We start from the raw sequence: 57671 nt of genomic DNA, 5'->3' as shown, positions 1-57671 counted from the left end.
CCTTGAGCATTATTGTTAGATAAGTTACCTAACCATGTTTTTAAAAGCTTACCATTAACCGCCATAATGCCGGTGTTTACTTCGTTTATAAGTAGTTGCTCTGCGCTTGCATCTTTTTGTTCAACAATACCCACTAGCTTGCCATCAACACGTAGCATACGCCCATAGCCATTTGGGTTTGCAAGGTTAACAGTAAGAACTGCTAAGCCATTCATAGGTGTTGCTGCTAATAAACGTTCAAGTGTCGATTGCTTAGTTAAAGGTACGTCACCGTATAAAACCAGTACGGTATCGTCGTCGTTAATATGAGGGTTTGCTTGTGCCACTGCGTGGCCTGTACCTAGCTGCTCAGCTTGCAGCACCCAATTTACGTTATTATCGGCTAATTGTTGTTGTAATAGTTCGCCGCCATGACCATAAACTAAGTTAGTAGATGTCGCACCTAGCGCGTTGGCATTATCGATAACGTGTTGCACCATAGGTTTACCTGCCACTTTATGCAGTACCTTAGGAAGAGCAGAGCGCATACGAGTACCTTTACCCGCTGCAAGAATAACCGTTGTTAAAGACATTAAAACAATTTCCTTTTTCCGTTGTTTTAGCTTAATAGAATAAGTGTGCTGCATAGTAGATTACGTAAGTCACATCATGTGCAAATACTCAGTAGGCTAAGCAATGACTACTGAATCTTAACTTAAGCAAAATAACACCTAATAGAATAGGGTTATTGTAGCGGGGATCTTGCGTAGATATAAGTAATAATGAAGAGATATTAGCCATAACGATTAATTTATTTACAAATAGCGACAGGATTTATCATCAGGCACAAAAAAGCCCACATAAAGTGGGCTTTTAAAAACCAGATAGGCTTACTTTTTACGTAATTGCTGAATAACGCGTAGCTGAGCAATTGCTTCAGCTAGTTGCATTGCGGCTTGATTGTAATCAAGCTCAGCAGATGCACCTTTTGCCATTTGGGCTTCAGCGTCACGTTTAGCTTGCTCTGCAGCTTTCTCGTCCAGGTCTTCACCACGAACAGCTGTATCAGCAAGTACGGTTACTATGTTCGGTTGAACTTCTAGTGTACCGCCAGCAATATAGATGAGTTCTTCTTCACCAAATTGCTTAACTAAACGTACCATACCAGGTTTAAGGGCAGTTAGTAGTGGGGCGTGACCGGCATTAACACCTAACTCACCTTCACTACCAGATACTTGAATAGATTCTACTAAACCAGAAAATAATTTCTCTTCAGCACTTACTACATCAAGATGTACAGTCATAGCTGCCATACTACCCTCCTAATTACATGCTTTTGGCTTTTTCTTGAGCTTCTTCAATAGAGCCAACCATGTAGAACGCTTGCTCTGGCATATCATCAAACTCACCGTTTAAGATACCTTTGAAGCCTGCAATTGTGTCTTTAAGTGAAACGTATTTACCTGGCGCACCTGTAAATACCTCTGCCACGAAGAATGGCTGAGATAGGAAACGCTGGATTTTACGTGCACGAGATACAAGTTGCTTATCTTCGTCAGAAAGCTCGTCCATACCTAGAATCGCGATGATGTCTTTAAGTTCTTTGTAACGCTGAAGAACTGTTTGAACGCCGCGCGCTATACCGTAATGCTCTTCACCGATTACTTGCGGATCAAGCTGACGTGAAGATGAATCAAGAGGGTCTACCGCTGGGTAGATACCTAGTGATGCGATATCACGTGAAAGTACCACTGTTGCATCTAAGTGAGCAAACGTTGTTGCTGGAGATGGATCCGTTAAATCATCCGCAGGTACGTATACCGCTTGGATTGAAGTAATTGAACCAGTCTTAGTAGATGCGATACGCTCTTGAAGTACACCCATTTCTTCAGCAAGTGTAGGCTGGTAACCTACCGCTGATGGCATACGACCAAGAAGTGCTGATACTTCTGTACCCGCAAGTGTATAACGGTAGATGTTATCTACGAAGAAAAGTACGTCGCGACCTTCGTCACGGAACTTCTCAGCCATAGTAAGACCTGTTAACGCTACGCGTAAACGGTTACCCGGTGGCTCGTTCATCTGACCGTATACAAGCGATACTTTATCAAGTACGTTTGAATCGTTCATTTCATGGTAGAAATCGTTACCCTCACGAGTACGCTCACCAACACCTGCGAATACTGAGTAGCCGCTGTGCTCGATTGCGATGTTACGGATAAGTTCCATCATGTTTACGGTTTTACCAACACCGGCACCACCGAATAAACCAACTTTACCACCTTTAGCGAATGGACACACAAGGTCGATTACCTTGATACCCGTTTCTAAAAGTTCAACTGAGCTTGATTGCTCTTCGTAAGTAGGTGCTGCACGGTGGATAGACATACGCTCGTCTTCACCGATTGGACCTGCTTCATCAATTGGCTCACCAAGTACGTTCATGATACGACCTAGGGTCTTAGTACCAACTGGAACTTGAATTGCTTCGCCTGTGTTTTCTACTGAAGCACCACGACGTAAACCGTCTGTAGTACCTAGTGCGATAGTACGTACCACACCGCCACCTAGCTGCTGTTGAACTTCTAAAGTCAAACCAGCTAAATCGCCATCTGTTACTTTTAGCGCGTCATATACGGCTGGCACGCTGTCTTGTGGAAATTCGATATCCACAACGGCGCCGATAATTTGGACGACCTTACCTAAACTCATGTCTATTCCTCTCGTTAATCTTTGCCTGAAGCATTAAACTGCTGCTGAACCAGAACAAATCTCACTAATTTCTTGTGTGATTGCTGCTTGGCGAGCTTTGTTATATACAAGCTGTAACTCATCCATAAGGTCACCGGCATTATCAGTTGCAGCTTTCATTGCAACCATGCGGGCAGCCTGTTCAGAGGCAGCGTTTTCAACTACACCTTGGTATACTTGAGACTCAATGAAACGTACTAACAAAGACTCTAAAATAGCCTCTGGATTTGGTTCATATAAGTAATCCCACGCATGTGTAGATACTTCTTCTTCAGCTTTTGGCAAAGGGAGTAACTGATCTACTATTGGCTCTTGCTTCATGGTATTAACAAAGTTGTTATATACCAGGAATAAACGGTCAATTTTACCTTCAGAAAATGCATCTAGCATTATTTTTACCGGACCAATTACGTCCTGTACTGAAGGCTTATCTCCAAGACCTGCTTTTTTAGCAAGCACTTGACCACCAAAACGTTGAAAGAAGCCAGCTGCTTTACTACCTAAAGTAGCAAAATCAGCATCTACGCCTTTCTCTTTCCACGCTTTAATGTCTAATGCAACTTTCTTAAACTCATTTGAGTTTAAGCCGCCACATAGACCACGGTCAGTAGAGATAACAATATAACCAACTCGTTTTACTTCACGTTCTTCTAAGAACGGGTGAGTAAAATCAAGATTTGCTTGAGCAACACGACCAATCACTTTACGTAATTTTTCAGCGTATGGACGGCTTGAAGCCACTCGTTCTTGCGCCTTTTTCATTTTAGACGCAGCAACCATTTCCATTGCGCTAGTGATCTTTTGAGTATTTTTAATACTGCCGATCTTGCTTTTAATCTCTTTTCCGCTGGCCATGACTCTCTCTCCGAATCAAGGTGTGCTTTAGGATATAAAGCACACCATTAATAACTAAATTACCAAGTTTGCGTAGACTTGCACTTCTCTAGAAGTTCTTTAAGCTGCGCTTCGATCTCGGCGTTGTAGTTACCAGTTTCATTGATTTGAGCCATAAGCTCTGCGTATGTGCTATTTGCGAAAGAAAGTAATGCCGCTTCGAAATCCATGATTTTAGAGATTTCGATGTCTTGCAAGTAACCTTTCTCAGCTGCGAACAACGACAAAGACATTTCAGCAACAGACATTGGCGCGTACTGTTTCTGCTTCATTAGCTCTGTTACACGCTCACCATGCTCAAGTTGAGCACGAGTAGCATCATCAAGGTCAGACGCGAACTGCGAGAACGCAGCTAATTCACGGTACTGAGCTAGGGCTAGACGGATACCGCCACCTAGTTTCTTAACGATTTTAGTTTGTGCAGCACCACCAACACGCGATACCGAAATACCAGCATTTACTGCCGGACGGATACCTGAGTTGAATAAGTCAGTTTCTAAGAAGATCTGACCATCGGTGATAGAGATAACGTTTGTCGGTACGAACGCAGAAACGTCGCCGCCTTGAGTTTCAATGATAGGCAATGCCGTCAATGAACCTGTTTTACCTTTCACTTCACCGTTAGTGAATTTTTCAACGTAATCAGTGTTTACACGTGATGCACGCTCTAAAAGACGCGAGTGAAGGTAGAATACGTCACCTGGGTATGCTTCACGGCCTGGTGGACGCTTAAGTAGCAATGAGATTTGACGGTAAGCAACTGCTTGCTTAGATAAATCATCATATACGATTAATGCGTTTTCACCACGGTCACGGAAGTATTCACCCATAGTACAGCCCGAGAACGGTGCTAAGTACTGAAGTGCCGCAGATTCAGAAGCAGATGCTACAACTACGATAGTATTTGCAAGTGCACCGTGCTCTTCTAATTTACGTACTACGTTAGCAATAGTAGATGCTTTTTGACCAACCGCTACGTACACACACTTAACGCCTGTGTCTTTTTGGTTGATGATTGCATCGATTGCTAGTGCAGTTTTACCTGTTTGGCGGTCACCGATAACAAGCTCACGCTGACCACGACCAACTGGGATCATAGCATCGATAGATTTGTAACCAGTTTGCACTGGCTCATCTACTGATTGACGCTCGATTACACCTGGTGCAATTTTTTCTACAGGTTCAAAACCGTCGTTATCTAAAGCGCCTTTACCATCGATAGGAGCACCTAGCGTGTTTACAACACGACCAAGTAGACCCGCACCAACAGGAACTTCTAAGATACGACCAGTTGTGTATACTTTTACGCCTTCTGTAAGGTCAGCGTAAGGACCCATTACTACTGCACCAATTGAGTCACGCTCAAGGTTTAGTGCGATAGCATAACGGTTGCCAGGAAGCTCAATCATCTCACCTTGCATACAGTCAGCTAGACCGTGGATGCGAATGATACCGTCAGTAACAGATACAATTGTACCTTCGTTACGAGCTTCACTTACAACTTCGAACTTCTCAATACGTTGTTTGATCAGATCTGAAATTTCAGTGGAATTAAGTTGCATGCTCTTTTTCCCAATTACGATTGTAGTGTTGTGGCTAAGCGATTTAATTTACCGCGTAAAGAGCCGTCAATTACAGTGTCGCCTGCCTTGATAATAAGGCCGCCAACAACTGTAGCGTCTTCACTACAATTCAGCTTAACTTTGCGTGCGAAACGTTTTTCAAGTGCCGCTACCAATGATTCTTGCTGCGCTGCAGCAAGAGGCGTTGCCGAAATCACGTCAATATCGATTTCTTTGTCATAGTCTGCTTTTAAAGCAGAAAATAAATGAGCAACTTCAGGTAGTGCAATCAAACGTCCATTTTCAGCCATCACCTTAACTAGGTTCTGACCTTGTTCGTTGAGCTGCTCACCACATAAGTTAATAAATAACTCAGCTTGTGCAGTAGCAGTAGGCAATCCAGCTAAAATGGTAGATGCCTGTTCATTGCTGGCAACGTGGCCAGCAAAGAACAACATGTCATTCCAACTTTCAATGGTGCCTTTTTCAACGGCAAGTTCAAAAGCCGCTTTAGCGTATGGGCGAGCGATAGTAGTCAATTCAGACATGCTCATACCCTCCTAATTACAGCTCAGCGACAAGTTTTTCAACGATGTCACTATGTGCGGCTTGATTGATTTCGCGCTCTAAAATTCTTTCTGCGCCAACCACAGCCAGAGTTGCTACTTTCTTACGTAGCTCTTCTGTCACACGGTTACGCTCTGATTCAATTTCAGAGTGCCCTTGAGCAATAATTTTTTCACGCTCTTGCTGACCACGAACAGTTTCTTCGTCAACAATTAGCACGGCACGCTTTTTAGCTTGTTCAATGATATCAGCCGCTTGAGCCTTTGCATCTTTAAGCTGTTCTGCAGCTTTGTGTTGCGCAAGTTCTAAGTCTTTTTCGGCTCTATCAGAGGCAGCTAAACCATCTTCGATTTTCTTCTGGCGAGCTTCAATTGCACCGTTTAGTGGTGGCCATACGTATTTCATACAAAATAATACGAACACCGTAAACGCAATTAATTCACCGATAAGAGTGGCGTTTAAGTTCACAACCGCTCCTCCTTAAATAGTAAGCTGTTCAAAAAATAAAATTAAAGTACGAACAACAATACCATCGCGATACCAACACCAATCATTGCTACAGCATCGATTAGACCAGCAAGGATAAACATTTTAACTTGTAGCGATGGTGCAAGCTCAGGTTGACGCGCACATGCTTCAAGGAATTTACCGCCCATGTTACCAAAACCGATTGCTGTACCGATTGCACCGAAGCCGATAAGTAAAGCTACTGCGATGTACTTAAGACCTAATACTAGTTCCATTTTTTTCTCCAAAGTTTCAATTGTAATTAAAAGTAAAAATTAAAAGTTATAAATTAGTGATTATCCGAACTTGCCATGCTTAGGTATACGATTGTAAGCATCATAAATACGAATGCTTGCAATACAATTACCAAGATATGGAATACAGCCCACACAAAGTGCAACGGTAGTTGCATTAAACCTATTGCACCGATAAGGATGAAGATTAACTCACCTGCATATAAGTTACCGAACAAACGCAGTGCCAGTGAAAACGGCTTAGAAACCAATGCGATAAGCTCTAGTAATAGGTTGAATGGGATTAAAAGAATCTGCATAGCTGTATTGTTTGAACTAAACGGATGAAGTGTTAGTTCTTTAATAAAACCGCCGATACCCTTTATTTTTATTGAGTAACCAATCATTAGAATGAACACGCCCAGCGCAAGTGCTGCGGTCATGTTGATATCTGTAGTTGGTACAATTTTCATGTATACGTCGTGTGAATCCATACCAAACGCAGTTTCGCCAACAAATCCGGCAAATGCTGGTAGGAAGTCAACTGGGATTAAATCCATTAAGTTCATTAAGAATATCCACACGAATATTGTTAATGCTAATGGTGCAATTAGCTTACTTTTACCGTGGAAGGTATCGCGTACGTTGTCGCCAACGAACTCAACAACCATTTCAATGAAACACTGAAATTTCCCAGGTACACCCAGAGTTGATTTTTTTGCGGCACTACGGAAGATCCATAAAAATATTAGACCTAGTCCGATAGACCATGCGAGGGTATCTACATGCCATGTCCAGAAGCCACTATCCGTACATGCTTTATTGAAGGCAAGACCAGCGTCGGTCGAGCACATCTTAGCATTGGTTAAGTGGTGCTGAATATGGCTAGATAGAGTAACTTCTTCTGCAGCCATGTTATATCCCAAAAGTTAATGTTTAAAAAAAACGGGTGTAAACAATCCTGTAAACAACACCAACACATAAGCACAAAAGAAAGGTAATAAAACTACCGGATAAAGCTTTAGCATTAGTGCAAACAAAACGATTGTTAGCATAAATTTTAATCCGTTGCCGCTTTTCAACGAGGCATACGCTTGATTTGCTCGACTTGCACCCATATATCTGAATGCATAAAGCGCAAATACAAAGTTAGGAAGTACTGCGACAGCGCCACCAGCTAATGCTGAAAGTGCGGCATTGGTTTCCCAACCTATAAAAATTATTAGTGCAGCTAAAAGGGCTACAAATCCCTGAAGGCAAATTAATTTTAATGCGGCAAGCCTATACGGGCCTGCTAACTTATTAGTCACTTTTAATTAACCTTTATGACACTCTAATTGTCAGGGTATGAAAACTGGCGAAATTATACTTAATCCTGCCAGTTTTGCAACTTGAGTAGGTGCTTTGTAACACAAAATCGCTGTAAATGTCCCTTTTTAGACATCCAATGAATTAATGGTGGGAATAGTCTTGATTGATACGGTTTAAAATACCGTCTAACTCGTCAAGATTAGTGTAAGAAATAACCAACTTCCCTTTGCCTTTTTTGTTGTAATTTATTTCTACTTTTGCCCCAAGGTTATCAGCAAGTTGTTGCTCTAACTGTTTAACATCTGGGTCTTTTTCTATTACTTCTTTTGCTGGAGCAGGCTCTAAAATAGAGCGCACTAGCTTTTCAGTTTCGCGAACGGTCAATGCTTTTGCAACAGCTAAACGGGCAGCATCCGATTGCACTTCGCCTTCAAGTGCTAATAAGCAACGTGCGTGACCCATTTCAATGTCACCATGCTCTAACAAAATCTTTACATCGTTATTGAGGTTGTTCAAGCGTAACAAGTTAGTCACGGTCGTACGCGATTTACCCACCGCATCAGCTACCTGTTGATGCGTTAACTCAAACTCATTAAGCAAGCGATTAAGTGCTATCGCTTCTTCCATGGCGTTTAAGTCTTCACGCTGAATATTTTCAATTAGGGCAATAGCAACGGCCGCTTCATCGGGTACATCTTTAATAATACAGGGTACAAACTCAAGCTTGGCAATTTGAGCCGCGCGCCAACGACGTTCACCGGCAATAATTTCATAACTGTTATGCGCAACTGGGCGCACAACAATCGGTTGAATTATCCCTTGTGAACGAATTGAACTGGCGAGTTCTTCAAGTGCCTCTTCAGACATGTCTTTACGAGGTTGGTATTTCCCTGAGTGTAAAAGCTCGATCGGTAGTTTTTGTAATTCACTGTTACTAGGCTGCGCTGCATTTTCAACTGCGCTGGTTACGTTAGCATTGTCCTGTTCCTTGCCTTCGTTTGGTGCAGGTTTAGATGAACTTAAAAGCGCATCGAGTCCTCGGCCTAAACCTCGTTTTTTAGCAGACATGTTATTTTTTTACCTCAAAGTTAGGCGACAACGGGAGTTGTTTTTTCTTTTCTGCGTAGCATTTCACCCGCGAGAGCTAAATACGCTTTCGCACCACTTGATGCTCGATCGTAGTACATTGCCGGTGCGCCAAAACTTGGGGCTTCTGCAAGTCGAACATTACGTGGGATCACCGTACGGTATACTTTATCGCCAAAATGTTGTTTTAATTGTTCTGATACATCATTTGCTAGTCGATTACGCGGGTCGTACATAGTACGAAGTATGCCTTCAATCTGTAAGTTAGGATTAACTAACTTAGCAAGTTGCGTAATCGTGTCCATTAATGCGGTTAACCCTTCCAATGCATAATATTCACATTGCATAGGTACTAAAATAGAATCGGCAGCGGCCATGGCATTAACGGTTAACATATTTAAAGAAGGTGGGCAGTCTATAAAAATAAACTCGTACTGATCCTGAATTTTTTCAAGTGCATTGCGTAAGCGTACTTCGCGAGCAAATAATTCCATCAATTTAACTTCTGCAGCGGTCACATCACCGTTTGCAGCAATCATATGATATTCGCCTGAGGTTTCTTTAATAATCACTTCATCAATAGGCTTATCTTCTATGAGCAAGTCATAGATAGTAGGGACGTCACCATATTTGTCGACGCCACTGCCCATGGTCGCATTGCCTTGCGGATCGAGATCTATTAACAGCACTTTACGCTTCGTTGCAGCCATAGATGCAGCGAGATTAACGGCAGTGGTCGTTTTACCTACTCCACCTTTTTGATTTGCTAATGCGATGACTTTTGCCACAGTGTCTCTGATCCCTAGTCTTTAGAAAGAATTATTAAATGTCGTTGTGCATCTAAATCCGGTACTTCTAATGCAATTTTTTGCTCAAACTTAACACCTGTAGGGAGTGAGTCTAATTCCTCACTTGGAAATACCCCTTTAAGTGCAATGAACTTACCTGAATGATCAATTAAGTGCGAGCACCAGTCAATCATATCTTGTAACGATGCAAATGCACGACTTAGTACGCCATCTAATTTAACACTTGGTTGATATTCTTCAACTCTTGACTGCACCGGGGTGACATTATCAAGGCCAAGTTCATGTTTAACATGCATTAAAAAACGTACACGTTTACCTAAACTATCTAATAATACAAACTGCGTTTCAGGTAAGGCAATAGCTAACACTATGCCCGGTAAACCAGGACCTGTGCCAACATCAATATAATGATGACCGGTCAAGTGAGGAGCAACAACTAGGCTATCCATTATATGTTTAACCATCATTTCTTGAGGCAAACGTACCGAGGTTAAGTTATAGGCTTTATTCCACTTATCGAGTAATTCAACATAGCGGACAAGTTGTTGCTGTTGTTTTTGTGTTAGCGCAATATCAGTTTGCGCTAACAAAGTTGTTAATTGTTGCTGTAACACAATGTACCTTTACCGTTACGCAGTTTTGCGTAACAAGCCTTGCTTCTTCAGATACACTAATAATAGCGAAATCGCCGCTGGGGTGATACCAGAAATACGCGAAGCTTGACCAATAGTGTCTGGACGAGCATCAATTAGCTTAGCAACAACCTCATTTGATAAACCAGAGACGGTTTTATAATCAAACTCTTTTGGTAAAATTGTTTCTTCATGACGAAGCTGCTTATTGATCTCATCTTGCTGGCGTGCAATGTAACCTGCGTACTTAGTATGAATTTCAACCTGCTCTAAGGCGGCCTTATTGGTAAACTCAGATCCGAGTCCTTCAATGGCCATCAAGTCGTTATAACGCACTTCAGGTCGGCGTAATAATTCTTCTAAGCTGGCTTCACGCACAAGTGGCGTTTTAAGTAATTCATTTACTTGATCAACAACCGCATGATCTTTATGGATCCAGGTGTCTTTAATACGCTGTTTCTCTTTAGCGATCACTTCCATTTTTTCGTTGAATGCTTGCCAACGTTCATCATTAACTAAACCTAATTCACGGCCTTTTTCAGTTAAACGTATATCAGCGTTATCTTCACGTAGTAACAAACGGTATTCAGCACGGCTAGTAAACATGCGGTACGGTTCTTTTGTACCCAGTGTTGCTAAGTCGTCAATTAATACACCAACATAAGCTTCATCACGACGTGGCGTCCACGACTCTTTGCCTTGCACTTGTAATGCCGCATTCATACCTGCGATCAGACCTTGTGCGCCCGCTTCTTCGTAACCGGTCGTACCATTAATCTGACCAGCAAAAAATAAACCATCAATAAATTTAGTTTCTAATGATTGTTTTAAGTCGCGCGGATCAAAAAAGTCATATTCTATAGCGTAGCCAGGACGACAAATATGTGCATTTTCAAATCCGGTGATCGATTGCACAATTTCTAACTGCACATCGAACGGTAAGCTGGTTGAAATACCGTTAGGATATAACTCGTATGACGTTAAGCCTTCTGGCTCTACAAATATCTGGTGCTTATCTTTATCAGCAAAACGGACAATTTTATCTTCAATAGACGGACAGTAACGTGGGCCTATTCCTTCGATAACACCTGAGTACATAGGTGAGCGATGTAAGTTTTTGCGAATAACATCATGTGTTTTTTCATTGGTGTAAGTGATGTAACACGGAATTTGTTGTGGGTGGTCGCTTTGTTTACCCATAAATGAGAATACCGGTGTTGGTGCATCACCTGGTTGTTCTTCCATTTTAGAAAAATCAACAGTGCGTGCATCAATACGTGGTGGTGTGCCTGTTTTTAAACGATCCACTCTAAATGGAAGTTCGCGTAAACGATCAGCCAATGCAATTGAAGGTGGATCGCCTGCACGGCCACCTTTAAAGTTTTCAAGACCGATATGAATTTGGCCACCTAAGAATGTGCCTACGGTTAGTACTACACTAGGAGCACTGAAACGCAGACCCATTTGGGTAACGACACCAGTTACACGGTTGTTTTCAACAATAAGATCATCACATGATTGTTGAAAAATCTTTAAGTTTTCTTGGTTTTGAAGTGTGTTCTGAATAGCCGCTTTGTACAAAGCACGATCCGCTTGAGCACGAGTAGCTCGTACAGCAGGGCCTTTAGAAGAATTAAGCGTACGGAATTGGATCCCGCCTTTGTCAATAGCCTGAGCCATTGCGCCACCAAGAGCATCAATTTCTTTAACTAAGTGGCCTTTGCCAATGCCACCAATCGCTGGGTTACAAGACATTTGACCAAGGGTATCCATATTGTGAGTCAGCAGCAGGGTATTCATCCCCATACGGGCAGCTGCCAATGCGGCTTCAGTGCCAGCATGTCCACCACCTACTACGATAACGTCAAAATTTTCGTGAAAAATCATTAATGGGATCCTACTTAAATCAAACCAGTAAACTTCAAAAGGGAGCGTATTCTACCTAGAAATTAGCAGAAGATAAATGATTAAACAGTGCTCAAGATCTAAGTAAGTGATCTCTAATAATATAAAGGATCTTTTAAAGAGATCTTTTAATACTATTACTACTACAGATCAGCTTTTCTGTTGATAAGCTTTAGATCATGATTAAAAACATATAATTAGATCGGATCTAAAGGTGTTAATATGATCGGATCTTCAGGCAAATAAGCTCTGATCAAAACAAGCTGTTATACACAGGCCGATCAAGCCTCGATCTTATCCCATGGATAAGCATGGTTAAAAAAGCAGTTTAATCAGTGTTTATCCACAAAATCTTTTAAATTATTAGTAAATTGTGGGTAACTTTATTTATAACTTTTTACTTGATCTTTCTATTTTAGACCTGTTTTTGCTATCCACGAGTCTAACCAAGCTAAGGCCGTATCTTCTGGAAGTGCTTCATCAAGAATATTCAGTTCTAACCGCGGTGCTAACTGTATCGCGCCTTTTTGGCTTAAAAGCGTATCTATATTACGCCCTGCAAGGTTATACGTGTCATAACTGGTATCACCTAAAGCGATGACCGTGTACTTTAAGTGCGATAAATCATCAACTTGAGATAACTCATCAACAAAGTTAATAAGGTTTTCTGGGTAATCACCCGCACCATAGGTTGATGTACAAATTAACCAAATGGTATTTTGCTGATCTATTTCACTAAATTCAGGTTGATCATGTAGTTGGGTATTAATACCTTGGCTATTAAGCGCATCGCTTAGTTGCTCGGCAACGTATTCTGCGGATCCCATTTGACTACCAACGATAAGATTTACTGAACTCATGAATATTTGTGATCACTATTAGTTTTAATTGCCGCCTATGATAGCCCAGTGAGTATAACAGTAAAGTTAAGAGTGCTATTTTGTATAACTATTTTTGTACTTATTTAAGCCTTCACTTAAATGTACTGCTTAACTACTTGATAATTAAAGGTTTAACAAAATATCTTTAAATGTAATCTTCTGATCAAGTTGTTGATAAGGTTGGGGAAAGCTCTGCTTAACTATCAATTAAAGTTGCAGTTTTATTGCTAAGTCATTGATTTTATATTTAGTATTTGCCACCAGCGATTGAAAATAAACGTATAGATGCTTGTTGATCTTAATGTGGATATAAAGCTTGTTGATAACCTTAAATTGGGATCGAAAATAATTTTAAAAAATGATCTATTTAGTCAGATCAGGTTAAATAACCATTATTATTTTTTATAAACAGCCCTTTTTTAATTAAATACAGCTTATTTCCCCATTTTAAAGACGTTTAATTCCTCGCTGAAGCAAAAAAACACGCAATTGTGGATAACTGATCTGCAAAAAAATAAATTTGAGTGATCTAAAGTGAATATTTAACTGAATTTTGCTGGTGGTGTAGACGAACAAAACGTATTTTTTAGTTAAGTTTTGTTTTTATGACTTGATAATACCCCCTATTCAAACATGGATAACCAATGCTATAGCTTCAGTTTTAGAGTGTTTAATAAGCATAACTACAGCTATTTTGTTCTATAAATGAAAACGTTCTAGCCGCTATTAGCTGTGATTATTAGCGCTGTTACATCTTTTATGTACATTATTAAAGGCAATTGAGACTGATATAGGTGTAGATTTAACTGTATTTTTAGTCTGTTTGGTTTTTAAAGTGGATTATTAAAACACAGCTAGGTGAGTTGTTATTGTAAATATTAGGCATGAAAAAGAGCGCCTAAGCGCCCTTAATAAATTATATCGTTACTTATTAATTCGACTATTTACCGATACAGAACGAGCTAAATATTTTGCCAAGTAGATCATCTGAGGTAAATTCACCAGTTATTTCGTTAAGATACTGCTGCGTTAAACGCAGTTCTTCAGCCAAAATTTCACCTGCCACATGCATTTCTAATTGTGTTTTACCGGTATCTAAGTGGTAGGCTGCATGCTCAAGGGCATCTAAGTGACGACGACGCGCCATAAAGCCACCCTCTGTGGCACCATCAAAACCAATACAGGCTTTTAAGTGCTCACGCACTAGTTCTATGCCGTCAGCATTCTTAGCGCTTAAACTGATGACCGGATATTGTTGCTCTTGATCCATACCGACTACATCACCTGATAAATCGGCTTTGTTTCTGATCACGGTCACGCCCATACCTTGGGGTAACTTAGCCATAAATTCTGGCCAAATAGCATGAGGGTCGGTATCGGCTGTATCTGTACCATCAAGCATAAATAAAACGCGATCGGCTTGGTTTATTTCATCCCATGCACGCTCAATACCTATTTGTTCAACGCGATCTGGGCTTTCACGCAGGCCTGCGGTGTCGATTATATGTAGTGGCATACCATCTATATGTATGTGCTCACGAAGTACATCGCGGGTTGTGCCGGCTATTTCAGTTACGATTGCCGCTTCTCGTCCTGCTAATGCATTAAGTAAGCTTGATTTTCCTGCATTAGGACGACCTGCAATAACGACACGCATACCTTCGCGCATTATGCTGCCTTGTCTGGCTTGATTGGTTACGGCATTAAGCTGCTCAATAATAGCATTTAAATCCCCGCCGACTTTTCCGTCTGATAAAAAATCGATTTCTTCATCAGGAAAATCAATAGCGGCTTCTACGTACATCCGCAAGTGAATGACTTTTTCAACTAAGGTTTCTATGTGCTTAGAGAATTGGCCTTGAAGTGACTGTAGGGCGCTTTTAGCCGCTTGCTCACTGGTTGCATTAATTAAGTCGGCGATTGCTTCTGCTTGAGTTAAATCAAGCTTGTCGTTCATAAACGCACGCTCAGAGAATTCACCAGGCTTTGCTAAACGTACACCGTCTATTTTACTAATTTCTTTAAGTAGCATATCAAGCACAACAGGGCCGCCATGGCCTTGAAGTTCGAGTACGTCTTCACCGGTAAATGAGTGTGGGCCGGCAAAGTAAATCGCAATACCTTGGTCAAGTTGCTGACCTGCAAGGGTGTTAAATGGCACATAGTCGGCATAACGAACTTTAGGGACTTTGCCAATTATTTTTTCAGCAACCTGTTTGGCTAGGTTTCCTGAAACGCGAATAATACCAACACCGCCTCGGCCTGGGGCAGTGGCTTGTGCTGCAATTGTATCGTGATTGATCATGCGGTTTATTTGCCAACTTAAATACGTAATGGCGGTATTGTAACCTATCAAATAGGCACTCGCGAATGCTGTTATAAAAAATTGGCAATAAAAAAGGCGACCTAAGTCGCCTTTATATAAGTAGGGAGGATTAATCGCCCCTTACTTTAATACCTTTCTTTTCCATGCCACGGTAGATGATTAACATCTGGACAATAGAGATAAGGTTAGACACTAACCAGTAAAGTACTAAACCAGATGGGAACCATAAGAAGAACACAGAGAAGATAACCGGCATAAAGGTCATCATTTTTTGCTGCATTGGATCGGTAACCGTCATAGGTTGTAGTTTTTGCGTTATAAACATACTCGCACCAAATAAGATTGGTAATACGTAGTATGGGTCTTTCGCAGAAAGGTCAGTTAGCCAAAGTACAAATTCAGCGTGACGAAGTTCTGTAGACTCTAAGAATACATAGAACAAGGCTAAGAAGATTGGCATTTGCAGTAAAATAGGGAAACAGCCACCCATAGGGTTTACTTTTTCTTTACGGTACATTTCCATGGTCGCTTGGCCGAATTTTTGACGATCATCGCCATACTTTTCTTTTAGCGCCTTCATCTTAGGCTGTAACGCACGCATTTTAGCCATTGAGGTGTACTGTGCTTTAGTCAGTGGATACATTAATGTTTTAACGATAATAGTGATGGCAATAATTGCTACACCCCAGTTACCTAAAATGCTGTGTAACCATTTTAATAGCACAAATAACGGCTGAGAGATAAACCATAACCAACCGTAATCAACGGTTAAGTCTAGGTCAGTGTGAATCGCTTCAAGTTTATCTGACTCTTTAGGGCCCATGTAATAAGTTGCAGTAAGTACTTGCTCACTACCAGCTTGAACATTTACCGCTTCGTCTTTAACACCAATAATAGCTGCGTTACTTTTAGTGATTAAACTATAAAGTGTATTCGCTTGATCTTGCATTGGTACCCAAGCACTTACAAAGTAATGCTGAATAAAGGCAACGTAACCACCTTGGGTATTAATGTTTAGGTTTTTATCGGCCATATCTGAAAAACTATACTTTTCGTATGGTTCCTCATCTGTACCGTATGCAGCCCCTAAATAGTTTTGATCAACCATGCTGCCTTTTTCTTGTACGGTACGCTTTATTTGTGTGTAAAGCTGTACTTGTACAGGCGCGCTGGTGGTGTTGTTAACTTTATATTCTAAGCCAACATCATACTGACCCTTTTTGAATACATAAGTCTTAGTAAAGCTTACACCGTTGCTGTCGGTAAATTGCAGTGGAACGCGAAGCTCATCACCTGTTAAGGTGTAAGAGGTTTGCTCTGATTGGTAAGTAGGACGACCATTTGCAGATGCATCTGGGCCATTTAAACCTATTAAACCACTTTGTGAAAAGTATTGTTTACCATCAAACTCACCAAGTAGCATGTAAGGAACATCACTGCCTTTGGTTTCTTTATAATTAATTAAGTCTGTTTCAACAATGTCACCGCCTTTGGTGTCAATTTTAACTTTGAACACGTCAGTTGTAATATCAATGACTGAGCGTTTAGCTAAAGTAGTTGAAGCAGGTAAACCAGAGTCTGATGAAGCTGGAACATAATCATCTGATTCTGGTGAATTTGCTTTTAGTGTTTGTGTAGTGGCACTAGGATCGGCTTTTGGCGTGTTGTAGTCATTATTCCATTCTTGAAATAATAAAAACGACACTAGCATTAGGCCGATGAATAAAAACGTGCGTTGCGATTCCATAACAGCTCTTATTTCTCGTGTTGGTGGTTAATACGGGTTAATTTTTCAGGAACGGGGTCGTCTCCACCTGAATGTAAAGGATGGCATTTTAATATGCGTTTAACTGCGAGCCAACTGCCTTTTACTGCACCATGCAAATTAATTGCTTGAATAGCGTAGCTAGAACAGGTTGGATTAAAACGACAATGCGGACCCAATAGCGGGCTAATCCACTTTTGATAACCGCGGATCAATAAAACTAAACAACGTGTTGGTAACGCAGCAAGTGGTTTAAGTAACCTCATGTTGTACATGCCCCTACGTTATGTTTAGTGAATAGATACCATGTATTTAAAGACTTACTTTAAGATTTTAAACGCATGATTAAAAGGTGAGCTAAAGATACCTTAATTAACCCTGTAATTCTATTGCTATTGAGTTTGTTTAGTCGATTTAGCTGATTTGTTTGGGCGTTTTTTAAATGGTGGCGGTTTAGGGGCACCGGGTTTGCAGCGTTCATTAATTTTACGCCACAACTTTGTTAGTTGTTTGGTTAATTCTTCATTGGACTGTTCATCAATGCCACTTTTTACCATCAACACAATATCTATATTATCGAGAGTATGTTGGTTTAAACGAAAACTTTCGCGAGCAAGACGTTTAATACGGTTTCGTTGACATGCCTTTTTTACACGTTTTTTAGCAACAGTAAGGCCTAACCTAGGTTTTGACTGGTCACTTGGTTTTGCTAATAAAGTAAAGAAAGGAGTTGCAGCCCGAGCGGGTTCATTAAATATGCGAGAGTAATGCGAGGGAGTTAACAGACGTAACTCCCTGCCAAAGCTAAAGTCTTCCACTTATAAATTAAGCAGAAAGAACTTTGCGGCCTTTAGCACGGCGACGAGCTAATACTTTACGGCCATTTACAGTTGCCATACGAGCACGGAAACCGTGTGTACGTTTGCGTTTTAAAACGCTAGGTTGAAAAGTTCTTTTCATAACAATCTCATCCGATCGGTTAAAGTTAAAACATCCTATGCAGGTCGCGATCCTGGCACAGGTGCCATTGCGAGCGCGAGATATTATAGATGAAGTGACGAAAAGTCAATCATAATAGAGCGCGTAAAGCATGTTTATTTGTGATCAATTTTCATGATCCGATAGGATCATCATAAATAAGAAGTTTTCCACAGCCCCTGTATAAAAAGTGAATAAAAGCATGGGAAAAGTAAATTAGATCATAAATTATAGTCGCGATCTGCTGCCAGTTTTGTTATGATCTCTAATCAGGCTTTAAAATAAAAAGCTATTTAAATCAGTCTGTTATTATATTTATACATCGATATCAACAATTTTATAAAAATCAATCTTTTACTTGTGGATAAAGTGCATTCATAATAGTCGGTCTTGGGCTGCTTATTGAGCCATTTAAACGCAATACAGGTGTGATTTTTGAATCATTATTGATGTGCGGGAATAAAAATTATATCTCTGGGAGTTTTACTGTGTATCTGTCGGTTTGGCAAAGTTGTTTATATGTATTGCAAGATGAATTGCCTTCGCAGCAATTTAGTATGTGGGTCAGACCACTTCAAGCAGAAAGTACCGAAGATACCTTGACGATTTATGCACCTAATCGTTTTGTACTTGATTGGGTAAGAGAAAAATACCTAAATAGAATAAATGAGTTACTGGTTGAAATTTGTGGTGTAGAAGCCCCTGAATTACGCTTTGATGTAGGCAGCAAGCCGCTATTAAATGCACAAGCTCAAGCTGCGCCGGTAGTTGAAACACAATCAGCACCAAGTACGCAAGCAACGGCAAAACAACAACCACGAGAACAAAAACCAGTTGTTGAGCCCGCTCCTAAATCGGGTTATAAATCAAACATTAAAGAAAACTATACCTTTGACAGTTTTGTTGAGGGTAAATCTAACCAATTAGCAAAAGCGGCTGCCACTCAGGTAGCAGATAATCCTGGCTCTGCATTTAATCCTGTTTTTATATACGGTGGTACGGGCTTAGGTAAAACGCATTTATTACATGCGGTAGGCAACGGTATTATGGCCAATAAGCCAGATGCTAAAATTGTCTACATGCATTCAGAACGCTTTGTGCAAGACATGGTTAAAGCACTGCAAAATAATGCGATCGAAGAGTTTAAGCGTTATTACCGCAGTGTTGATGCACTCATGATTGATGACATTCAATTTTTTGCTAATAAAGAACGTTCACAAGAAGAGTTCTTTCATACCTTTAATGCATTATTAGAAGGTAACCAGCAAATTATTTTAACCTCTGACCGTTATCCTAAAGAGATAGAAGGGGTTGAAGATCGCCTTAAATCTCGTTTTGGTTGGGGATTAACTATCGCGATTGAGCCGCCAGAGCTTGAAACACGCGTTGCCATTTTGATGAAAAAAGCCCAGCAAAGTAAAATTAATTTACCGCATGAAGTGGCATTTTTTATCGCTAAAAAATTACGTTCAAACGTACGTGAACTTGAAGGGGCTTTAAACCGTGTAATTGCTAATGCAAACTTTACCGGCCGCCCAATTTCTATCGACTTTGTAAAAGAAGCACTGCGTGATTTACTCGCACTGCAAGATAAACTAGTCACCATAGACAATATTCAACGTACGGTAGCAGAATACTATAGAATACGTGTGTCTGATTTACTGTCTAAGCGCCGCAGCCGCTCTATAGCAAGGCCGCGCCAAGTTGCCATGGCATTATCTAAAGAACTCACTAATCACAGCTTACCTGAGATTGGGGATGCCTTTGGTGGGCGTGACCATACAACAGTACTGCACGCGTGTCGCAAAGTTAAATCATTACGTGACGAAAGCCACGAGATTAAAGAAGATTACCAAAATTTAATAAGAACATTGTCATCTTAGGGCTGACTTTATTATGCAAATAACAATATCAAGAGAACAATTTTTAAAACCATTGGTGCAAGTATCGGGTGCCATAGAGCGTAAGCATACGTTACCTATTTTATCTAACGTATTACTCGTGGTAGAAAATGGCCAGCTTTCAATGACAGGGACCGACCTTGAAATTGAATTAGTGGCGAGCGTGTTTGTAGGTGATGATGTTGCCGATACCAAGCTCACATTACCGGCTAAAAAATTACTCGATATTTGTAAAAGTTTACCGGATGGTTCTGATCTTACATTAAGCTTACAAGATCATCAGTTACTTTTAACCAGTGGTAAAAGTCGTTTTTCATTGACCACATTAGCGGCTGAAGATTTTCCTAATTTAGAGCAGTGGGATGGTGAGGTTGAATTTCAACTAACGCGTTTAGAGTTACGTAAATTACTTGAAAGCACGCACTTTTCAATGGCAAACCAAGATGTACGTTATTACTTAAACGGCATGTCGTTTGAAGTTGATAACAGCGATATAAAAACAGTCGCCACTGATGGGCACCGTTTAGCGATTGCACAAAAGCAACTAGGTCAGTCATTAAATACACAGCGCCAATTAATTATACCGCGCAAAGGCGTGCAAGAAATTATGCGCCTAATGGTTGCTGATCAAGAGCTGGTAACTATTCAGTTTGGTGCCAACCACATTCGTATTATTGATATTGAATTTACCTTTACGAGTAAATTAGTTGATGGTCGATTCCCTGATTACCGTCGTGTTTTACCGCGCGGTGGCGATAAGGTAATTACCGCGAATCGTGAATGGCTTCGTAATGCTTTTCAGCGTGTGTCGATTTTATCGAATGAAAAGTTTCGTGGTGTACGCTTAAATTTATCAAATGGTTTATTAAAAATTACAGCCAACAACCCAGAGCAAGAGCAAGCTGAAGAAGTGGTTGAAGTAATGTACGAGGGCGATGACCTAGAAATTGGGTTTAATGTGTCTTACGTGCTTGATGTATTAAATACATTAAAAACTGAAGATGTGTTATTTACACTTGCCGATTCAAATAGCAGTGCACTAATAGAAGGTGCAGGCGATGAAGAAGCGATGTACGTCGTTATGCCTATGCGTTTATAAGATTATAAATACATAATGAGCTTAAGTCATTTGAGCCTCAAATATTTTCGTAATATTGAGGCGCTGACGCTAGAACCAGTTAATGGCGTTAATATAATTTATGGTGAAAACGGCAGCGGAAAAACCAGCCTTTTAGAGGCTATATATTACCTTTCTCACGGCAAATCTTTTCGAACTTCTAAACATAAAAGTATTATTGCACACCAGCAAGATCAGTTTGTTATTCATGGCCGCAAAGCGTTATACGATTTATCTATCCCTATTGGTATTAGTAAAACCCAAGCGGGTGAAACCAATTTAAAAATCCAGGGTAAGGCGAGTCGAAAAGTATCTGAACTTGCCCAGTTAATGCCGGTACAAATAATAACACCAGAAAGCTACTCGCTATTTTTTGGCGGTCCTAAGGAGCGCAGAAAGTTTTTAGACTTAGGTTTGTTCCACGTGGAACATGAGTTTTTTTTCTTATGGCAATCGTTTAATAAAGTGCTTAAACAACGCAACGCCTTATTAAAATCTAAGCCTAAGAATTATTTTGACCAAATCAAGTTTTGGGACAAAGAATTTGTTAGACTGGCAGAACAAATAAATAAATTAAGAATCGCGTATATAACTAGGTTTAAGCAGCAATTTTTTGATAAAATGTGTGCAGAATTAACGCTAATACGCGATTTAGAAATTAGCTTCAATGCGGGCTGGAAAGAGAGTGAATCTCTTTGTGATGCGTTAGAGCAAAGTTTTGAGCGAGATGCTCGCCAAGGCTTTACAAGTAAAGGCCCTCATAAGGCTGATTTTAGTTTTAGTGTCGCTGGCAGCAGTGTTGAGAATGTATTCTCACGCGGGCAATTAAAGTTATTGTTGTATGCGTTAAAAGTAACGCAAAATAGCTTAATTGAGTCAGAGACAGATAAGCAATCTATATTGCTAATAGATGATCTACCTTCAGAACTAAGCGAAGATACAAAAGAGAAAGTGGGCCAGTTATTGACTCACTGTAGTTCTCAAATATTTATTTCTTCAATTTTATCTGAAAGTATTTCTGCTGTGGTGGAACCCATGCAACGAGAACTAAAAATGTTCCACGTGAAACATGGCAACCTAATAACAAGATAAGTGGGATTAACCATGTCTGAGAATTATGATTCGTCGAGTATTAAAGTACTTAAAGGATTAGATGCAGTAAGAAAGCGTCCTGGTATGTATATAGGGGACACCGATGATGGTACGGGCTTACACCACATGGTGTTTGAGGTCGTTGATAACTCTATCGATGAGGCCTTAGCAGGTCACTGTGATGATATATTTGTCACAATTCACTTAGACGGTTCGGTATCTGTAAGAGATAACGGCCGTGGTATTCCTACTTCTATACATGAAGAAGAAGGTGTATCTGCAGCTGAAGTAATTATGACGGTGCTACACGCTGGTGGTAAGTTTGATGATAACTCTTATAAAGTATCAGGTGGCTTGCACGGTGTTGGTGTATCGGTAGTAAATGCATTATCAGAAAAATTAAAACTAACTATTCGTCGTGAAGGTAAACTTTACGAGCAGTTTTACACTATGGGTGTTCCAGATGCACCACTTGCAGCTATTGGTGATTCTGAAACAACCGGTACTGAGTTACGCTTTTGGCCAAGTGGCGAAACGTTCACTAACCTAGATTTCCATTACGATATTTTAGCTAAGCGTTTACGCGAGTTATCGTTTTTGAACTCAGGTGTGAGCATCATTTTAAATGATGAGCGCGAAGAAAATAAGAGTGACCATTTTAAATACGAAGGTGGTATTAGAGCATTCGTTGAATACTTAAACCGCAATAAAACACCAGTACATAAAGGGGTGTTCCATTTTACTCACGAGCGTGAAGAAGATGGTATAAGTGTAGAAGTATCAATGCAGTGGAATGATGCGTTCCAAGAAAATATTTACTGTTTTACTAATAACATCCCACAACGTGATGGTGGTACTCACTTAGCTGGTTTTAGATCTGCGCTAACACGTACGCTTAATAACTACATGGAAAAAGAAGGCTTTAACAAAAAGGCTAAAACAACAAGTAACGCAACGGGCGATGATGCGCGTGAAGGCTTAACGGCAGTTGTGAGTGTTAAAGTTCCTGATCCTAAATTCTCATCACAGACTAAAGACAAGCTAGTATCTAGTGAAGTTAAGTCTGCTGTAGAGCAAGCAATGGCTGAAAAATTCACTGAGTTTTTATTAGAAAACCCAATGGATGCAAAAATTGTTGTTGGCAAAATTATTGATGCAGCACGCGCGCGTGAAGCCGCTCGTAAAGCACGTGAAATGACACGCCGTAAAGGTGCTATGGATTTAGCTGGTTTACCGGGCAAACTAGCGGATTGCCAAGAAAAAGATCCAGCCCAATCTGAACTATACATAGTGGAGGGTGACTCAGCTGGCGGTTCAGCCAAGCAGGGTCGTAACCGTAAGAATCAAGCGATTCTTCCGCTTAAAGGTAAAATCTTAAACGTAGAAAAAGCACGTTTTGATAAAATGCTTTCTTCACAAGAAGTGGCAACGCTAATTACTGCATTAGGTTGTGGTATTGGCCGTGACGAATATAACCCAGAAAAACTACGTTACCACCGTATCATCATCATGACCGATGCCGACGTGGATGGCTCTCACATTCGTACCTTGCTACTAACGTTCTTCTACCGTCAAATGCCGGAAATTGTTGAACGTGGTTACATTTATATTGCTCAGCCACCTCTTTATAAAGTGAAAAAAGGTAAGCAAGAGCGTTATATTAAAGATGACCCTGCATTAGTTGATTACCTTACATCTTTAGCGCTAAGTAATGCTGCTCTTTACACGAGTGATAGTGCAGAAGCGGTTGATGGTGAAGCGTTAGAAGCAATCGTTCATGATTACCAAAACACGGTTAAAGTTATCGAGCGCTTAAAGCGTAAGTATCCAAACACAGTGATGAACCGTTTGATTTACCAAGGCGAGCTGAAAAAAGAAGACCTTTCAGACGAGGCTAAGGTAATTGCTTGGACCAAAGAGCTTGTTGATGGCTTAGTTGCGCGTGATGAAGATGCAACTATTTTCCACGCAGGTACTGAACACGATACAGAGCGTAATTTATATTACCCTGTTGTGAATATTCGTCAGCATGGTGTGGATAAAGCACACGTACTTCATTATGACTTTATTACATCAAGAGACTACCAACGCATTGCTGTAACAGGTAAAAACATTGCAAATATCATCACAGAGGGTGCTTACATCCAACGTGGTGAGAAAACAAAACCTGTTGATAACTTTGTGGATGCATTGGAATGGTTGATCGCAGAGTCTAAGCGCGGGATCTACATTCAACGCTATAAAGGATTGGGTGAAATGAACCCAAATCAGCTTTGGGAAACCACCATGGATCCAAGCGCACGCCGTATGTTGCAAGTAACAATTGAAGATGCTGTTGCAGCGGATCAATTATTTGCCACATTAATGGGCGATCAAGTTGAGCCGCGTCGTGAGTTTATTGAAACGAACGCACTGCGTGTGGTTAACTTAGACGTATAAAACATTATAGTAATCACAAAAAAGGAGCCTTAGGCTCCTTTTTTATTTTTTCAAACGCACAAACTGCTTAAAACCTGAGTGTGCACAAGGTATACTGAGGGTAATTTTCACGCTACTTCTCAGATAGTAAAAAGCCAAATATGCAAAAATATGACGTTAAAACCTTTCAAGGTTTGATCCTGGCTTTACAGGATTATTGGGCACAGCAAGGCTGTGTCATTATTCAACCACTTGACATGGAAGTGGGCGCAGGGACATTTCACCCGCAAACATTTTTAAAATCAATTGGCCCAGAGCCAATGTCGAGCGCTTACGTTCAACCGTGTCGTCGACCTACCGATGGCCGTTACGGTGAGAATCCAAACCGCTTACAACATTACTACCAATTCCAAGTTGTGTTAAAACCATCGCCAGATAATATTCAAGAGCTTTACTTAGGCTCTTTAGCGGCGATGGGTATTGATACCCTAACTGACGAAGTTCGCTTTGTAGAAGATAACTGGGAATCACCTACATTAGGTGCGTGGGGCCTAGGTTGGGAAATTTGGTTAAACGGCATGGAGGTAACGCAGTTTACCTACTTCCAGCAAGTGGGCGGTTTAGAATGCTCACCGGTAACGGGCGAGATTACTTACGGCCTAGAGCGTTTAGCAATGTACATTCAAGGCGTAGATAGCATTTACGACCTAGTATGGGCTGACGGTCCATTTGGGCGCGTAACTTACGGTGATGTGTTCCATCAAAATGAAGTTGAGCAATCAACCTATAACTTTGAACATGCAAACGTAGCCGACTTATTTGAACAGTTTGATAAATGTGAAGCTGAGAGCCAAAAGCTAATTGAAGCAAGCCTACCATTACCAGCCTACGAGCAAGTAATGAAAGCATCGCACGCATTTAACTTATTAGACGCACGTCATGCTATTTCAGTAACTGAGCGTCAACGTTATATTTTACGCGTTCGTGCATTATCAAAAGCGTGTGCACAAAGTTATTACGATGCACGTGAAGCGCTTGGTTTCCCGCTGTGTAAGGATAAGTAAGCATGTCAGCAGAAAATTTATTAGTAGAAATTGGCACCGAAGAGTTGCCACCAAAAGCACTTCGTAAATTAGCCGAAGCCTTTGCTGCAAACTTAACAGCAGAATTAGAAAGTCTAGAACTAGGTCATCAAGGTGTGAACTGGTATGCATCGCCACGTCGTTTAGGTTTACAAGTAAAAGCACTTGAAGCTAAACAACAAGACAAAGAAGTTGAAAAACGCGGCCCAGCAACTAAAGCCGCTTTTGATGCTGAGGGTAACCCAACTAAAGCAGCTATGGGTTGGGCTCGTGGTTGTGGAATTGAAGTAAAAGATGCGCAAACACTCGAAACCGATAAAGGCGCATGGTTATTACATATTGCTAAAGTAGCAGGGCAAGAAACCAAATTACTAATGGCTGATGCAATTAGTAAAGCGCTTGCTAAATTACCTATTCCTAAACCAATGCGTTGGGGGGCGAATAAAACACAATTTATTCGCCCTGTGCATACCGTGACTATTTTACTGGGTAGTGAACTTGTTGAAGGTGAAATTCTTGGTAAGCAAGTGAGCAATCAATTGCAAGGCCATCGTTTTCATCACCCTGAAAAAATTAGCATTAACCATGCTGATGAGGTGTTTGACGTACTTAAATCAGCTTACGTTATTGCTGACTACGAACAGCGTAAAGCACAGATTCGCGCGCAAATAGAAGACGCAGCCAAAGCAGTTAATGCCGTTGTTGCTATGGATGAAGACTTACTTGAAGAAGTTACTTCACTGGTAGAATGGCCAGTAACCCTAACAGCCACATTTGAAGAAGCATTTTTAGATGTACCTGCTGAAGCGCTTATTTACACCATGAAGGATGATCAGAAATACTTTCCGTTATTAGATCAAAACGGCAAACTTTTAAATAAGTTTTTGTTTGTTTCAAACATCGAAAGTAAAGATCCAAGTGTGGTTATTTCTGGTAACGAAAAAGTAGTGCGCCCGCGTTTAGCTGATGCGCAGTTCTTCTTTGAAACAGATAAAAAGAAAACATTAGAAAGCCGTTTAGAATCTCTTGATAGCGTATTATTCCAAAAACAACTTGGTACGCTTAAAGATAAGTCACAGCGTATTAGTGAACTGGCAGGTTACATTGCAGAGCAACTTGGTGCCGACAAAGCACTGGCAGCTCGCGCTGGCTTATTAAGTAAAACTGACTTAATGACCGAAATGGTAATGGAATTTACCGACGTACAAGGTGTAATGGGAATGCATTACGCGCGTCACGATGGTGAAGCAGAAGAAGTCGCAGTGGCACAAAACGAGCAATATATGCCACGTTTTGCCGGTGACAACTTACCAACTAATGTGATCAGCTGTGCAGTCGCCATTGCCGATAAGTTTGATACGCTGGTGGGTATTTTTGGTATAGGCCAAGCACCAAAGGGTGATAAAGACCCATTTGCACTTCGTCGTGCTGCTATTGGTGCATTACGTATCATGGTAGAAAAACAGCTACCGCTTGATATTTTAGACCTGGTTGCTAAATCACAAACTCTGTTTGGTGAAAAGCTGACTAACCTAAATGTATCAACAGATGTGTTTGACTTTATGCTAGGGCGTTTCCGTGCTTGGTATCAAGATGAAGGCATTGAGGTAGATGTAATTCAAGCGGTACTTGCGCGCCGTCCAACGAAGCCTGTTGATTTTGATCGCCGGGTTAAAGCCGTGAGCCATTTCCGTACGTTAGACGCCGCAGAATCGCTTGCAGCCGCTAATAAGCGTGTAAGTAATATTCTGGCTAAAAACAACATTACAACGCAAGGTGATGTTGAACAGAGCTTACTAAGTGACGACGCAGAAAAAGTACTGGCTTCTCAAGTTGCAAAATTTGCTACCGACTTAGCGCCACTGTACAGCGATGGAAACTACCAAGAGGCATTAAGCCAATTAGCTGGCATTCGTGACAGTGTTGATAACTTTTTTGACAATGTCATGGTTATGGCCGACGATGAAGCTGTAAAGCAAAATCGCCTCGCACTATTAAGCCAGTTAAGCCGCTTATTTTTAGATATTGCAGATATATCTGTACTACAAAAATAACACCGCTTAAGCCAATAAAAAGCCAGCGTATTGCTGGCTTTTTAGTTTTAACAGAACGAAGGATACCCATTAATGATGCCAATGAAACGAATTTTAACACTTGCCATAGCCGGCTTACTCACAGCGTGTACTAGCCAAGTGTCTATTAACGACGTACTGCCTCAGCAAGAGCTGGATAAAACAGTTTACCTAAGAGGCGATTTTACGCTTTGGGATGCAGAGCCTCAGTACCAGTTTATGCCAGTAGGCGGCGCGCTTTACCAAGCAGAAGTTAAATTTAGCACCCCAGGTAAAGTGTACGAATTTAAAATAGCCGATGCCGATTTTAGTGAAGGCTACAACTGCGGCTACAGCGATGCCCAACCAGCAGGGCAAAAACTAACGCTCGGCCAACCCGTACTTGCAGACTGTAATACTATTTATAACTACTTTAGCTACACGCCAGCGATAAAAGGCACCTACATAGTAAGTATTGATTACAGTGATTACGATAAGCCACAAGTGACGATTACTAAGAAATAGCTGTTAGTTGGGAGCTGTCAGCTTTTTGTTGCCCGAGTGGGCTTATAGATTTGCGACAAGGACGTTAATATGAAATTGAGCCTTTGGATTAAGGGGTAGTACATTGGATAATTATATAGAGTACTGCTATCTAGAAAATGATAAGCCCAGATTTGAACGAAGTAAGCTAACTGAATCAGACTCAAATGAGTGCTTAAAAAAATATAGAGTATTCTCAAGAAAACTTGAGATAGAAAATTTATTTGATGTTTTGATAGAGGAAGTTAAAACATTCAAATCATTGCTTACTATGGCTCAGCTCTCACAAGAGTTTTCACGTTTCTCTGAGGTACATGCTTATATAGAAAATCAAAAAGCCCGTACTAAATTAAATATCTCCTATCTAAACATTTTGAATACTGGAAAATTAGTTTTAGATCGGTTGTACATTGAACGTGATAAGTTTTCGATAATTAATGATATTGATCAATCATTATTACCTGAATTATTGATAGAAAGAGAGAAGATCTTTAAAGAGAATCAGTATTATGTTCTATGCTGTAATTTGAGAAATTTATGCCAACATAAAATGTTACCCGTAAATAGGCTAACTTTAAAATATCCATCTATAAGTAAACATGGAAATGGAGTAATAACAAAGTTTCAGATTCCACTCGTATTATCGGTAATGGAAGAGAAAGAAAGGATAAAGTTGTTAAAGGGGTTAAACTCTGCATTTAAAGATGAGCTCTTAAATTCTGATTTAGTTGACCTCAACAGAGCGATAGATGGTTATTTTGAAGGGATTTTTGATTTAATGATTAAACTACGCACTTTGGTGGATAAGTCAGTAACTGAGGCTGAAGACTATTTTAGTAAGTTACTTGATCAAAATATAGACTTAAACATGAATCGACTCTTGGGCCCACCAGCATTAGTAGTTAACAATGAAAAGAAATTTCACTTGGATTTTGAGTGGTTCCGAGTGGCTCATTATTTAGAAGAGAAAAATAATTCTCACTTCAAAAGCAGTAATTTAATTAGAACGCAGTATTTGAGCAATGAACCTTAAAGCCCTTTCTTCACCACATACCTATACGGTGCTTCATCGGCATCTTTAGCCACCAGCGTGTGATCCATAAATGTACAAAAACTTGGAATATCGCGAGTGGTTGATGGGTCATCAGCGGTAATTAATAACGTTTCACCGTCGTTCATCTTACGAATTGCAGCGCGTAACATCATTACAGGTTCTGGGCAGCGTAGGCCTATGGCGTCTAATTGGTGATCGGGATTATCAAAGCTCATAAAAAGTTACCTGTAATAATAGTCGCGGCTTGGTTAGGTCGGGTAGTTTAGCGCAATTAATCTGTTTGGTTAACTGTTTTGCATATAACGGGTAAGCGTAATACATTAAAAAATAATCTGGTTTAAATTTAATACACCCGATCACATTATTCATATCGGCTATAAGCTGGTGGCATAAAAAAAGGCGAACTAACTTGCGCTAGTTCGCCTTTTAATCACCAAGATGGTTTTACATGTTAAAAACTAATTAGTCTTGAACACGTTCAAATACAGTGGCAATGCCTTGGCCTAAACCAATACACATAGTTGCCAAACCGTATTTTGCGTTTTTGTCTTCCATTAAGTGAATAAGCGAGGTGCTAATACGTGAACCCGAACAACCCAGAGGGTGACCAAGTGCGATAGCGCCGCCGTTTAAATTCACTTTTTCGTCAACCACGTCTGCTAAACCTAGGTCTTTAAGTACAGGCAGTGATTGTGCTGCGAATGCTTCGTTAAGTTCAGCAACATCGATGTCATCAATGGTAATACCGGCTTGTGCTAATGCTTTTTTACTTGCAGGTACTGGGCCGTAACCCATGATTGATGGATCGCAACCGGCAACAGCCATAGCGCGAATACGTGCACGAATTGGTAAGCCCAGTTCTTTTGCTTTTTCTTCGCTCATTACTAACATAGCTGATGCGCCGTCAGAAAGTGCAGAAGATGTACCCGCAGTAACAGAACCCGTAGCAGGGTTAAATACTGGACGTAGCTGCGATAAACCTTCAACCGTTGTTTCAGGGCGAATTACTTCATCATCTTCAACAAGAATAAGTGAACCTTCAGCATCGTGACCTTCCATTGCTAAAATTTCGCGGCGGAAACGGCCTTCAACAGTCGCTGCATGTGCGCGTTGATGCGAGCGGTAAGCAAATTCATCTTGTTGCTCACGGCTAATACCGTGAATAGTAGCAAGGTACTCAGCGGTTAAACCCATAGAGCCAGATGCTTGTGCAATTGATGTAGCTAAGCCTGGGTGAAAGTCGTTACCGTGAGTCATAGGTACGTGACCCATGTGCTCAACGCCACCAATTAGATATGTGTCGCCAGCGCCAGTCATAATTGCGCGAGCAGCGTCATGCAATGCTTGCATTGATGAGCCACATAAACGGTTAACTGTGGTTGCTGGCACTGAATGTGGAATGCCTGCAAGTAGAGATGCGTTACGTGCAACGTTAAAGCCTTGCTCTAATGTTTGCTGTACACAGCCCCAATAAATATCGTCAATTGACGCAGGGTCAACTGCTGGATTACGTTCTAATAAGCCTTTCATTAAATGAGCGCTTAAGTCTTCCGCACGTTTGTTTTTAAATACGCCGCCTTTTGAGCGACCCATTGGTGTGCGGATACAATCTACAATTACTGGATTATTCATGATATTAACCTTCCACCTTATAGAAAACACGGCCTTCTTCAGCCCACTTGCGAGTTTGCTCTGATACTTGGTAAATCGCACCTAGGTGAGCGTATTTGTCAGCAGTTGCTACAAAGTTAGCTAAACCTGTTTGATCTAAGTAACGGAACGCGCCGCCTCTAAATGGAGGGAAACCAACACCGTATACAAGTGCCATATCAGCTTCTTGAGGAGAAGCAACAATGCCTTCTTGTAAACAAAGTAGTACTTCGTTGATCATTGGGATCATACAACGGTCAATGATTTCTTGTTTATCAAATTCTTTTGGTGCGTCTGTAATTGGTGCAAGTAGTTCAATCGCTGTTTGGTCATGTGATTTTTTAAGACGACCGCGACGATCTGTTTCGTACTTATAGAAACCTGCTTTGTTCTTTTGACCAAAACGTTTTTCGTTAGCAAAAACAGTCACTGGGTCTTTATCTGCACGTGCCATACGCTCAGGGAAACCGTCTGCCATTACGCCAGTACAATGATAAGCCGTATCAATACCTACAACATCAAGTAGGTACGCCGGGCCCATAGGCCAACCAAATACGTTTTCCATTACTTTATCTACTTTTGCAAAGTTAGCGCCTTCAACCACTAATTTGCTAAAGCCAGCAAAGTAAGGGAATAAAACACGGTTTACAAAAAAGCCTGGGCAATCGTTAACAACAATCGGTGACTTACCTAGTTTAAGTGCGTAATCAACCACGGCATTAATCGTTTTATCTGAGGTTTTTGCACCACGGATAATTTCTACTAATGGCATTTTTGGTACTGGGTTGAAAAAGTGCATACCACAGAAGTTTTCTGGCTTTTCAAGCGCTTCTGCAAGTAGGTCGATACAAATAGTCGATGTGTTTGACGTAAGTACCGTGCCTTCTGGCATATTCTTTTCAAGATCAGCAAGTACAGCTTGCTTCACTTTAGGGTTTTCTACTACGGCTTCAACAATGATGTTGGCGTTTTGTAGGTCTGCATCGTTAAGCGTTGGTTTGATTTTGCTAAGCGTTGCTAGCATTTTTTCCATCGGCATGTGGCCGCGCTTCACTTTTGCACCTAATAGTTTAGAAGCTTCACCCATACCTAAATCTAGCGCATCCTGTTGGATGTCTTTCATTATGATTGGTGTGCCTTTATAAGCAGACTGGTATGCAATACCGCCACCCATAATACCTGCGCCTAATACTGCCGCTTGTTTAATTTCTACATCGCTGTGTTTAGCAAATTTACGTGCTTTACCTTTAATGTATTGGTCTGCTAAAAAGATACCCGTTTGAGCAGCTGCTTCACTAGTACGTGCTAGTTTTGCAAAGTTGGCATTTTCAATTGCCATTGCTTCGGCGCGAGAGCTGTTTGCTGCTGCTTTAATAGTGCGAACTGCCATAACTGGAGCAGGATAGTGGCCTTTAGTTTTACCCATTACCATACCTTCTGCCATTGCAAAGCTCATGCCTTGCTCAACACGGTTTAATTTAAGCGGTTGTAATTTTACAGCACGTTTTGCTTGCCAATCTAGCTTGCCAGCAATCGCTAATTCTAGTGTTGCTAAACTTGACTCTTGTAGTTTGTTGGCACTAACTACCGCGTCAAATGCACCTACTTTAAGGGCGTCAGCAGCGCGATTTTCGTTACCTGTGGTGATCCACATCATCGCGTTATCGGCACCAATAATGCGCGGAAGGCGCACTGTACCGCCAAAACCAGGCATTATGCCTAATTTAACTTCTGGTAAGCCCATTTTTGCTGAGTCACTTGCAACACGATAATCGGTAGCAAGTGCCCACTCACAGCCGCCGCCAAGCGCCAAGCCGTTTATAACACTGAGTGTTGGGAATGGTAAGTCTTCAATTGCATCAAAAACGTCAGTTGCATTTTTGATCCACGTTACTAATTCTGCTTCAGGCTTAGTAAAAGTAGGTAAAAATTCGAAGATATCGGCACCAATAATAAAGTGGTCTTTATCACTGGTAAAAATCATGCCTTTAATATCAGTGTTAGCGGCTAATTCTTTTAATGCTGCCGCGCAATCTGAAAGAGTTTGTTGAGATAATGTGTTTACAGAACCTGTAGCACAAAACTTAAACTCGGCGATGTTTTCCTTCACGAAGCTAACTTCAAAGGAATCGCTTTTATATAACATTATTATTCTCCCTAGTTGATGAACTAAGACTGGTACGATGAGTTCATATTCAGACCAGTGTGCTTGCTTTAATTTAAAAATGCAACGAAAAATTTATCTTGGTTACAAACGTCTGGTTAAAATATAGCTGGTTTGGTGCTAAGGTGGGTTTGAAAGTTTTTTTTATTCATTTTATTGCGCTGTCTTGGTGTTTATAGCTTGGGTTTTATCAAAGTAAATAAAATAGAGTTACAGTGCCTGCGCTGTTTTTTATTTACCCATAGCCACACTCTTGTCAGCCTTGAAGGTAACTATGCCCTAAAGGACATTATGAAAAAATATTTATTAAGCGTAGCGGCAGCGACTCTATTTTTATCTTTTCCCTCTGCCAACGCAAATACCGAACTTGATGCATTTTTAGATGCAGAAAAACAAGCCCGCTATGGCGATTACAATAGCTTTAAAGAAGCGGTAGACTCATTGTCTCACCCACTTAAGCCCTATGTAGAAAAAGCCTATTGGCAGCGCTACCCCAGTTTAAAACACCAAACAGAAATAGAAAACTTCCTCACTATTTATGAACACACGCCATTAGAGTGGCCAGTGCGCAAAGCATGGTTAAATTATTTAAAGCGCAGAAATAAAAAAGCAGCATTTATTAAAAACTACCGTGAAACCTCTGACACTGAGCTTAGTTGTACCCATCTTAGTTATCAGCTTGACTTAGGAGCGCCTAAAAAAGCAATACTCAATCAGGTAACCGACATTTGGACGGTAGGCGAGTCACAACCTAGTGAATGTGACGGGCTTTTTCAGCGCTGGCGACAAAATGGTTATTTAACCCCTGATGTTGTGTGGCAGCGTGTTACTTTAGCGGCACAAGGGGGCTCTTATCGTTTATTGCCTTATTTAAAAACCTTATTGCCAGCTAAGGAGCGTTATTTAGCTGATTTATATTCCAAGGTAAGGCGCGATCCTAGTGCTGCTGCAGGCCTTTACCGCTATAAACGTAAAACAGCCAAAGAAGGGGAAATAGCGCTTTATGGTATTAAGCGTTTAATTTGGCGTGATAAAGAGCTGGCATTAAAGGCGTGGCAAAAAATTGAAGGCATGTTTGATTTTGCTGATGATGAAAAGGCGGAGGTATATTATACCTTTGCGCTGTCGTTAGCGTCGAGCGGCCATAGCCAGGCGAGCTTTTATTTAAATAAAGTCCCTAAAGCGCGTCAAGACCGTAAATTAATGCAATGGCAACTAGCCAATATGCTTAAAACTCAAGATTGGGAAGGCATTGCGGCATTTTTTACCGGTAAAGAAAATCTTAGCTTAGGGCAACAGTATTGGCTTGCATATAGTTATGACAAACGCGCAGATCATGAAAAAGCTAAGGCAATTTGGAGCAAGGTAGCCGCTAACCGTGATTATTACGGTTTTTTAGCCGCTGCTCGCTTAGGGTTACCGGTTGATTTAAATGAGCTACCAGTCAATGTAAATCAAGCCTTAGTGACAAAAGTCAGTAATGCACCAGGCTTTAAGCGTGCTAAGGCACTATATGAACTTGAGCGCTTTACTGCGGCTCGACGTGAGTGGAATTATTTAACCAACACTTCTGAAGATGATGAAAAGCTAGCAGCGTCAGTACTTGCGGCAGAACTTGATTGGTTTGATAGTACAATATTTACCCTAGCAAAAATAAAAGCATGGGATTATGTTGATTTGCGTTTTCCATTTGCGTTTCAAGACATGTTTGAGCGCTACAGTAATCGTAGCAAAATAGATTTAACTTGGAGTATCGCTATTGCGCGTCGAGAAAGCTCATTTGCACCTGATGCCCGTTCTCATGCAAATGCACGCGGGTTAATGCAGTTATTACCAAGCACCGCAAAATATATTAACAAAGGCGATGTATCTAGCCGTCGCTTGTATCAGCCAAAAACCAATATTCGACTTGGTACCCGTTATTTACAGTATTTAAAAAAGAAAAATCACGGTAACGAGGTGTTGGCAACAGCATCCTATAACGCCGGGTATCACCGAATTAAGCGTTGGCTACCAGAGGAAGCGATGCCCGCAGAGCTATGGGTTGAGCTTATTCCATATAGAGAAACTCGAGACTACGTAAAAAACGTATTTGCGTATCGGCAGGTTTATCACACTCGCCTTGGCCGAGAGGGTAACTTACTCGCGCCACTATTAGAGATGACCATGGGCGGGTAGTAAAAATAAATCTACAATAGCAAGAGGGATATTTACACAGTAACTATCCCTCTTTTTTGAGCGCTTTGTTTATAAGTGGTAGACTCAGAGCAAGTTAAATTTAACAGATGGGTTTATTATGGAAAAATTAGCCGTATTATACGCCGAACATATTGCAACATTGCAGCAGCGTACACGTACTATTTGTGAGCAAGAAGGGTTAGAAGGATTAGTCATTCATTCAGGCCAAGCTAAGCGCCAATTTTTAGATGATATGTATTACCCGTTTAAAGTTAACCCCCATTTTAAAGCGTGGTTACCGGTTATTGATAATCCGCATTGCTGGATTGTAGTAAATGGTAGCGATAAGCCAAAGCTTATTTTTTATCGTCCAATTGATTTTTGGCATAAAGTACCTGATGAACCAAGAGATTTTTGGGCAGAGTACTTCGATATTGAATTGCTACTAAAGCCTGATCAGGTTGAAAAACTACTTCCTTACGATAAAGCTAAATTTGCCTACATTGGTGAATACCTAGAAGTAGCCCAAGCACTTGGTTTTAGCATCATGAATCCTGAGCCAGTACTTAACTATATTCATTATCACCGTGCTTATAAAACGCAATATGAACTTGAATGTTTACGTAATGCGAACCGTATTGCAGTAGATGGCCACAAAGCGGCGCGTGATGCGTTTTTTAATGGTGGTAGCGAGTTTGATATTCAGCAGGCGTACTTAATGGCAACGCGTCAGAGCGAAAATGAGATGCCATATGGCAACATTGTGGCCCTTAACGAAAACTGCGCTATTTTGCACTACACCCATTTTGAGCCAAAAGCACCGCAAACACATAACTCATTTTTAATTGATGCGGGCGCTAACTTTAATGGTTATGCTGCAGATATTACCCGTACCTACGACTTTAAAAAGCAAGGCGAGTTTGCTGATCTAGTTAAAGCAATGACGGCGCATCAGATTGAGTTAGGCAAAAGCTTAAAACCAGGTGTACTGTATGGCGAGCTACATATTGACTGCCATAACCGCATTGCACAGTTACTAAGTGACTTTGATATTGTTAAGTTACCTGCAGCTGAAATTGTTGAACGTCAAATTACCTCAACCTTCTTTCCTCATGGCTTAGGGCATCATTTAGGTGCACAGGTACATGATGTAGGTGGCTTTATGCGTGATGAAACCGGTGCACATCAGGCACCACCAGAGGGTCATCCATTTTTACGCTGCACTCGCTTAATTGAGAAAAACCAAGTGTTTACTATTGAGCCAGGTTTGTACTTTATCGACTCTTTGTTGGGTGATTTAGCACAAACAGACAACAAGCAGTTTATTAACTGGGAAAAAGTAGAAGCGTTTAAACCATTTGGCGGCATTCGTATTGAAGATAATATTATTGTTCACGAAGACAGCCTAGAAAATATGACGCGTGATTTATTACTCGACTAATATTTAACTAGTAACAGTTTATATTATTCACGAAAGGGGCCTGTTGGCCCCATTTTTAATTTAACAGCCAAGTAAGCGCTATGTCAGAATATAAATACCCAGCCGACGATGTTTTTCATCAAGAAGAAATTAAAAAAAGTACCTTTATTGTGCATATAGGCCACACGCCTGATTTAAACTCTGCGAAAGCCTTTATTAAAAACATTGAAGAAAAATACAGTGATGCACGCCATAATTGTTGGGCGCATGTTGCGGGTAATCCTGGTGGAAGCCATGTTTATGGTTTTTCTGACGATGGAGAGCCAAATGGCACCGCCGGTAAACCTATGCTCAACGTGCTGGTGGGCTCTGGTCTAGGTGAAGTAACTGCTGTGGTAACACGATATTTTGGTGGTATAAAGCTTGGTACCGGTGGATTAGTTCGTGCTTATGGTGGCTCACTTAATAATGCCTTAGCAAAATTACAAACAGTGGTAAAAGTACCCAGCATTGAGCTGGTTGGCTTTAGTGAATACAGTATGCAAGGCGCAATAGAACAGCACTTAAAAACCAACTTTCAGGTACTTAATATTGAAAAGCAGTTTACGGCAAATATTGAGTGGAGTATTACTATTGATAGTCGCCAAGCACAGCAAGCATGCAAAGATATTTTTGATTTAAGTCACGGCGCAGTTGAGTTAACAATCAAAGAGTAATAGTCTTACATCCATCCTATTTAATCACTACAGATTAAATTTTCGAGTCATACAGTAGTTATTTTAATTTACTAATAAAAAAGCGATACGCTCAATGCAATTTCGTACCATCATAAAAATTCTTGGCCAACTGGTCGCGCTATTTAGTATTACAATGGTGCCACCAGCACTCGTGTCTTTAATTTATAAAGATGGCGGAGGTGTACCGTTTGTTTTAGCCTTTATATTTAGCGTTATTATTGGCTTAATGGCTTACTATCCAAATAGGCATGAGCATGGTGATTTAAAAGCACGCGAAGGCTTCTTAATTGTGGTTTTGTTTTGGTTGGTACTAGGGGCGTTTGCGTCATTGCCGCTGATATTTTTACAAGAACCCAACCTCTCTTTGGCCGATGCAGTGTTTGAAGCTTTCTCAGGCTTAACTACCACAGGGGCGACCGTATTAACTGGCATAGAATACTTGCCTAAATCGGTATTATTTTATCGCCAGCAATTACAGTGGTTTGGTGGGATGGGGATCATTGTATTAGCAGTAGCCATACTGCCAATGCTTGGCGTCGGTGGTATGCAGTTGTACCGAGCTGAAATTCCTGGCCCAGTAAAAGACTCCAAAATGACCCCGCGTATTGCCGATACAGCTAAGCACCTTTGGTATATTTACGTATCTATTACTCTTGCGTGTACTTTGGCGTATTGGAGCGCAGGGATGAACTGGTTTGACGCTATATGCCATGCCTTTTCTACAGTTGCTATTGGTGGTTTTTCTACTTATGACGCGTCAATGGGGCACTTTGATAGCCCAGTAATTAACTTTATTTGTGTGTTCTTTTTAATTATCGCAGCCATTAACTTTTCTCTGCATTATGCTGCTGTAGCGAGTCGTAATATTAGTGTCTACATTCGTGACCCTGAATTCAAAGTGTTTCTATGTATTCAGCTCGCGCTGGTGGTGATTTGTTTCACGGTACTTTCATCTCACGATGTTTATGCCAATGGCGATGAAACCCTCGATCAGGCATTGTTTCAAGCTGTATCTATAAGCAGCACCGCAGGATTTGCCACAGATAACTTTTCTGCTTGGCCTTTGTTTTTACCTATTTTATTAATATTCTCTAGTTTTATTGGTGGCTGTGCGGGTTCTACCGGTGGCGGTATGAAAGTAGTGCGCGTGTTTTTACTTTATCTACAAGGGGTGCGAGAGCTAAACCGCTTAGTGCACCCTCGAGCTATATACTCTATAAAGTTAGGACGAAAGGCGCTACCAGATAAAGTAGTTGAAGCGGTATGGGGTTTTTTCTCGGCTTATGCACTAGTCTTTATTATTATTATGTTAGCGTTAATGGGCACAGGGTTAGACAACATTACCGCATTCTCTGCGACAGCAGCCTGCCTTAATAACTTGGGCCCAGGTTTGGGTGACGTAGCCTCTCATTATGGTGCGATTAGTGATGCCGCTAAATGGATACTAACAGTCGCTATGGTATTCGGTCGGTTAGAGATATTTACACTGTTAGTATTATTTACCCCAACATTTTGGCGTGGATAACGTTATAAATATCAGGAAGGAAATATGCGAAAAACCAATTTGGAAAAGTTAAACCAAATCGTCACGGGTGGCATAGTTGATTTAGAAATACTGACACCAACCAGTAGCCGACGTGTAAAAACGGAGTTTATTGGTTTATTAGAAAACAAATTTATTATTTTAAACTATCCCAACGCTAAGCGACTTCCTATGGCAAGTGATTACCTGCGTGATGGTGTTATGGTGGTGGTAAGAGCGCTTATAGAGGGCAGTGGCGGGCATGTGATTGCGTTTCGTCAGCAGCTTATGTCTGTAGCATCTCACCCGGCTAAGTTATTGTTTATCGACTATCCTTCACAAGTACAGTTATTTGGGCTTCGCTCACAAGCACGCATACCCACGTTGTTTCCTGCTAAGTTAACATTAACCGATGAGCAGCCTCCCTTTGAAGGGGTTATAAAAGACATTTCGTTAACGGGTGTTATGTTTGATATTAAAACAACCCAAGAAATTGACGACATTAAAGATATGCGTTGCATCGTAGTGTTTGATGAAGATACAAAGCACGAAGGGCAAATATGCAGTGTGAAAAAACATGCTAAGGGCATATATTGCGGAATTCGATTATTTGCCAGTGAAGAGCAAATGAAAGCCCTGATGGGGGATCACTTCATTGACCCTAATGCACTTGAAGTTGAAATTGTATAAGACCTGTTATCTTTCGACGCTGACCATTTTACAATTCTAAAATATCAACAAGCTCTAACATTTTCGCTCTTTTGCAACAAATAGCCATGTGTTGTTGTTATTTTTAAAAGCCATTTCAAATTTATTTTATAAATTCATTAAAAACAATTAGTTAAATATTTTTTTTATTCTAATTTTTTTGTTTATAACAAAATTAAACTCAACCCACCTTCCTTTTTGTTTATTTAATCCTCTTTTTTAGCGGTTGCTCACCGACTGTGTGGGGTTTTCCTTAAACTCAACTCTTTGATTTTTATTGTTTTAATTTTATTGCCTTATCTACTGTTGCTAAAAAGCAACAAAATAACGAGTTAAATAGCGCCATTTTCAGCTAGTTGCTGGTTAATTTATTGAAAATTATGGTTTTTATATTTTTGGCATCGAAGTTGTAATAGTCAGGCTGTATTGAACGAAACGTGATTTAAAGTAAAACACTTAATCGCATAAAACATAAACTTTGAAGGAAGATAGATTATGAAAAGCATTAATAAAACTTTAGCACTTATCGCATTAGCTTCTTCATCAGCCGCTTTTGCAGCAAGCGACTTTGATACGCTAGACGTTGACGGCAACGGCGCAATCAGTCAAAGCGAAGCATCGGTTGATGCAAAATTAATGAGCATGTTTTCAGAGCTTGATACTGACCAAAACGGTGAGTTATCAAAACAAGAGTTCTCTAAAGCATAACCCTAAGCTATTAAAGTTTTGGGAGTTAAAAGCTCCCTCATTATTTAAACGATTTTAAGGAATACTCATTATGAAAACATTACACAAAACATTTGCACTTATCGCTCTTGCTTCTTCATCAGCTGCCTTTGCAGCGAGCGACTTCGACACACTAGATACCGACGGCAACGGTGCTATTAGCCAAAGCGAAGCATCGGTTGATGCAAAATTAATGAGCATGTTCTCAGAGCTTGATACTGACCAAAACGGTGAGCTATCAAAAGAAGAATTTTCGAAAGCATAAGACAAGGCTAAGTATATTCTGAGTTGCCAAAGACAACCTAAATAGGCAAGGAAGCCTATGAAAGAGAATAACAAGGACCGTGATAGCCAGACACAATTTTTTGATAGACCATTGCATTACATTTTGAAGGATTAAATTATGAAAACATTACATAAAACATTTGCACTTATCGCGCTAGCTTCTTCATCAGCTGCTTTTGCAGCAAGCGACTTTGACATGCTTGATACTGATGGTAACGGTGCTATTAGTCAAAGCGAAGCCGCTGTAAACGCTGATTTAACGGCCGCATTTACTGAGCTTGATACTGACGGTAATGGTGAGCTTTCTAAAGCTGAGTTTGCAAACTTTTAATTTTTAACTTTTTTCATTGCACAGGGATCTCAGAAAAGGATTTCCCTCTTTAAGGAGACTTATTATGAAAGCATTAAACACAACACTTGCGATTTTAGTATTAGCGTCATCATCAGCGGCATACGCAGCAGTAGACTTTGCCTCTTTTGATAGCAATGGCGACGGTGTAATTAGTCAGCAGGAAGCTGCGTCTAATAAACAACTCATGAATATTTTTGATGACTTAGATACTGACGGAAATGGTGAACTTTCTAAAGAAGAGTTTGCAAGAGTACAATAAGTATTAACCCATCATACTCCACTAAAGCCGCTTAATAGTCAGCGGCTTTTTTGTGCTTGTTAGAGGCTATATTTAAGTTGGAGAGAGAAGCTTCTTGGCTTACCATAACGATATTGGTTATAGAACCCAATTTGACTGTAATAATGCTTATCAAATAAGTTATCGATATTTAGACTAACAGATAACTGCTCATTCATTTGATAATCTGCCATTAGGCTTGCAATACCATAGCTAGGCTGGTTTACCTCAACAGCGCCATAAACAGGGTTTTTAACTTCGTCATAGCTGTTGCTTTGCCAGCGATAGCCTCCACCCAATTTTAGATTGTCTAATGCACCTGAGAGTTGATAGCTAGTAAAAAGTTTAAATTGATCGTTTGGGTTGGTGGTATTTAATACCGTATTATCCGGTTTTTCGCCTTTACTATGGGTATAGCCAAAATAAGCGTTCCAGTTATCGGTTAATTTTCCGTTGATTTCTAGCTCGTAGCCTTGAGTTAATGTGCCGTTAATGGGCTTGTAGATGGCCTGAAGTGTTTCTACAATGGTATCGCCCGTGTACTCGCCCACATTATCTTGATAAATTTTAAATCCAGAAAGGGATATGTCTAAACGTTCATCAAGTACAGAAGCTTTTATGCCAAGTTCATAATTCTTACCTTTAATAGGGCTTAAATAATCTCCATTTTTATCAACTCGACTTTGTGGTGTAAAAATATCAGTGTAATTAGCATACAAAGCCCAACTCTGTGTTAGTTCATAAGTTGCTCCAAAATAATTAGTTAGTTCATCACTTATTTTATAATCATGCATGCGACCAAAATTACCTTGATTGGTTTGCCATTGATTTAACCGGCTTCCAACAATTAAAGACAAGGCATCGGTTATATTTAGTTGTGCAGCAACATAAAGTGCATCTTGTTTAGTTGTGCCATAAGAGCCGTAAGCCGCTTCTGACTGCCAATTTGGTTTTGCAATGCTATAACTAGAGTCAGTGAAATCGCCGATAATATAGTCACTTTGTTGGCTAGCATAATAAGGGGTCGAAAACTGTTGCTCTTGGGTATTATAACCAAATAGCAGTTGGTGACTTTGGCCCAGCCAATTAAACCGACCATTGAGTTCGACCTCATAGGTATCCTGCGTTCTGTTTGCATCAATATAGTTTATGGAACCGGGTTTCATTCCAGTGTTGTTTATAGGATCGGGCTCTCCTTTTACCCAAAACACATCATAGTCTAGGTCGTTATCACCATAGACATAATTAGCGGTTAGCTGCCAGTTAGCGTTAAAGTAATGCTCTAGGCGAATAAACGCATTAAGTGCATCGGTTCGAGAAGAGGCCCAATCTTGAGCCGTTGAAGCACCTCTATCATAAGCAGTGCGGGAGCCATCACTATAAAAAATAGGCAAACCACCTGACATTGTTCCTTTAGGAGTTGTCGATTGATTATCAACAGCAAGAGTCAATAAAGTACTGTTAGAAAGATCTGCCTCAATAATGCCATACAATGTTTGGCTGGTTTGCGAAAAGCGATCTTGATATGAGTGTCTATCTTGATAAGCAACAACAGCCCGTCCTCTTATACTTTCACTATTATTTATGCTTCCCGACACATCCACCATCGCACGGTAGTTGTCCCATGAGCCTAATGAAGCAGTAAGATTTATTTGAGTGTTTGCAGTTGGACGTTTACGTATCAAATTAATTGCTGCCGAAGGGTTACCTGCGCCCAGCATTAGCCCCGTTGCTCCTCTAACTATTTCGATACGCTCATAAATTGCGGTATCGGTTAGGTTATCTCCATAATTAAAGCGGGTGTCATAGGTGGTCGCTATTCCATCATAAAGTATGCTGGTGACACTAATACCTCGGGCTGAAATAGAAAACTTGCCATTATCTGCTTCTCGCGCATTTATGCCTGTCACACTGGTTATAGCTTCAATTGCGGTGTTTAGTTGTTGGTCTGCCATAAATTCGCTTGTTATCGCTATCGTTGATTGCGGTGTTTGCAAATGTGATAGCTCAAGGCCTGTTGCAGAGCTCATAGAATTAACTTTATAGCCGTTCGCTTGCTCTCCAATAACGGTTAACCTTTCGATATCTTCGCTAGTGTGGGCGATCGTTTGAGTTGAAACTGCTGAAAGTAAAAGACCAACCAGAGTGTAATAAGTTACGGGAGAATTTTTCTTTGAGAGTAGGTGTATCATTTGAAATCCATTTTTATTTAAAAACGTGAAATTAACTTTTCACATCGGTAGATGTCGCTGCTTGATAATCGAGCAAGAAGAGACTAATGGATTTTTCTTTATTAGTAAATGCTTTTGATAATGATTTTCATTTAGGTTTAAGTGTTCTCCTTTTTACTTACAAGCACGTTGTGAATAAAAAGGAGGGATTACTTATAAAAAGATTGCGCTAACTTGGAATAACTTTTCAACCACGTTAATGTGCTTTTTATCAATTAAGAACATAATTACATGATCGCCTGATAGAATTATCGTGTCGTCGTGGGCAATTAGTACATCGTCATTACGTACAATTGCACCTATTGTGGTACCTGCTGGCAATTTAATATCTGCAATCGCGCGACCCACTACTTTAGATGTGTTTTCATCACCATGGGCAACTGCCTCTATGGCTTCTGCAGCCCCTTTACGCAGTGAATACACGTTTACAATGTCGCCTCGGCGCACGTGCGTAAGTAACGCAGAAATAGTCGCTTGTTGTGGTGAAATAGCAATATCTATTTCGCCGCCTTGTACTAAATCAACGTAAGCACCTCGTTGAATAAGCACCATGGTTTTTTGTGCCCCCATGCGTTTTGCGAGCATGGCCGACATAATATTCACTTCATCATCGTTAGTAACGGCAATAAAAACATCAACTTGTTCAATGTGTTCTTCTGAGAGCAGCTCTTGATCGGACGCATCACCACAAAATACCACGGTGTTGTCTAGCATTTCAGAGAGTTGCTCTGCGCGCTCTTTACTGCGTTCTAATAATTTAACGCTGTGGTTTCTTTCCAGTGAACGGGCTAGGCCAGCACCAATGTTACCCCCACCGGCTATCATAATTTTTTTGTACGAGCGTTCCAGTTTTTGTAGCTCGTTCATTACCGCACGAATATGTTTGGTGGCGGCAATAAAAAATACTTCATCGTCGGCTTCTATTACGGTAGTACCCTGCGGTTTTATTGCCTTGCCTTGACGGTAAATAGCGGCTACCCGGGTTTCTACATTAGGAATATGTTGCTTAAGTGTAGATAGGGCATAGCCTACCAATAAACCGCCATAGTAGGCTTTTACAGCTACTAAAGAGAGCATGCCGTCGGCAAATTGTAGTACCTGTAATGCACCAGGGTAATCTATCAAACGGCGAATATATTTAGTAACGAGTGCTTCTGGGGCTATGTAATGATCGACCGGTAAATCATCATTATGAAAGAGTTTTTCACGGTATTTTAAATACTGCTCAGAGCGAATGCGGGCTATTTTGGTTGGCGTATTAAAAATACTGTAAGCAACTTGGCATGCCACCATGTTTACTTCATCTGAGCTGGTTACGGCGATAATCATATCGGCATCTTCAGCTCCCGCGCGACTCAACACATCAGGGTGGGCGCCGTGGCCTGCAACACCTTGTAAATCGTATTTATCTTGCAGTTCACGCAAGCGGTTACCGTCGATATCAACTACGGTTATTTCGTTTTGTTCACCCACTAGGTTTTCTGCGAGTGTGCCGCCAACTTGCCCAGCACCGAGTATGATTATTTTCATTATGTACCCGTATTATTAATACTAATTACATCAAAGTATTAGCTACCTCTAAACTGAAGTAGCTAAATGTGTTGCCTAGGCTTTTTTAACTAATTTAGCGTAGTAAAAACCGTCACTTTCACCTGGTAACAGCTGTAAGCCTGGTATGGTTTTAGTGTCTTCGCTGTGCAAAGGAATATGCTCTGCGTCTTCATTATTAGCTAAAAACTTAGCAACTTGTTGTTGGTTTTCTTGTGGAAGCACCGAACAGGTTGCATACACCAATGTACCGCCTGGCTTTAACAATGGCCAAATGCTGTCGAGTATATCGCCTTGGAGGGTCGATAAATCGTTAATGTCGGATGCGCGACGTAACCATTTAATATCTGGGTGACGACGAATTACGCCAGTTGCAGAGCAGGGTACATCTAACAAAATACGATCAAACTGTTCTTCATCCCACCAAGTGTGAGGTTGCGATGCATCACCACATTGTAAGTCGGCGCCCAAACCTATGCGTTCTAGGTTTTGTTTAACACGTTCTAGGCGAGTGGCATCGCTATCAAGCGCAAGCACATCTGCGTCGGCAAGCTCTAAAATATGGCAGGTTTTACCACCAGGCGCTGCGCAGGCATCGAGTATTGCATCACCATTTTGTGGGTCTAGATAGCGTGCAGCAAGCTGCGCTGCCGCATCTTGTACTGAACAAGCACCGGTATCAAACTCAGGAAGTGAAAACACATCGCGTGGTTTGCTTAGTTTAATGCCATCAATAAAATCAGGGTTTAGAGTATGTTCAATATCGTTAGCGGTTAGCATTTCGCTATATTCTTGGGTGCTAAACTGCGATTGATTCACTCGCAGCCACATTGGCGCTTGCTGTTGGTTTGCTTCTAGAATGTCTTCCCAGTGATCTGGATAGGCTTCTTTTACTTGCTTTATAAACCAGTTTGGATGGTTGTATAAACATACCGGAATTTGTTTGGCTTTTTCTTCAAGCTCAACTTGCTGACGTTGAAAGCTTCGTAAAATGGCGTTAATAAGCCCTTTTAAGCCAAGAGCGCGCAATTGTTGTAACGCATTAACCGTTTCGCTAATTGCTGCATGCGGCGGTACACGCATGTGTTGTAGTTGGTAAATGCCCACATACAATAAAAACTGAAAAATACGACGTTTGCCTTTAAGCGGTTGCTCGACTAGATGCTGGCAATAATTTTCTAGGCTAGGTAAGTAACGTAATACTCCGTAGCAAATTTGCTGCAGTAAGGCTTTATCTTTAGGTGATAGGCCTTGGCTAGCGAAAGGGAGTTCTTGATTAAGCGATGCGCCTTTATCAACCACGTTATATAAAGTTTCAGCGGCTAGCGCTCTGACATTGCTTACATTACTCATTATTTTCGCCTAATACGGTGCCGGGTGTGACCCAGTCGCTACGACCGTTTAAAAAATCATTAATTGCCATTGGCTTTTTGCCTTGTGGTTGTAATTCGCCAATAGATAAAGCGTGTTTACCACAAGCCACAACGATACCGTTTTTATCACTTGTTAATACAGTGCCAGCTGCGCCTGATTGTTCAACCACGTTTGCTTGGTATATTTTTACCGTATTACCACGCATTTGGGTAAAGCATACTGGCCATGGGTTAAAGGCACGAATGTTACGCTCGATTTGCTCGGCATCCATAGACCAATCAATGTTGGCTTCGTCTTTTGAGAGCTTTTTAGCGTAATTGGCATCGGTATCGTTTTGTGGTTCAGGCGTTATTTCTCCGTTGGCTAAACGATTTATGGTATCGATTAATGCATCAGGCCCGAGTTCAGCAAGCTTAGTGTATAAGCTGGCACTGGTTTCAGTATTATCAATAGGGCAGCGGCTAATATGCAGCATATCGCCGGTATCTAGCCCTTCATCCATTTGCATTATGGTTACACCGGTTTGCTGATCGCCTGCCCAAATAGCGCGTTGAATAGGTGCGGCGCCACGCCAGCGCGGTAAAATAGAACCATGTACATTTAAACACCCTAAACGTGGGGCATCTAAAATGGCTTTAGGTAAAATTAAACCGTAGGCAACGACAATCATGATATCGGCATTGAGGCTGCTTAGCTCTTCAAGTGCGTCGTCTGTTTTGAGTGATTGCGGTTGAAAAACGGGTAGGTCATGTTCTAATGCAAGCGCTTTTACTTCACTGGCTTTTAGTTTTTTTCCGCGACCCGCTGGACGATCTGGTTGACTGTAAACGCCCACTATTTGGTGTTCACTATTTATGAGTGCTTGCAGATGGCGTGCAGCAAAGTCCGGCGTACCGGCAAATATAATGCGTAATGGTTGTGTCACTGAGTTTCCTAATTATTTACTAAGGTGCTTATTACTGCGCTGCAAACTTCGCTTCTTTTTCAAGCTTTTTACGAATGCGTTGGCGCTTTAATGGCGATAAATAATCAATAAATAATTTACCTTGAAGGTGATCAAGTTCATGCTGAATACAAATCGCTAATAATTCGTCAGCATCAAGAATAAATTCTTTACCTTCTTCGTTCAATGCAGCTACGGTAACGGTTTCTGCACGGTCAACTTTTGCATACGAATGAGGAACTGATAAACAGCCTTCTTCGCTCACGGTTGAGCCATCTTTTTTGATAATTTGCGGATTGATAAGCACGAGTGGTTCATTGCGCTCTTCTGATACGTCGATCACCACAATACGCTGGTGAATATCAACCTGTGTAGCAGCAAGCCCAATACCATTTTCATCGTACATAGTTTCTAGCATATCTTTGACAATTTCACGCACTTGATCGTCAACAACAGTTACTTCTTTTGCGATTGTACGTAAACGTTCATCTGGAAATCTTAAAACTTCTAACCTAGCCATAGTTACCTTTTACACTTATGCTTAAATTTAGGGTATTGTATGTTCTTATTTTAGCCATTCACGTTCCCCTTTAACAGGTTTTGGTTAATAATAATGAAAAAACACTATGAGGAAGCTCAATGAAATCTCCATTAATTGCAATTATACTTGTATTAGGTGCAACTTTTCCTGTGCTGGCAGATGTACTAACTATAAAAAAAGATGCACCTAAACAGTATGTTGTGAAAAAAGGTGACACGCTTTGGGATATCTCAGCTATATATCTAAACGAACCTTGGTTATGGCCTGAACTATGGCAAATGAACCCACAAATAGACAACCCTCACCTTATTTATCCGGGAGATGCGTTAGCATTAATTTACGATACAGACGGTAATCCGCGTTTAGTGATTAATAAAGCGTATCGAAAGCTATCACCTATGGGACGTATTACGCCAAAAGGGAAAGATGCGATAACAACTTTACCTCTTGCGTTAATTAAACCGTATTTGTCGTTTGAGCAAGCTATTAACAGCGATACCATAAAAGAAAAGCCCTATATTTTGGGCGCCAACGAAAATACTAAAACCCAAACTATTGACCATATTTTATATGTAAAAGGTAACTTAAAACGTCATCAGGCATATGCTATTTATCATAAAGGTGCGCCTTATACTGACCCTAATACCGGTGAAGAGCTAGCGAGTAGAGCATCTTATGTGGGTATGGCTCGTGCATTTAGAACAGGTGATGCGGCCAATGGCGAGCCTGCCTCAGTAAGAGTTGAATCAGTAAAACGTGAGATCAAACAGGGTGACTTTTTATTACCTGCAATGGAAGGGCAGATGCTGCCAGTATATTTTGAGATGCATCGTCCTGAACAACCAATGCAGGGTCAAGTGATTGCCTCTCCGCGCGAGGTGAGAGAATTTAGCACGATGGATGTAGTGGTGCTAAACTTAGGTTCAGAGCAACAAGTTAAAGTAGGTCATGTACTGGATATTGAACGTCAGTCACCTAAGGTGATTGATGGTGCCAGAGGCCCGCGTTATACCGAAGATTCAAGTCGTTTAGAAAAATTGGTATCGGCTACTAGCGAATTATTTGGCTCAGAAACCGATGAAGATAGCGTTACTTGGAAAATGCCAGCAGAGAAAGTTGGTGAAATGATTATTTTTAAAGTGTATGACAAAGTTAGTTATGCGCTGATCACTAAAAATCAGCACCCAATTCGCATTGGAGATTTGGCAGTAATTCATTAAGTAGCGAGTCGGTGTTCTAGGAGGGAACATGGAGCAATCGTTTGGCAAGCTAAGCCATTGGCTTGCCTTTTACTTATGCAAAGGGCTTGGAATAAAAACACTATTAGCCCTCTCTAAGCAGCACAGTTTAGAGTCGCTGTTTTCCTTATCGCATTCCCAGCTGGTTATGTTGGGCTTAACAGCGAGTCAAGCAAGCAATTTACTTAATACAAATTGGCAGCAAGTTGCGCATTATGAACAGCTTATTAGCCAGCAACATATTATTGTTATTAGTATTTTTGATACCACCTACCCAGAACACTTAAAACAAATAGCCAGTGCGCCATTATTACTTTTTTGTAAAGGCGATATTAGCTTACTGTCTTCTCCACAAATTGCGATTGTTGGCAGTCGAAATGCAACCACCACAGGACTTGAAATTGCTGCAGAATTTGCACATCAGCTAACGCTTGCTGGCATAACAGTAACCTCTGGTATGGCGCGTGGCATTGATGGTGCTGCCCATAAAGGAGCGCTGGCAGGAAATGGTAAAACCATTGCCGTACTAGGGACTGGGGTTGATGTTTATTACCCTAAACGCCATAAGTTACTTACAGAGCAAGTATTAACACAGGGTTTATTGGTAAGTGAGTTTTTACCGGGCACCGCGGCCAACGCGCATAACTTTCCACGACGTAATCGTATTATTTCAGGACTCTCTTTAGGCGTTTTAATTGTTGAAGCCGAAATTAAAAGTGGCTCACTGATCACCGTACGTTATGCGCTTGAACAAAATAAAGAGGTTTTTGCGGTGCCAGGCTCAATTAAAAACCCGCTGGCACAAGCAAGCCATTTTTTAATTAAGCAGGGTGCTAAGCTGGTTGAGAACGTCGCCGATATTCTTGATGAGATGAACTTTTCATACCCTTCTGGTCTAAACTATAAAGAGTTAACTGATGCTGTAACCTCAGATTGCGAGGTGCTTAACAGTATTGGTTTTGAGGTGACCAGTGTGGACGATATTATGCGTCGAGTACAGTGGCCAATTGATAAAGTACAAGCGCGATTGCTTGATTTAGAGTTAGACGATCAAATTGAACGTGTATTAGACGGCTATATTAAATTAAGCGCTGGAGGATAATATGTTTGATATTCTCATGTATTTATTTGAAAACTATGTTCACAGTGAAAGTGATGTATTTGTTGAGCAAAGCACACTTACCGATGAGTTACTTCGCGCTGGGTTTAACAAACCCGAAATTAACAAAGCCATTGACTGGTTAGATCAACTTGCCGCATTGCAATACAGCAATGAGTCGCCTTATTTATTAGCCACTCCACAACATGCAGTGCGTATTTTTACCGACAGTGAGTGCCAAGTTCTCGACACCGAGTGTCGCGGCTTTTTAATGTTTGTTGAACAAACGGGCGTTATTAATAGCACCACTCGTGAAATGGTGATGGACCGTTTAGCGGCGCTTGATAATTCAGCTATTACTTTGGAAGATTTAAAATGGTTAACTCTTATGGTGTTATTTAACGCCCCTGATTCTCAGCAGGCGTATGAGCAAATGGAAGATCTTATTTTTGATGAGCCCAGTGAAGTGTTACATTAACAGGTTCACGACTAATGATGTGAGTAATCATTATTGCGTGTTTTATTATTTTCAGCGTTAACAAACCGACTGCCATAGCTTGTATCTTTAAGGGTTTTGGGTATATTAGGCGAAAATTCACCAACCACTAGGATTTACATGAGTAAAATCGATCATTCACTTTTCTCGGCTAATAAACACGCCTTAGAAAAAGAATATGAGATATGCCCGCAATGTGGTTCAGAACTCGTCATTCGTAATAGTAAATCTGGGCCTTTTTTAGGCTGCGCTAGTTACCCTAAGTGCGATTTTATTCGCCCGCTTGCACATCATGATAGCAATGAAATCAAAATACTTGAGGACAGCGAGTGTCCAGAGTGTAGCAAGCCGCTGGTGGTGAAAAATGGCCGCTACGGTATGTTTATTGGCTGTACCGGTTATCCTGAATGTCATTATATTGCCAGTGAGCATGACGATACACCAAGTGAAGAGCCTGTGATTAGTTGCCCTAAATGTAAAAAAGGCCACTTGGTTTCACGCAGCAATAAATTTGGGAAAGTGTTTTATTCTTGCGACTGTTATCCAAGCTGTAAATATACGCTTAATCATAAACCTGTAGCTCAAGCGTGTCCTGTATGTGACTGGCCAGTTGTTACTGAGAAAAAAACCGCGAGTGGTGTTGTGTTACAATGCCCACAAAAAAGCTGTATGCATAAGTTTGCTGCCACTGAATAACGTAAATATCTCTGGAGACAATTTTGTCTGACCTTTCTTCTTTATCTGCTGCAATAACTAGCTTAGAACAAGGCGATGTTATTTTATACCCAACCGAAGCTGTTTATGGCCTTGGTTGCGATCCTGACAATCAACAGGCGGTGGAACGTTTACTTGATATTAAACAACGCCCCGTTGAAAAAGGGCTTATTTTAATTGCTGACAATTACGGGCAATTATTAAAATACGTCGATGACGCTAAGCTGCCTATGGATAAACGTGCCGATATTTTTTCAAGTTGGCCAGGCGCACTCACTTGGGTGATGCCTGCAGCTAAGTCTACCCCAAAGTGGTTAACAGGGCAGTTTGATACTATTGCAGTAAGAGTAACTAACCACCCTACAGTTAAACGTTTATGCCAAGAGTTTGGTAAACCACTGGTATCAACAAGTGCTAATTTAACCGGCCAAGCAACGGTAACAAGTATTGTTGAAGCTCAGCAGCAGTTTGCCGAGCAGGTTAGTTTTTATGTTGATGAACCATTAGGTGGTAATACGCAACCAAGTACCATTAAAGATGCCATGACAGGCAATGTATTCAGAGGTTAACGATGCAAAGCGAATTATTAAAACAAGTAAAAGCGTACTTTATGGCTTTGCAAGATACCATTTGCCAAGGCTTAGAAGCAGCTGATGGAAAAGCACAGTTTGTTGAAGACAGCTGGCAGCGAGAAGAGGGCGGCGGTGGTCGTACTCGCGTTATCACCAATGGTAATGTGATAGAGCAAGGGGGAGTTAATTACTCTCATGTATTTGGTGCCTCTATGCCGGGCTCTGCCACTGCACATAGACCTGAGCTTGCCGGGCGCAGTTTTCATGCGTGTGGTGTATCGTTAGTGATTCATCCTAAAAACCCACATATACCAACAAGCCATGCCAATGTACGCTTTTTTATTGCCGAAAAAGAAGGTGAAGAACCGATTTGGTGGTTTGGTGGTGGTTTTGATTTAACCCCGTTTTACCCTGTACTTGAAGATGTAGTGCATTGGCACCAAGTTGCGCACGATGTGTGTCAGCCATTTGGCGATGATGTTTATCCAAAATATAAAAAATGGTGTGACGAATACTTTTATTTAAAACATCGTGATGAAACCCGCGGCGTAGGCGGCTTATTTTTTGACGATTTAAATGAGTTAGGTTTTGAGCAAAGCTTTGCATTTATGCAATCGGTGGGTAATGGCTTTTTAGATGCTTACGTTCCTATTATTGAACGTCGTAAAAACGATGAGTACACCGAGCAGCAGCGCGACTTCCAATTATACCGCCGTGGTCGTTATGTTGAGTTTAATTTAGTCTGGGACCGTGGCACATTGTTTGGTTTACAAAGCGGTGGCCGTACGGAATCTATTTTAATGTCGATGCCACCTTTAGCCCGTTGGGAGTATAACTATACCCCAGCCGAAGACAGCGCAGAGGCATTACTATATAAAGATTTCTTAAAGCCTCGAGATTGGTTAGCACTGGGCTAAGAATGATATGCCAGTCAATAAGCTACTTATTGACTGGCTTTTAAAATTATTGTTTAAGTTTAAAACTGCGTACCTGCTCATCTAACGAACGAGCTAAATTGAGTAACTCTTCACTGACTTTTTGATTTTCATCGGCATCCACTAACGATTGCTCTGCATTATCACTGATACCAACAACGCTTCTGTTTATTTCTTCGGCGGCTAGATTTTGCTGCTCTGTTGCATCGGCTATTTGTATATTTAGCTCATTTATTTCATTCATTTGGCTAGAAATATCTTTTAAAGCCTGTGCAACTTGTTGTACTTGTTGCGCCCTTTCGTCTGCCTCCGCACAGGACTCACCCATGGTTTTAACTGTTTGCGCTGCTTCTGATTGCAACTTATCTATAGTACGGCGTATTTCATCGGTAGAGGCATGAGTTCGGGTTGCTAAAGTTCGTACTTCATCAGCAACAACGGCAAACCCTCGGCCTGCTTCACCTGCACGGGCAGCTTCAATGGCTGCATTAAGTGCTAATAGGTTTGTTTGCTCGGCGATACTGCTGATCACCTCAAGCACTTTACCCACTTCAAGCGTTTGCTCTTGCAGTTGTCTCACTTGATCTGCCGCTTGGCGTACATCTTCAGCTAGTTGATTTATACTGAGTTCGGTTTGCTCTGCAACCTGCATGCTTTGCTGTGCTAGCTCATTACTGTTCTCAGATTTTTCTTGAGCAAAATGAGTGGTGTTTCTTACTTCATTGGATGAGCTTTCTAGCTCATTAATTGCTGCGGCTACCGAGTCGGTGCTTTTCTTTTGCTCTAAAATAGCGCGCTCAGTAGTATCGGCAGAAGTATAAATTTTCTCTGCTGAATGAATAAGCACTTTTGAAGAGTGAGATACCTGAGCAATGTTATCTTTAAACGTAGCAATCATTTGGTTAAAACTGGTGGCAAGCCAGCCGAGTTCATCTTCGGCGTTATCTTCAATGCGTAAGGTTAAATCTTTATTAGTAGTGGCTAAGTGCATTGCATGGCCGAGCTTTTTAAGGCGCACTATAAATATTCTTCTAAACACTATACCTAGCAGCACAAAGGCAATAATAAAAATAGTAGACAGTAGGCTGGTAGTTATTAAGGTGTTGTAAGTTACCTCGCTATCAATATCGGCTAAGGAATAGCTAACTTTTACCACACCTAGTACATCGCCTTCTTGAGCTTGATGGCAGCCTAAGCAGTTTGTACCTTTGTAGTCTGTACTAGCAAACATAGGGCGAAGATAGGTCATACTGCGATTATTATTGCTTTGCTCTATAAATAAACTTTCTTTGCCTTGCAGCGCTTCGCGTTCGCTATTATTACTCGCTGTTTGGTTTTTATTGCCTGGTCCATACAGCTTATTGACTATGTCAGAGCGAATAATGTGGGCGTCTTCAATATTAGGATGTTTACGAAGCTTTTGGCTCAATAATTCTCGATTAGCCATAGTACCGGTTAGCATCATGGTGTTTATTGAATCAAAATAGTTATCGGCAAGTAGCTTGATGTTTTCTGCCACCGTATCCTGGGCGAGCGTGCGCTGCTGGCTAGCACTACTAAAAATACTGGCTATTAATACAATAACACCAGTTAGAGCTAATAAAGCATAAATTTTATGTTGGATTGATTTCACACGCGCCACGCTTTTCTAACTATTTAATAGGGTATTATCTTTATTTTAGAAAAGCGGGTTTTGACTTAGCGCAAATAATCCCCAATTAAAGAACGGGATAGATTAATGCTGATTAATCATATGACTGGCAAGCTGTGCCAGTGATTGGCGTAAACCTTCGCGTAAAACGGGGTTATCAATTTCTATGTCTAAGGTTTTATTCATGCAATACATCCACTGATCACGTAAATCTTGATCAATAGGAAATGGCATATGACGTTTGCGCAGCATTGGATGGCCATGTTTTTCTACAAATAAGTCTGGGCCACCAAGCCAACCCGATAAAAACTCAAAAAATACTTGGCGAATTCTATCTAATGGTTGAGGATGCATATCATATAACGGTTTAGCGTATTCATCGCTGGCCATTATGTCGTAGAATCTATTGGCAATTGCACGCGTGGGCGCTTCTCCGCCGATGATTTCATACGGGGTTTTCTCTGGCGTAGGCGCTTGAGTGGTTGTAGACGGCTTTGATCTTGAAAAGAGTCTTTTAATCATAGTTTTATCATCGTTAATAGGCAGTACTAAAACTGCAAAGAGGTTGTTTAAAATGGATAAATATGCGGTTTTTGGAAATCCAATCAAACATTCAAAATCTCCCAGCATACATCAGCAGTTTGCTAAGTCATTGGGAGAGCAAATCGACTATCGCGCAATATTAGCACCTATCGATGGATTTGAAAAAGCAGTCGCTACTTTTTTTGAACAAGGGGGCAAAGGCGCCAATGTCACTGTTCCTTTTAAAGAGCAGGCTTTTGCTTTAGCCGATGAACTCACCCCAGTTGCTAAACTGGCAGGCGCAGTGAACACCCTTAAAAAGCGCGATGATGGCAGTTTACTCGGTGATAACACTGATGGCACTGGTTTTGTTAACGACTTACTGACCAATAAAATAACGATAACAGGTAAACGCCTGTTGATCATTGGTGCGGGTGGCGCTGCTCGAGGAGTTATCTTACCTTTACTAGAGCAACATCCTGCAGAGATAGTTGTGGTTAATCGCACGGCACACAAAGCTCAAACATTGGCAAAGCTCTTTACTGGATACGGCAATATTTCGGGGTATGGTTTTGACGACCTTCCTGAAGTTGATTATCACTTGGTTATAAATTCAACCTCAAGTAGCATGAGTAACGAATTACCTGCGTTAAGCGAAAAGCACTTAAGCGCATGTGAAATGGCTTATGATATGTTTTACGCCAAGCAAAATACGCTATTCATGAATTGGGTCAGCGAACACAACAAAACGGTTAAGCTATTAGATGGCAGTGGCATGCTAGTAGGGCAAGCCGCCCAAGCTTATTATGTATGGCGAAATAAAATGCCTGAGATTGTTCCTGTTATTACTGCACTAAAGCAGGGAGTGCTTAAATGAATCAAGCAATACAGTTTATAGATCGACTCGAATTTAGAGAGCCAACTCATCAATTAGTTTTTTTTGCACAAGTAAATGGCATGCTAGTTGAGTGTGTGATTGCTGTCAGTAGTTTAAATTTAGCCGATGAGAGTCATGCAACGCGTTATTTTGAGCAATACCGTTTTGATTATGAAGAACGTGCCGAGCAGCTTATTGAAGATGAATGCTATAACTCGGCAGGTCAAATAGAAGTGAGTTTAGTTAGTTAAATTAACTAGCGTCTTCAGCTAAGTATTCATCTTTAAGCTGCACGTAATTATCAGCAGACATTTTTAAAAAGCTCAGCTCTTGCTCTGTTAATGGGCGAGCTTGTTTTGCTGGGCTACCTACATATAAAAAACCAGACTCTAAACGCTTATTAGGGGGCACTAAAGCACCGCCACCAATAATTACCTCATCTTCTACAATCACATTATCCATGATAATGGCGCCCATACCCACAAGTATGCGATTACCTAATACGCAGCCATGCAGCATTACCTTATGACCAACGGTTACATCATCACCAATAATAAGTGGGTAGCCGTCTGGATTATTCTTTGTTGCTCTTGATAAGTGTAAAACGCTGCCATCTTGTATATTAGTACGTTGACCAATACGAATATGGTTAACATCACCGCGGGCAGCAACTAACGGCCATACACTGCTATCATCACCTATAGTGATATCACCGACTAATACAGACGACTCGTCTACATAAACAGATTCATTAAACGCAGGAGTGATTCCTTTATAAGAACGTATTGCCATATATGCACCTTTAAATTAAACATATTAAGAGTATTAGTGTAACAGTAGCGCTTATTTTAGTGCCAGCAAAGCCTATATTGATTATAAAACTACCAGTTTCACCTGCTTTCGCTCAGATACTAACCGAACAGTGTGTTTTTTTAGTTTTTCTTTAAAAAAGTACTTGCGTAAAAATCTGTTCTCCCTATAATGCGACCCCACTGAGACGGGGAACGCCAACGCATAGCGAGGCAGGAGCTACTCAGAGAGTTAAATAAAACTTAAGTTTAAATCATCGTAAGAAAGTTTAAAATTAAGTGTTGACTCGAAAAATAAAGGATGTATTATACGCATCCCTAGCGACAACGTCGCAACGTTCTTTAACAATATAAAGCAATCATCTGTGTGGGCACTCGTACAGATTGAGTTCTAACAGCCAAGCTACTTAGGTAGTGAGGCAAACAAATTTAGAGTCTCAATTGAAACTGAGTGACCAACAGCAATAACTACTTAGGTAGGAATTGCAGCACAGTCAATTCAATATCGAAAGATATTAAATAAATTCAGAATTCATTGAGCTGTCGAAATGACAAAAAACTTTTTAATTGAAGAGTTTGATCATGGCTCAGATTGAACGCTGGCGGCAGGCCTAACACATGCTATTCGAGCGGGAAGCGAGAGGAGCGTGGGACTTTG

At 40.8% G+C, this 57671-nt stretch carries 56 protein-coding genes (1 of these 56 running past the window's edge); 25 read left to right on the top strand and 31 right to left on the bottom strand.

Features of this window, described 5'->3' with window-relative positions; genetic code table 11:
• The 20 genes from glmU to rpmH all read right to left on the bottom strand — a co-directional run.
• Window positions 1–572 carry the 5' portion of a bifunctional UDP-N-acetylglucosamine diphosphorylase/glucosamine-1-phosphate N-acetyltransferase GlmU gene (gene glmU, locus CWC14_RS10665; protein ID WP_138562828.1) on the bottom strand. It extends 787 nt beyond the left edge of the window, so the window shows 572 of its 1359 coding nt (coding positions 1–572); the start codon lies at window positions 570–572; the stop codon falls past the left edge of the window.
• 297 nt (window positions 573–869) lie between these two features.
• A complete protein-coding gene (locus tag CWC14_RS10660) occupies window positions 870–1292 on the bottom strand; it encodes a F0F1 ATP synthase subunit epsilon (RefSeq protein ID WP_008112140.1) in 423 nt (140 codons plus the stop codon).
• A 13-nt stretch (window positions 1293–1305) separates the two neighbouring features.
• Window positions 1306–2691 carry a F0F1 ATP synthase subunit beta gene (atpD, locus tag CWC14_RS10655; protein ID WP_008112138.1) on the bottom strand — a complete coding sequence of 462 codons (1386 nt, stop codon included), beginning with the start codon at window positions 2689–2691 and terminating at the stop codon, window positions 1306–1308.
• 33 nt (window positions 2692–2724) lie between these two features.
• Entirely contained in the window at window positions 2725–3585 is an 861-nt protein-coding gene (gene atpG / locus CWC14_RS10650; protein WP_008112136.1) for a F0F1 ATP synthase subunit gamma, read from the bottom strand.
• A 59-nt stretch (window positions 3586–3644) separates the two neighbouring features.
• Window positions 3645–5186: a F0F1 ATP synthase subunit alpha gene (gene atpA, locus CWC14_RS10645; protein WP_008112134.1), complete on the bottom strand. Its 1542-nt coding sequence runs from the start codon at window positions 5184–5186 to the stop codon at window positions 3645–3647.
• 14 nt (window positions 5187–5200) lie between these two features.
• Complete coding sequence (gene atpH, locus CWC14_RS10640; RefSeq protein ID WP_016900009.1) at window positions 5201–5734, bottom strand: F0F1 ATP synthase subunit delta; 534 nt, start codon at window positions 5732–5734, stop codon at window positions 5201–5203.
• A gap of 16 nt (window positions 5735–5750) precedes the next feature.
• Window positions 5751–6221 carry a F0F1 ATP synthase subunit B gene (atpF, locus tag CWC14_RS10635; RefSeq protein WP_013466265.1) on the bottom strand — a complete coding sequence of 157 codons (471 nt, stop codon included), beginning with the start codon at window positions 6219–6221 and terminating at the stop codon, window positions 5751–5753.
• Between the two features lie 41 nt (window positions 6222–6262).
• Entirely contained in the window at window positions 6263–6496 is a 234-nt protein-coding gene (gene atpE / locus CWC14_RS10630) for a F0F1 ATP synthase subunit C (protein ID WP_004335261.1), read from the bottom strand.
• A 53-nt stretch (window positions 6497–6549) separates the two neighbouring features.
• The gene (atpB, locus tag CWC14_RS10625) at window positions 6550–7407 is read right to left on the bottom strand and encodes a F0F1 ATP synthase subunit A (protein ID WP_013466266.1); all 858 of its coding nucleotides are present in this window, start codon (window positions 7405–7407) and stop codon (window positions 6550–6552) included.
• A 15-nt stretch (window positions 7408–7422) separates the two neighbouring features.
• Window positions 7423–7803 carry an ATP synthase subunit I gene (locus CWC14_RS10620; RefSeq protein ID WP_138562826.1) on the bottom strand — a complete coding sequence of 127 codons (381 nt, stop codon included), beginning with the start codon at window positions 7801–7803 and terminating at the stop codon, window positions 7423–7425.
• A 142-nt stretch (window positions 7804–7945) separates the two neighbouring features.
• Entirely contained in the window at window positions 7946–8872 is a 927-nt protein-coding gene (locus tag CWC14_RS10615) for a ParB/RepB/Spo0J family partition protein (RefSeq protein ID WP_138562824.1), read from the bottom strand.
• A 20-nt stretch (window positions 8873–8892) separates the two neighbouring features.
• Window positions 8893–9678: a ParA family protein gene (locus CWC14_RS10610; RefSeq protein ID WP_008112117.1), complete on the bottom strand. Its 786-nt coding sequence runs from the start codon at window positions 9676–9678 to the stop codon at window positions 8893–8895.
• Window positions 9679–9692: 14 nt separating this feature from the next.
• Window positions 9693–10313, bottom strand: a complete 621-nt coding sequence (gene rsmG, locus CWC14_RS10605; protein ID WP_008112113.1) for a 16S rRNA (guanine(527)-N(7))-methyltransferase RsmG — start codon at window positions 10311–10313, stop codon at window positions 9693–9695.
• A 15-nt stretch (window positions 10314–10328) separates the two neighbouring features.
• The gene (gene mnmG, locus CWC14_RS10600; protein WP_138562822.1) at window positions 10329–12218 is read right to left on the bottom strand and encodes a tRNA uridine-5-carboxymethylaminomethyl(34) synthesis enzyme MnmG; all 1890 of its coding nucleotides are present in this window, start codon (window positions 12216–12218) and stop codon (window positions 10329–10331) included.
• A 428-nt stretch (window positions 12219–12646) separates the two neighbouring features.
• Window positions 12647–13096: a flavodoxin domain-containing protein gene (locus CWC14_RS10595; protein ID WP_024601476.1), complete on the bottom strand. Its 450-nt coding sequence runs from the start codon at window positions 13094–13096 to the stop codon at window positions 12647–12649.
• A 961-nt stretch (window positions 13097–14057) separates the two neighbouring features.
• The gene (mnmE, locus tag CWC14_RS10590; protein ID WP_138562834.1) at window positions 14058–15422 is read right to left on the bottom strand and encodes a tRNA uridine-5-carboxymethylaminomethyl(34) synthesis GTPase MnmE; all 1365 of its coding nucleotides are present in this window, start codon (window positions 15420–15422) and stop codon (window positions 14058–14060) included.
• A gap of 130 nt (window positions 15423–15552) precedes the next feature.
• Window positions 15553–17190 (bottom strand): membrane protein insertase YidC, encoded by a 1638-nt coding sequence (gene yidC / locus CWC14_RS10585; RefSeq protein ID WP_138562820.1) that lies wholly within the window; start codon window positions 17188–17190, stop codon window positions 15553–15555.
• 8 nt (window positions 17191–17198) lie between these two features.
• Entirely contained in the window at window positions 17199–17474 is a 276-nt protein-coding gene (gene yidD / locus CWC14_RS10580; RefSeq protein ID WP_036957173.1) for a membrane protein insertion efficiency factor YidD, read from the bottom strand.
• Between the two features lie 126 nt (window positions 17475–17600).
• Window positions 17601–18026 (bottom strand): ribonuclease P protein component, encoded by a 426-nt coding sequence (gene rnpA, locus CWC14_RS10575; protein WP_008467046.1) that lies wholly within the window; start codon window positions 18024–18026, stop codon window positions 17601–17603.
• Window positions 18027–18033: 7 nt separating this feature from the next.
• Window positions 18034–18168, bottom strand: coding sequence for a 50S ribosomal protein L34 (gene rpmH, locus CWC14_RS10570; RefSeq protein ID WP_008112968.1), 135 nt, complete (start codon window positions 18166–18168; stop codon window positions 18034–18036).
• A 506-nt stretch (window positions 18169–18674) separates the two neighbouring features.
• Here rpmH and dnaA point away from each other — a divergent pair.
• From dnaA to CWC14_RS10530, 8 genes are all read left to right on the top strand, one after another.
• Entirely contained in the window at window positions 18675–20069 is a 1395-nt protein-coding gene (gene dnaA, locus CWC14_RS10565) for a chromosomal replication initiator protein DnaA (protein ID WP_138562818.1), read from the top strand.
• A gap of 13 nt (window positions 20070–20082) precedes the next feature.
• Window positions 20083–21186 (top strand): DNA polymerase III subunit beta, encoded by a 1104-nt coding sequence (dnaN, locus tag CWC14_RS10560; RefSeq protein ID WP_008112965.1) that lies wholly within the window; start codon window positions 20083–20085, stop codon window positions 21184–21186.
• A 15-nt stretch (window positions 21187–21201) separates the two neighbouring features.
• Window positions 21202–22296: a DNA replication/repair protein RecF gene (gene recF, locus CWC14_RS10555; RefSeq protein ID WP_028834900.1), complete on the top strand. Its 1095-nt coding sequence runs from the start codon at window positions 21202–21204 to the stop codon at window positions 22294–22296.
• A 12-nt stretch (window positions 22297–22308) separates the two neighbouring features.
• Window positions 22309–24735, top strand: a complete 2427-nt coding sequence (gyrB, locus tag CWC14_RS10550) for a DNA topoisomerase (ATP-hydrolyzing) subunit B (RefSeq protein ID WP_138562816.1) — start codon at window positions 22309–22311, stop codon at window positions 24733–24735.
• Between the two features lie 140 nt (window positions 24736–24875).
• Window positions 24876–25778: a glycine--tRNA ligase subunit alpha gene (glyQ, locus tag CWC14_RS10545; protein ID WP_138562814.1), complete on the top strand. Its 903-nt coding sequence runs from the start codon at window positions 24876–24878 to the stop codon at window positions 25776–25778.
• 2 nt (window positions 25779–25780) lie between these two features.
• Window positions 25781–27850, top strand: a complete 2070-nt coding sequence (glyS, locus tag CWC14_RS10540) for a glycine--tRNA ligase subunit beta (protein ID WP_138562812.1) — start codon at window positions 25781–25783, stop codon at window positions 27848–27850.
• A 72-nt stretch (window positions 27851–27922) separates the two neighbouring features.
• Window positions 27923–28372 (top strand): early set domain-containing protein, encoded by a 450-nt coding sequence (locus tag CWC14_RS10535; RefSeq protein ID WP_138562810.1) that lies wholly within the window; start codon window positions 27923–27925, stop codon window positions 28370–28372.
• Between the two features lie 103 nt (window positions 28373–28475).
• On the top strand, window positions 28476–29423 hold the full coding sequence (locus tag CWC14_RS10530; protein WP_029772819.1) for a hypothetical protein: 948 nt from the start codon (window positions 28476–28478) through the stop codon (window positions 29421–29423).
• Here CWC14_RS10530 and tusA read toward each other — a convergent pair.
• The 3 genes from tusA to fadB all read right to left on the bottom strand — a co-directional run bounded on the left by tusA (window position 29420) and on the right by fadB (window position 33240).
• Window positions 29420–29659, bottom strand: a complete 240-nt coding sequence (gene tusA / locus CWC14_RS10525) for a sulfurtransferase TusA (RefSeq protein WP_138562808.1) — start codon at window positions 29657–29659, stop codon at window positions 29420–29422. The genes CWC14_RS10530 and tusA overlap by 4 nt on opposite strands.
• Window positions 29660–29906: 247 nt before the next feature.
• Window positions 29907–31076, bottom strand: coding sequence for an acetyl-CoA C-acyltransferase FadA (gene fadA / locus CWC14_RS10520; protein ID WP_138562806.1), 1170 nt, complete (start codon window positions 31074–31076; stop codon window positions 29907–29909).
• 4 nt (window positions 31077–31080) lie between these two features.
• Window positions 31081–33240, bottom strand: a complete 2160-nt coding sequence (fadB, locus tag CWC14_RS10515; protein WP_138562804.1) for a fatty acid oxidation complex subunit alpha FadB — start codon at window positions 33238–33240, stop codon at window positions 31081–31083.
• A 309-nt stretch (window positions 33241–33549) separates the two neighbouring features.
• On the opposite strand from fadB, the gene CWC14_RS10510 reads away from it, so the two are divergent.
• The 9 genes from CWC14_RS10510 to CWC14_RS10470 all read left to right on the top strand — a co-directional run bounded on the left by CWC14_RS10510 (window position 33550) and on the right by CWC14_RS10470 (window position 41445).
• A complete protein-coding gene (locus tag CWC14_RS10510; RefSeq protein WP_138562802.1) occupies window positions 33550–35436 on the top strand; it encodes a lytic transglycosylase domain-containing protein in 1887 nt (628 codons plus the stop codon).
• Window positions 35437–35554: 118 nt separating this feature from the next.
• Complete coding sequence (gene pepQ, locus CWC14_RS10505) at window positions 35555–36877, top strand: Xaa-Pro dipeptidase (protein ID WP_010392729.1); 1323 nt, start codon at window positions 35555–35557, stop codon at window positions 36875–36877.
• 80 nt (window positions 36878–36957) lie between these two features.
• Window positions 36958–37572: a YigZ family protein gene (locus CWC14_RS10500; RefSeq protein ID WP_076920146.1), complete on the top strand. Its 615-nt coding sequence runs from the start codon at window positions 36958–36960 to the stop codon at window positions 37570–37572.
• A 94-nt stretch (window positions 37573–37666) separates the two neighbouring features.
• The gene (locus CWC14_RS10495; RefSeq protein ID WP_008467072.1) at window positions 37667–39118 is read left to right on the top strand and encodes a TrkH family potassium uptake protein; all 1452 of its coding nucleotides are present in this window, start codon (window positions 37667–37669) and stop codon (window positions 39116–39118) included.
• Window positions 39119–39142: 24 nt separating this feature from the next.
• Window positions 39143–39805 carry a flagellar brake domain-containing protein gene (locus CWC14_RS10490; protein ID WP_138562800.1) on the top strand — a complete coding sequence of 221 codons (663 nt, stop codon included), beginning with the start codon at window positions 39143–39145 and terminating at the stop codon, window positions 39803–39805.
• Window positions 39806–40318: 513 nt separating this feature from the next.
• Window positions 40319–40531 carry an EF-hand domain-containing protein gene (locus CWC14_RS10485; protein WP_013463658.1) on the top strand — a complete coding sequence of 71 codons (213 nt, stop codon included), beginning with the start codon at window positions 40319–40321 and terminating at the stop codon, window positions 40529–40531.
• A gap of 70 nt (window positions 40532–40601) precedes the next feature.
• A complete protein-coding gene (locus CWC14_RS10480; RefSeq protein WP_013463659.1) occupies window positions 40602–40814 on the top strand; it encodes an EF-hand domain-containing protein in 213 nt (70 codons plus the stop codon).
• Between the two features lie 138 nt (window positions 40815–40952).
• Window positions 40953–41165, top strand: coding sequence for an EF-hand domain-containing protein (locus CWC14_RS10475; protein WP_013463660.1), 213 nt, complete (start codon window positions 40953–40955; stop codon window positions 41163–41165).
• A 64-nt stretch (window positions 41166–41229) separates the two neighbouring features.
• Complete coding sequence (locus CWC14_RS10470; protein WP_010392739.1) at window positions 41230–41445, top strand: EF-hand domain-containing protein; 216 nt, start codon at window positions 41230–41232, stop codon at window positions 41443–41445.
• A 59-nt stretch (window positions 41446–41504) separates the two neighbouring features.
• Here the strand turns inward: CWC14_RS10470 and CWC14_RS10465 are convergent, their stop codons facing one another.
• The 5 genes from CWC14_RS10465 to def form a co-directional block, all read right to left on the bottom strand.
• Window positions 41505–43655, bottom strand: a complete 2151-nt coding sequence (locus tag CWC14_RS10465) for a TonB-dependent siderophore receptor (protein ID WP_249928739.1) — start codon at window positions 43653–43655, stop codon at window positions 41505–41507.
• 192 nt (window positions 43656–43847) lie between these two features.
• Window positions 43848–45224, bottom strand: coding sequence for a Trk system potassium transporter TrkA (trkA, locus tag CWC14_RS10460; protein ID WP_054202928.1), 1377 nt, complete (start codon window positions 45222–45224; stop codon window positions 43848–43850).
• A 75-nt stretch (window positions 45225–45299) separates the two neighbouring features.
• A complete protein-coding gene (gene rsmB, locus CWC14_RS10455; RefSeq protein WP_138562798.1) occupies window positions 45300–46595 on the bottom strand; it encodes a 16S rRNA (cytosine(967)-C(5))-methyltransferase RsmB in 1296 nt (431 codons plus the stop codon).
• Window positions 46588–47541, bottom strand: coding sequence for a methionyl-tRNA formyltransferase (gene fmt, locus CWC14_RS10450; protein ID WP_138562796.1), 954 nt, complete (start codon window positions 47539–47541; stop codon window positions 46588–46590). Before fmt ends, rsmB begins: the two co-directional genes overlap by 8 nt.
• 31 nt (window positions 47542–47572) lie before the next feature.
• Window positions 47573–48079 (bottom strand): peptide deformylase, encoded by a 507-nt coding sequence (gene def, locus CWC14_RS10445; protein ID WP_013463665.1) that lies wholly within the window; start codon window positions 48077–48079, stop codon window positions 47573–47575.
• Window positions 48080–48198: 119 nt separating this feature from the next.
• Here def and CWC14_RS10440 point away from each other — a divergent pair, with 119 nt between their 5' ends.
• From CWC14_RS10440 to hemF, 6 genes are all read left to right on the top strand, one after another.
• Complete coding sequence (locus tag CWC14_RS10440; protein ID WP_138562794.1) at window positions 48199–49320, top strand: LysM peptidoglycan-binding domain-containing protein; 1122 nt, start codon at window positions 48199–48201, stop codon at window positions 49318–49320.
• Window positions 49321–49348: 28 nt separating this feature from the next.
• Window positions 49349–50440 (top strand): DNA-processing protein DprA, encoded by a 1092-nt coding sequence (dprA, locus tag CWC14_RS10435; RefSeq protein WP_076922772.1) that lies wholly within the window; start codon window positions 49349–49351, stop codon window positions 50438–50440.
• Window position 50441: 1 nt separating this feature from the next.
• Window positions 50442–50915 (top strand): DUF494 family protein, encoded by a 474-nt coding sequence (locus CWC14_RS10430; protein WP_076922773.1) that lies wholly within the window; start codon window positions 50442–50444, stop codon window positions 50913–50915.
• Window positions 50916–51053: 138 nt separating this feature from the next.
• The gene (locus CWC14_RS10425) at window positions 51054–51629 is read left to right on the top strand and encodes a DNA topoisomerase family protein (protein WP_013463670.1); all 576 of its coding nucleotides are present in this window, start codon (window positions 51054–51056) and stop codon (window positions 51627–51629) included.
• Window positions 51630–51652: 23 nt separating this feature from the next.
• Window positions 51653–52216: an L-threonylcarbamoyladenylate synthase type 1 TsaC gene (tsaC, locus tag CWC14_RS10420; protein ID WP_138562792.1), complete on the top strand. Its 564-nt coding sequence runs from the start codon at window positions 51653–51655 to the stop codon at window positions 52214–52216.
• A 2-nt stretch (window positions 52217–52218) separates the two neighbouring features.
• Complete coding sequence (gene hemF, locus CWC14_RS10415) at window positions 52219–53136, top strand: oxygen-dependent coproporphyrinogen oxidase (RefSeq protein ID WP_010392766.1); 918 nt, start codon at window positions 52219–52221, stop codon at window positions 53134–53136.
• A gap of 46 nt (window positions 53137–53182) precedes the next feature.
• Here hemF and CWC14_RS10410 read toward each other — a convergent pair whose 3' ends face one another.
• Complete coding sequence (locus CWC14_RS10410; RefSeq protein ID WP_138562790.1) at window positions 53183–54787, bottom strand: methyl-accepting chemotaxis protein; 1605 nt, start codon at window positions 54785–54787, stop codon at window positions 53183–53185.
• A gap of 102 nt (window positions 54788–54889) precedes the next feature.
• On the bottom strand, window positions 54890–55327 hold the full coding sequence (locus CWC14_RS10405; RefSeq protein WP_013463674.1) for a group II truncated hemoglobin: 438 nt from the start codon (window positions 55325–55327) through the stop codon (window positions 54890–54892).
• A gap of 52 nt (window positions 55328–55379) precedes the next feature.
• On the opposite strand from CWC14_RS10405, the gene aroE reads away from it, so the two are divergent.
• A complete protein-coding gene (aroE, locus tag CWC14_RS10400) occupies window positions 55380–56204 on the top strand; it encodes a shikimate dehydrogenase (RefSeq protein WP_138562788.1) in 825 nt (274 codons plus the stop codon).
• Window positions 56201–56455, top strand: a complete 255-nt coding sequence (locus CWC14_RS10395) for a DUF1488 family protein (RefSeq protein WP_008467093.1) — start codon at window positions 56201–56203, stop codon at window positions 56453–56455. Before aroE ends, CWC14_RS10395 begins: the two co-directional genes overlap by 4 nt.
• A gap of 1 nt (window position 56456) precedes the next feature.
• Here the strand turns inward: CWC14_RS10395 and CWC14_RS10390 are convergent, their stop codons facing one another.
• The gene (locus CWC14_RS10390) at window positions 56457–56996 is read right to left on the bottom strand and encodes a gamma carbonic anhydrase family protein (protein WP_008112903.1); all 540 of its coding nucleotides are present in this window, start codon (window positions 56994–56996) and stop codon (window positions 56457–56459) included.
• Window positions 56997–57671 lie beyond the last annotated feature (675 nt).

The sequence above is a fragment of the Pseudoalteromonas sp. S3260 genome, assembly GCF_005886925.1.
GTDB lineage: Bacteria > Pseudomonadota > Gammaproteobacteria > Enterobacterales > Alteromonadaceae > Pseudoalteromonas > Pseudoalteromonas tetraodonis.
This window is presented reverse-complemented; position numbering and strand designations above follow the sequence as displayed.

Coding starts and splice junctions, on each gene's coding strand:
- tusA (WP_138562808.1), bottom strand. CDS start 29,659: ATGAGCTTTGATAATCCCGATCACCAATTAGACGCCATAGGCCTACGC.
- recF (WP_028834900.1), top strand. CDS start 21,202: ATGAGCTTAAGTCATTTGAGCCTCAAATATTTTCGTAATATTGAGGCG.
- rpmH (WP_008112968.1), bottom strand. CDS start 18,168: ATGAAAAGAACTTTTCAACCTAGCGTTTTAAAACGCAAACGTACACAC.
- CWC14_RS10440 (WP_138562794.1), top strand. CDS start 48,199: ATGAAATCTCCATTAATTGCAATTATACTTGTATTAGGTGCAACTTTT.
- CWC14_RS10465 (WP_249928739.1), bottom strand. CDS start 43,655: ATGATACACCTACTCTCAAAGAAAAATTCTCCCGTAACTTATTACACT.
- CWC14_RS10405 (WP_013463674.1), bottom strand. CDS start 55,327: ATGATTAAAAGACTCTTTTCAAGATCAAAGCCGTCTACAACCACTCAA.
- pepQ (WP_010392729.1), top strand. CDS start 35,555: ATGGAAAAATTAGCCGTATTATACGCCGAACATATTGCAACATTGCAG.
- CWC14_RS10660 (WP_008112140.1), bottom strand. CDS start 1,292: ATGGCAGCTATGACTGTACATCTTGATGTAGTAAGTGCTGAAGAGAAA.
- rsmB (WP_138562798.1), bottom strand. CDS start 46,595: ATGAGTAATGTAAGCAATGTCAGAGCGCTAGCCGCTGAAACTTTATAT.
- def (WP_013463665.1), bottom strand. CDS start 48,079: ATGGCTAGGTTAGAAGTTTTAAGATTTCCAGATGAACGTTTACGTACA.
- CWC14_RS10390 (WP_008112903.1), bottom strand. CDS start 56,996: ATGGCAATACGTTCTTATAAAGGAATCACTCCTGCGTTTAATGAATCT.
- glyQ (WP_138562814.1), top strand. CDS start 24,876: ATGCAAAAATATGACGTTAAAACCTTTCAAGGTTTGATCCTGGCTTTA.
- fadB (WP_138562804.1), bottom strand. CDS start 33,240: ATGTTATATAAAAGCGATTCCTTTGAAGTTAGCTTCGTGAAGGAAAAC.
- CWC14_RS10425 (WP_013463670.1), top strand. CDS start 51,054: ATGAGTAAAATCGATCATTCACTTTTCTCGGCTAATAAACACGCCTTA.
- CWC14_RS10480 (WP_013463659.1), top strand. CDS start 40,602: ATGAAAACATTACACAAAACATTTGCACTTATCGCTCTTGCTTCTTCA.
- CWC14_RS10470 (WP_010392739.1), top strand. CDS start 41,230: ATGAAAGCATTAAACACAACACTTGCGATTTTAGTATTAGCGTCATCA.
- CWC14_RS10430 (WP_076922773.1), top strand. CDS start 50,442: ATGTTTGATATTCTCATGTATTTATTTGAAAACTATGTTCACAGTGAA.
- CWC14_RS10485 (WP_013463658.1), top strand. CDS start 40,319: ATGAAAAGCATTAATAAAACTTTAGCACTTATCGCATTAGCTTCTTCA.
- glyS (WP_138562812.1), top strand. CDS start 25,781: ATGTCAGCAGAAAATTTATTAGTAGAAATTGGCACCGAAGAGTTGCCA.
- CWC14_RS10475 (WP_013463660.1), top strand. CDS start 40,953: ATGAAAACATTACATAAAACATTTGCACTTATCGCGCTAGCTTCTTCA.
- dnaN (WP_008112965.1), top strand. CDS start 20,083: ATGCAAATAACAATATCAAGAGAACAATTTTTAAAACCATTGGTGCAA.
- atpH (WP_016900009.1), bottom strand. CDS start 5,734: ATGTCTGAATTGACTACTATCGCTCGCCCATACGCTAAAGCGGCTTTT.
- yidD (WP_036957173.1), bottom strand. CDS start 17,474: ATGAGGTTACTTAAACCACTTGCTGCGTTACCAACACGTTGTTTAGTT.
- atpG (WP_008112136.1), bottom strand. CDS start 3,585: ATGGCCAGCGGAAAAGAGATTAAAAGCAAGATCGGCAGTATTAAAAAT.
- atpD (WP_008112138.1), bottom strand. CDS start 2,691: ATGAGTTTAGGTAAGGTCGTCCAAATTATCGGCGCCGTTGTGGATATC.
- dprA (WP_076922772.1), top strand. CDS start 49,349: ATGGAGCAATCGTTTGGCAAGCTAAGCCATTGGCTTGCCTTTTACTTA.
- yidC (WP_138562820.1), bottom strand. CDS start 17,190: ATGGAATCGCAACGCACGTTTTTATTCATCGGCCTAATGCTAGTGTCG.
- gyrB (WP_138562816.1), top strand. CDS start 22,309: ATGTCTGAGAATTATGATTCGTCGAGTATTAAAGTACTTAAAGGATTA.
- CWC14_RS10615 (WP_138562824.1), bottom strand. CDS start 8,872: ATGTCTGCTAAAAAACGAGGTTTAGGCCGAGGACTCGATGCGCTTTTA.
- CWC14_RS10490 (WP_138562800.1), top strand. CDS start 39,143: ATGCGAAAAACCAATTTGGAAAAGTTAAACCAAATCGTCACGGGTGGC.
- CWC14_RS10510 (WP_138562802.1), top strand. CDS start 33,550: ATGAAAAAATATTTATTAAGCGTAGCGGCAGCGACTCTATTTTTATCT.
- CWC14_RS10535 (WP_138562810.1), top strand. CDS start 27,923: ATGATGCCAATGAAACGAATTTTAACACTTGCCATAGCCGGCTTACTC.
- atpA (WP_008112134.1), bottom strand. CDS start 5,186: ATGCAACTTAATTCCACTGAAATTTCAGATCTGATCAAACAACGTATT.
- hemF (WP_010392766.1), top strand. CDS start 52,219: ATGCAAAGCGAATTATTAAAACAAGTAAAAGCGTACTTTATGGCTTTG.
- mnmE (WP_138562834.1), bottom strand. CDS start 15,422: ATGATCAATCACGATACAATTGCAGCACAAGCCACTGCCCCAGGCCGA.
- atpE (WP_004335261.1), bottom strand. CDS start 6,496: ATGGAACTAGTATTAGGTCTTAAGTACATCGCAGTAGCTTTACTTATC.
- aroE (WP_138562788.1), top strand. CDS start 55,380: ATGGATAAATATGCGGTTTTTGGAAATCCAATCAAACATTCAAAATCT.
- CWC14_RS10595 (WP_024601476.1), bottom strand. CDS start 13,096: ATGAGTTCAGTAAATCTTATCGTTGGTAGTCAAATGGGATCCGCAGAA.
- CWC14_RS10500 (WP_076920146.1), top strand. CDS start 36,958: ATGTCAGAATATAAATACCCAGCCGACGATGTTTTTCATCAAGAAGAA.
- CWC14_RS10495 (WP_008467072.1), top strand. CDS start 37,667: ATGCAATTTCGTACCATCATAAAAATTCTTGGCCAACTGGTCGCGCTA.
- atpB (WP_013466266.1), bottom strand. CDS start 7,407: ATGGCTGCAGAAGAAGTTACTCTATCTAGCCATATTCAGCACCACTTA.
- trkA (WP_054202928.1), bottom strand. CDS start 45,224: ATGAAAATAATCATACTCGGTGCTGGGCAAGTTGGCGGCACACTCGCA.
- mnmG (WP_138562822.1), bottom strand. CDS start 12,218: ATGATTTTTCACGAAAATTTTGACGTTATCGTAGTAGGTGGTGGACAT.
- CWC14_RS10395 (WP_008467093.1), top strand. CDS start 56,201: ATGAATCAAGCAATACAGTTTATAGATCGACTCGAATTTAGAGAGCCA.
- fadA (WP_138562806.1), bottom strand. CDS start 31,076: ATGAATAATCCAGTAATTGTAGATTGTATCCGCACACCAATGGGTCGC.